The organism is Gilliamella sp. B3783 (assembly GCF_026536125.1).
In the GTDB taxonomy this organism is placed as follows: domain Bacteria; phylum Pseudomonadota; class Gammaproteobacteria; order Enterobacterales; family Orbaceae; genus Gilliamella.
In genome coordinates this window covers 57,672-115,342 of sequence record NZ_JAFNOU010000008.1, presented here as the reverse complement: position 1 = coordinate 115,342, position 57,671 = coordinate 57,672, and the positions used below count along the sequence as shown (strand labels likewise).

At 35.8% G+C, this 57,671-nt stretch carries 52 protein-coding genes, 3 tRNA genes and 1 other RNA gene (1 of these 56 only partly in view); 34 read left to right on the top strand and 22 right to left on the bottom strand.

Translation table 11 applies throughout. The features are described 5' to 3' along the window. Window positions 1–192: 192 nt before the first annotated feature. On the top strand, window positions 193–1,590 hold the full coding sequence (locus J3U59_RS09470) for an RtcB family protein (protein WP_267334050.1): 1,398 nt from the start codon (window positions 193–195) through the stop codon (window positions 1,588–1,590). Between the two features lie 302 nt (window positions 1,591–1,892). On the opposite strand, the gene ggt is transcribed toward J3U59_RS09470, so the two are convergent. The 6 genes from ggt to J3U59_RS09440 form a co-directional block, all read right to left on the bottom strand. After that, a complete protein-coding gene (gene ggt / locus J3U59_RS09465; RefSeq protein WP_267334049.1) occupies window positions 1,893–3,632 on the bottom strand; it encodes a gamma-glutamyltransferase in 1,740 nt (579 codons plus the stop codon). A 127-nt stretch (window positions 3,633–3,759) separates the two neighbouring features. Then, a complete protein-coding gene (gene pdxY / locus J3U59_RS09460) occupies window positions 3,760–4,626 on the bottom strand; it encodes a pyridoxal kinase PdxY (RefSeq protein ID WP_267334048.1) in 867 nt (288 codons plus the stop codon). A gap of 9 nt (window positions 4,627–4,635) precedes the next feature. Further along, entirely contained in the window at window positions 4,636–5,913 is a 1,278-nt protein-coding gene (locus J3U59_RS09455; protein WP_065733644.1) for an MFS transporter, read from the bottom strand. Window positions 5,914–6,029: 116 nt separating this feature from the next. Next, window positions 6,030–7,226, bottom strand: coding sequence for a hypothetical protein (locus J3U59_RS09450; RefSeq protein WP_267334047.1), 1,197 nt, complete (start codon window positions 7,224–7,226; stop codon window positions 6,030–6,032). A gap of 551 nt (window positions 7,227–7,777) precedes the next feature. Next, complete coding sequence (locus J3U59_RS09445) at window positions 7,778–9,478, bottom strand: hypothetical protein (RefSeq protein ID WP_267372829.1); 1,701 nt, start codon at window positions 9,476–9,478, stop codon at window positions 7,778–7,780. 474 nt (window positions 9,479–9,952) lie between these two features. Further along, a tRNA-Phe gene (locus J3U59_RS09440) sits at window positions 9,953–10,028 on the bottom strand. 158 nt (window positions 10,029–10,186) lie between these two features. Between J3U59_RS09440 and J3U59_RS09435 the strand changes: the two genes are divergently transcribed. From J3U59_RS09435 to J3U59_RS09415, 5 genes are all read left to right on the top strand, one after another. Further along, window positions 10,187–10,636 carry an FxsA family protein gene (locus J3U59_RS09435; protein ID WP_267334045.1) on the top strand — a complete coding sequence of 150 codons (450 nt, stop codon included), beginning with the start codon at window positions 10,187–10,189 and terminating at the stop codon, window positions 10,634–10,636. Window positions 10,637–10,769: 133 nt separating this feature from the next. Further along, entirely contained in the window at window positions 10,770–11,063 is a 294-nt protein-coding gene (locus J3U59_RS09430; protein ID WP_034915350.1) for a co-chaperone GroES, read from the top strand. 46 nt (window positions 11,064–11,109) lie between these two features. Further along, complete coding sequence (groL, locus tag J3U59_RS09425; RefSeq protein ID WP_065633806.1) at window positions 11,110–12,756, top strand: chaperonin GroEL; 1,647 nt, start codon at window positions 11,110–11,112, stop codon at window positions 12,754–12,756. Between the two features lie 401 nt (window positions 12,757–13,157). After that, window positions 13,158–14,789, top strand: coding sequence for a hypothetical protein (locus J3U59_RS09420; RefSeq protein ID WP_267334044.1), 1,632 nt, complete (start codon window positions 13,158–13,160; stop codon window positions 14,787–14,789). A gap of 18 nt (window positions 14,790–14,807) precedes the next feature. Then, window positions 14,808–16,937 (top strand): AAA family ATPase, encoded by a 2,130-nt coding sequence (locus J3U59_RS09415; RefSeq protein WP_267334043.1) that lies wholly within the window; start codon window positions 14,808–14,810, stop codon window positions 16,935–16,937. Window positions 16,938–17,247: 310 nt separating this feature from the next. On the opposite strand, the gene J3U59_RS09410 is transcribed toward J3U59_RS09415, so the two are convergent. Both J3U59_RS09410 and J3U59_RS09405 read right to left on the bottom strand, forming a co-directional pair. Continuing rightward, entirely contained in the window at window positions 17,248–17,862 is a 615-nt protein-coding gene (locus J3U59_RS09410; protein WP_267334042.1) for a hypothetical protein, read from the bottom strand. Window positions 17,863–17,890: 28 nt separating this feature from the next. Continuing rightward, on the bottom strand, window positions 17,891–19,051 hold the full coding sequence (locus J3U59_RS09405; protein WP_323849461.1) for a bifunctional tRNA (adenosine(37)-C2)-methyltransferase TrmG/ribosomal RNA large subunit methyltransferase RlmN: 1,161 nt from the start codon (window positions 19,049–19,051) through the stop codon (window positions 17,891–17,893). Between the two features lie 122 nt (window positions 19,052–19,173). On the opposite strand from J3U59_RS09405, the gene J3U59_RS09400 reads away from it, so the two are divergent. Continuing rightward, entirely contained in the window at window positions 19,174–19,926 is a 753-nt protein-coding gene (locus J3U59_RS09400) for a M15 family metallopeptidase (RefSeq protein ID WP_267334040.1), read from the top strand. Window positions 19,927–19,933: 7 nt separating this feature from the next. Here the strand turns inward: J3U59_RS09400 and J3U59_RS09395 are convergent, their stop codons facing one another. Beyond that, window positions 19,934–21,229 (bottom strand): ATP-binding protein, encoded by a 1,296-nt coding sequence (locus J3U59_RS09395; RefSeq protein ID WP_065633801.1) that lies wholly within the window; start codon window positions 21,227–21,229, stop codon window positions 19,934–19,936. 19 nt (window positions 21,230–21,248) lie between these two features. Further along, window positions 21,249–21,929 carry a response regulator transcription factor gene (locus tag J3U59_RS09390; protein ID WP_065633815.1) on the bottom strand — a complete coding sequence of 227 codons (681 nt, stop codon included), beginning with the start codon at window positions 21,927–21,929 and terminating at the stop codon, window positions 21,249–21,251. 393 nt (window positions 21,930–22,322) lie between these two features. On the opposite strand from J3U59_RS09390, the gene J3U59_RS09385 reads away from it, so the two are divergent. The 14 genes from J3U59_RS09385 to asd all read left to right on the top strand — a co-directional run bounded on the left by J3U59_RS09385 (window position 22,323) and on the right by asd (window position 33,943). Beyond that, window positions 22,323–23,618 (top strand): serine dehydratase subunit alpha family protein, encoded by a 1,296-nt coding sequence (locus tag J3U59_RS09385; protein WP_267334039.1) that lies wholly within the window; start codon window positions 22,323–22,325, stop codon window positions 23,616–23,618. 123 nt (window positions 23,619–23,741) lie between these two features. Continuing rightward, window positions 23,742–23,817: transfer RNA gene (locus J3U59_RS09380), tRNA-His, on the top strand. A gap of 22 nt (window positions 23,818–23,839) precedes the next feature. Continuing rightward, a tRNA-Pro gene (locus J3U59_RS09375) sits at window positions 23,840–23,916 on the top strand. Between the two features lie 41 nt (window positions 23,917–23,957). Then, window positions 23,958–24,082: non-coding RNA, RtT sRNA (locus J3U59_RS09370), on the top strand. Window positions 24,083–24,258: 176 nt separating this feature from the next. Next, window positions 24,259–24,981 carry a GntR family transcriptional regulator gene (locus J3U59_RS09365; RefSeq protein WP_267334038.1) on the top strand — a complete coding sequence of 241 codons (723 nt, stop codon included), beginning with the start codon at window positions 24,259–24,261 and terminating at the stop codon, window positions 24,979–24,981. Next, window positions 24,978–25,661: a GntR family transcriptional regulator gene (locus J3U59_RS09360; protein ID WP_267334037.1), complete on the top strand. Its 684-nt coding sequence runs from the start codon at window positions 24,978–24,980 to the stop codon at window positions 25,659–25,661. Before J3U59_RS09365 ends, J3U59_RS09360 begins: the two co-directional genes overlap by 4 nt. Before the next feature lie 11 nt (window positions 25,662–25,672). Further along, window positions 25,673–26,140 (top strand): PTS sugar transporter subunit IIB, encoded by a 468-nt coding sequence (locus J3U59_RS09355; RefSeq protein ID WP_065633797.1) that lies wholly within the window; start codon window positions 25,673–25,675, stop codon window positions 26,138–26,140. A gap of 17 nt (window positions 26,141–26,157) precedes the next feature. Beyond that, the gene (locus tag J3U59_RS09350) at window positions 26,158–26,994 is read left to right on the top strand and encodes a PTS mannose/fructose/sorbose/N-acetylgalactosamine transporter subunit IIC (protein WP_267334036.1); all 837 of its coding nucleotides are present in this window, start codon (window positions 26,158–26,160) and stop codon (window positions 26,992–26,994) included. Continuing rightward, entirely contained in the window at window positions 26,975–27,796 is an 822-nt protein-coding gene (locus tag J3U59_RS09345; protein ID WP_065633795.1) for a PTS system mannose/fructose/sorbose family transporter subunit IID, read from the top strand. Before J3U59_RS09350 ends, J3U59_RS09345 begins: the two co-directional genes overlap by 20 nt. 13 nt (window positions 27,797–27,809) lie before the next feature. Continuing rightward, window positions 27,810–28,895, top strand: coding sequence for an SIS domain-containing protein (locus J3U59_RS09340; protein ID WP_267334035.1), 1,086 nt, complete (start codon window positions 27,810–27,812; stop codon window positions 28,893–28,895). After that, window positions 28,892–29,890: an SIS domain-containing protein gene (locus J3U59_RS09335; protein ID WP_267334034.1), complete on the top strand. Its 999-nt coding sequence runs from the start codon at window positions 28,892–28,894 to the stop codon at window positions 29,888–29,890. The genes J3U59_RS09340 and J3U59_RS09335 overlap by 4 nt, the downstream gene beginning before the upstream one ends. Window positions 29,891–29,904: 14 nt before the next feature. Continuing rightward, on the top strand, window positions 29,905–30,336 hold the full coding sequence (locus J3U59_RS09330) for a PTS sugar transporter subunit IIA (protein WP_267334033.1): 432 nt from the start codon (window positions 29,905–29,907) through the stop codon (window positions 30,334–30,336). A 148-nt stretch (window positions 30,337–30,484) separates the two neighbouring features. Further along, the gene (locus tag J3U59_RS09325; protein WP_267334032.1) at window positions 30,485–32,566 is read left to right on the top strand and encodes a prolyl oligopeptidase family serine peptidase; all 2,082 of its coding nucleotides are present in this window, start codon (window positions 30,485–30,487) and stop codon (window positions 32,564–32,566) included. Window positions 32,567–32,839: 273 nt separating this feature from the next. Beyond that, entirely contained in the window at window positions 32,840–33,943 is a 1,104-nt protein-coding gene (gene asd / locus J3U59_RS09320) for an aspartate-semialdehyde dehydrogenase (RefSeq protein ID WP_267334031.1), read from the top strand. 42 nt (window positions 33,944–33,985) lie between these two features. Here the strand turns inward: asd and J3U59_RS09315 are convergent, their stop codons facing one another. The 3 genes from J3U59_RS09315 to nagB are packed head-to-tail and all read right to left on the bottom strand — an operon-like array spanning window position 33,986 to window position 37,213. After that, a complete protein-coding gene (locus J3U59_RS09315) occupies window positions 33,986–35,215 on the bottom strand; it encodes an ROK family protein (protein ID WP_267334030.1) in 1,230 nt (409 codons plus the stop codon). Between the two features lie 37 nt (window positions 35,216–35,252). Beyond that, a complete protein-coding gene (nagA, locus tag J3U59_RS09310; RefSeq protein WP_267334029.1) occupies window positions 35,253–36,395 on the bottom strand; it encodes an N-acetylglucosamine-6-phosphate deacetylase in 1,143 nt (380 codons plus the stop codon). A gap of 11 nt (window positions 36,396–36,406) precedes the next feature. Further along, window positions 36,407–37,213, bottom strand: coding sequence for a glucosamine-6-phosphate deaminase (gene nagB, locus J3U59_RS09305; RefSeq protein ID WP_267334028.1), 807 nt, complete (start codon window positions 37,211–37,213; stop codon window positions 36,407–36,409). 246 nt (window positions 37,214–37,459) lie between these two features. Here nagB and nagE point away from each other — a divergent pair, with 246 nt between their 5' ends. Continuing rightward, on the top strand, window positions 37,460–38,953 hold the full coding sequence (gene nagE, locus J3U59_RS09300; protein WP_267334027.1) for an N-acetylglucosamine-specific PTS transporter subunit IIBC: 1,494 nt from the start codon (window positions 37,460–37,462) through the stop codon (window positions 38,951–38,953). 210 nt (window positions 38,954–39,163) lie between these two features. On the opposite strand, the gene tusC is transcribed toward nagE, so the two are convergent. Genes tusC through fkpA form a run of 3 tightly spaced genes read right to left on the bottom strand, consistent with a single transcriptional unit; the run spans window position 39,164 to window position 40,717 of the window. After that, the gene (tusC, locus tag J3U59_RS09295; RefSeq protein ID WP_267334026.1) at window positions 39,164–39,517 is read right to left on the bottom strand and encodes a sulfurtransferase complex subunit TusC; all 354 of its coding nucleotides are present in this window, start codon (window positions 39,515–39,517) and stop codon (window positions 39,164–39,166) included. A 15-nt stretch (window positions 39,518–39,532) separates the two neighbouring features. Continuing rightward, window positions 39,533–39,901 (bottom strand): sulfurtransferase complex subunit TusD, encoded by a 369-nt coding sequence (gene tusD, locus J3U59_RS09290; protein WP_267334025.1) that lies wholly within the window; start codon window positions 39,899–39,901, stop codon window positions 39,533–39,535. Further along, a complete protein-coding gene (gene fkpA / locus J3U59_RS09285; RefSeq protein ID WP_267334024.1) occupies window positions 39,902–40,717 on the bottom strand; it encodes an FKBP-type peptidyl-prolyl cis-trans isomerase in 816 nt (271 codons plus the stop codon). Window positions 40,718–40,946: 229 nt separating this feature from the next. Between fkpA and fabZ the strand changes: the two genes are divergently transcribed. Genes fabZ through rnhB form a run of 4 tightly spaced genes read left to right on the top strand, consistent with a single transcriptional unit; the run spans window position 40,947 to window position 43,954 of the window. Continuing rightward, complete coding sequence (gene fabZ / locus J3U59_RS09280) at window positions 40,947–41,393, top strand: 3-hydroxyacyl-ACP dehydratase FabZ (RefSeq protein ID WP_065558097.1); 447 nt, start codon at window positions 40,947–40,949, stop codon at window positions 41,391–41,393. 43 nt (window positions 41,394–41,436) lie between these two features. Beyond that, entirely contained in the window at window positions 41,437–42,216 is a 780-nt protein-coding gene (gene lpxA, locus J3U59_RS09275; protein ID WP_065633782.1) for an acyl-ACP--UDP-N-acetylglucosamine O-acyltransferase, read from the top strand. Next, window positions 42,216–43,370, top strand: coding sequence for a lipid-A-disaccharide synthase (lpxB, locus tag J3U59_RS09270; RefSeq protein WP_267334023.1), 1,155 nt, complete (start codon window positions 42,216–42,218; stop codon window positions 43,368–43,370). Before lpxA ends, lpxB begins: the two co-directional genes overlap by 1 nt. Continuing rightward, window positions 43,364–43,954, top strand: a complete 591-nt coding sequence (gene rnhB, locus J3U59_RS09265) for a ribonuclease HII (protein WP_267344469.1) — start codon at window positions 43,364–43,366, stop codon at window positions 43,952–43,954. Before lpxB ends, rnhB begins: the two co-directional genes overlap by 7 nt. 2 nt (window positions 43,955–43,956) lie before the next feature. On the opposite strand, the gene J3U59_RS09260 is transcribed toward rnhB, so the two are convergent. Both J3U59_RS09260 and J3U59_RS09255 read right to left on the bottom strand, forming a co-directional pair. After that, window positions 43,957–44,556, bottom strand: a complete 600-nt coding sequence (locus tag J3U59_RS09260; protein ID WP_267334021.1) for a YiiX family permuted papain-like enzyme — start codon at window positions 44,554–44,556, stop codon at window positions 43,957–43,959. A gap of 103 nt (window positions 44,557–44,659) precedes the next feature. After that, window positions 44,660–45,949 (bottom strand): NAD(P)/FAD-dependent oxidoreductase, encoded by a 1,290-nt coding sequence (locus J3U59_RS09255; RefSeq protein ID WP_267334020.1) that lies wholly within the window; start codon window positions 45,947–45,949, stop codon window positions 44,660–44,662. A gap of 338 nt (window positions 45,950–46,287) precedes the next feature. On the opposite strand from J3U59_RS09255, the gene J3U59_RS09250 reads away from it, so the two are divergent. The 5 genes from J3U59_RS09250 to rraA all read left to right on the top strand — a co-directional run bounded on the left by J3U59_RS09250 (window position 46,288) and on the right by rraA (window position 51,121). Then, window positions 46,288–47,259, top strand: a complete 972-nt coding sequence (locus J3U59_RS09250) for an HlyD family secretion protein (protein WP_267334019.1) — start codon at window positions 46,288–46,290, stop codon at window positions 47,257–47,259. Next, window positions 47,241–48,380: an ABC transporter permease gene (locus tag J3U59_RS09245; protein ID WP_065633777.1), complete on the top strand. Its 1,140-nt coding sequence runs from the start codon at window positions 47,241–47,243 to the stop codon at window positions 48,378–48,380. The genes J3U59_RS09250 and J3U59_RS09245 overlap by 19 nt, the downstream gene beginning before the upstream one ends. 58 nt (window positions 48,381–48,438) lie before the next feature. Next, the gene (locus J3U59_RS09240; RefSeq protein ID WP_416379604.1) at window positions 48,439–49,554 is read left to right on the top strand and encodes an ABC transporter permease; all 1,116 of its coding nucleotides are present in this window, start codon (window positions 48,439–48,441) and stop codon (window positions 49,552–49,554) included. An 87-nt stretch (window positions 49,555–49,641) separates the two neighbouring features. Further along, window positions 49,642–50,544: a 1,4-dihydroxy-2-naphthoate polyprenyltransferase gene (locus tag J3U59_RS09235; protein WP_267346534.1), complete on the top strand. Its 903-nt coding sequence runs from the start codon at window positions 49,642–49,644 to the stop codon at window positions 50,542–50,544. 85 nt (window positions 50,545–50,629) lie between these two features. Continuing rightward, window positions 50,630–51,121, top strand: a complete 492-nt coding sequence (gene rraA, locus J3U59_RS09230) for a ribonuclease E activity regulator RraA (protein ID WP_267334102.1) — start codon at window positions 50,630–50,632, stop codon at window positions 51,119–51,121. A gap of 85 nt (window positions 51,122–51,206) precedes the next feature. Here rraA and dprA read toward each other — a convergent pair whose 3' ends face one another. Further along, the gene (gene dprA, locus J3U59_RS09225; RefSeq protein WP_267334016.1) at window positions 51,207–52,301 is read right to left on the bottom strand and encodes a DNA-processing protein DprA; all 1,095 of its coding nucleotides are present in this window, start codon (window positions 52,299–52,301) and stop codon (window positions 51,207–51,209) included. Window positions 52,302–52,460: 159 nt separating this feature from the next. Between dprA and def the strand changes: the two genes are divergently transcribed. Then, window positions 52,461–52,973, top strand: coding sequence for a peptide deformylase (gene def / locus J3U59_RS09220; protein WP_065633774.1), 513 nt, complete (start codon window positions 52,461–52,463; stop codon window positions 52,971–52,973). Window positions 52,974–53,009: 36 nt separating this feature from the next. On the opposite strand, the gene grpE is transcribed toward def, so the two are convergent. Next, entirely contained in the window at window positions 53,010–53,594 is a 585-nt protein-coding gene (grpE, locus tag J3U59_RS09215; protein ID WP_267334015.1) for a nucleotide exchange factor GrpE, read from the bottom strand. Window positions 53,595–53,747: 153 nt separating this feature from the next. Between grpE and nadK the strand changes: the two genes are divergently transcribed. Next, a complete protein-coding gene (gene nadK, locus J3U59_RS09210; protein ID WP_267334014.1) occupies window positions 53,748–54,626 on the top strand; it encodes an NAD(+) kinase in 879 nt (292 codons plus the stop codon). A gap of 107 nt (window positions 54,627–54,733) precedes the next feature. Here nadK and J3U59_RS09205 read toward each other — a convergent pair whose 3' ends face one another. Then, window positions 54,734–55,237, bottom strand: coding sequence for a phosphatidylglycerophosphatase A (locus J3U59_RS09205; RefSeq protein WP_267334013.1), 504 nt, complete (start codon window positions 55,235–55,237; stop codon window positions 54,734–54,736). A 94-nt stretch (window positions 55,238–55,331) separates the two neighbouring features. Beyond that, entirely contained in the window at window positions 55,332–56,342 is a 1,011-nt protein-coding gene (argF, locus tag J3U59_RS09200) for an ornithine carbamoyltransferase (RefSeq protein WP_267334012.1), read from the bottom strand. A gap of 267 nt (window positions 56,343–56,609) precedes the next feature. Here argF and carA point away from each other — a divergent pair, with 267 nt between their 5' ends. After that, window positions 56,610–57,671 carry the 5' portion of a glutamine-hydrolyzing carbamoyl-phosphate synthase small subunit gene (gene carA, locus J3U59_RS09195; protein WP_267334011.1) on the top strand. The gene runs 99 nt beyond the window's last position, so 1,062 of the gene's 1,161 nt are visible here — the first part of the coding sequence; its start codon is at window positions 56,610–56,612; its stop codon lies off the right edge, out of view.

Here is a 57,671-nt window from a genome sequence, read left to right as displayed (position 1 = left end):
TTGCTATTTTAAAGCAAATGAGCGAGTCATAAAAATAAATTTATCAGACTTACTATATCAATTTTGTCCTTTACAAATAAATAATCAGCGTATAGAATTCATCCGCTTTCCTGAATAGTGCTGCTGCAGGAAAACAGTAATTATCTTCTCAATTTGAGGAGACGCTTTTTTATTGTTTTCTAGGTGGCTATTATGTCTACATTTTCCCGTTTACAAAAACGTTTGTCCCGTCTTGGGATTGAAAGTCATTTTAATAATGATATTTATACTTTAAATAAAGAAAATACTTCTGCTCAGATTTTGTTACCGAGTCCATTGCCATTAGAGCAAAAAGCGGTAGAACAGCTACTGAACTTTGCATCTGTGAGCGTTCCTAATAGTGTAGGGAAAGTTTGCATGGCTCGTGCTACACCTGATTTTCATCCGGGTGCGGTTGCGCCTGTTGGTAGTATTGTTGCAACTACACAGGATTTAGTTATTCCGGCAGCAATTGGTACCGATATTAATTGCGGTATGCGGCTTTTTACCACGGGTTTAAGCTTTGATCAGGTGTGTGAACAAAAATCGACAATTATTGCACAATTAAAACGTGTGTTATTGCAAGATGAGCGTGATGTACCTGTTACGCCGCAATCTTTTCAGGCATTATTCGATCAAGGTCTTGCAGCATGGTTATCGGCGTTACCGCAGCAAGGTTTGTGGAATTCAGTTAATTATGAACGATTACACGCAGAGCTTAATAAAATATCGGGTAATCATTTAATTAAGGCAGATAGTCAGTATGCACCTGAAGCTTTTTTTGAAAAGCGCGATATTGTCCGCCCTGCGAGTTTAGGTACTGTCGGATCTGGTAATCATTTTGTCGAGTTACAAATTGTTGATGATATTATCGATCGACATTTAGCTTATCAATTAGGTCTTGAAAAAAGTAGTGTCGTCGTCATGATTCATACCGGATCGCGTGATGTTGGTTTTTACATTGGTCAGCGTTGGCAAGATAAAGCAAAAGCTTTATGGCCGACTAATGAAAAGCAACCAAAATCAGGATTGTTTGGTTTAACAGATAGTCACGCACAAGCCTATTTACAAGCTATGGGCGTTGCTGCGCGTTATGCTTGGATTAATCGAATTGTGATTACCGAATTGATACGTAAATCACTTGCAACTATTTTTCATCAAGATGATAGTCAACTCGTGGTCGACATTTCGCACAATATCATTTTGCCTGAACAAGAGATGAATATTCATCGTAAAGGAGCGACGCCGGCTTATGCTGGTCAGATAGCTTTAATCCCAGGTTCGATGGGGGATCACTCTTATGTGGCAGTAGGAAAAGGTAATGCTGATTGGTTATGGTCTTGCTCACACGGTGCAGGTCGAGCAGAAAGACGACAGGCTATGCGTAGCAAAAAAGTCGAATATGATAAGGTCAACTTGCCATGGCAATGTATAACCTTAAAAGAAGAACGGCTACGTGAAGAGGCGCCCACAGCCTACAAACCGATCACACCAGTGATTGAAGCACAACAAAACGCCGGTTTGATTCAAACAGTGGTTAAACTTAAGCCGTGGATTACGTTTAAGGTGTAATTTTTATACAACAACCGCATTGAATTGGCTTGATGCGGTTTTAAAAATTACTTTGTTTGCGCAAGCATTGGCTAAATCAGCAAAAAAACTCACAACAACTTGTTTATAGCAAACAATACCAAGCCAATAGTTATTGCTTATTAAAATTTGTAAAAAATATTGAGGAGTCTATACCGTTATCTGGTTTAAGGTTTCCAACATTTAACGGTGGAAACCTTAACAAGATTATATATAGTTTAAAAGGGATTTTTCTGCATTGAGCAACTTTATTTAACCGCTATCAATTCATTACCCAAATAGTATCAATACCCAGCCGCTAAACCATCCCCTCTCGGGTCGGTTGCGCCCATTAGTCGATGATGATTGGTATCGATAAGAATGGCTCCGGCATGACCCATGGTATCGGTATAATCATCAACAATTTGCACATCATGCCCACGTAATTTGAGGGAATGAATCACATCGTTAGGTATACGCCCTTCAACTTTAAGATTATTGGAAGATGCACCCCATGTGCGGCCATGTAACCATCTTGGTGCATTAATGGCATCTTGTGGTGTCATATCAAAATCAACAATTCGTGTCACAATTGCCGCTTGCGTTTGTGGTTGTCCTTCTCCGCCCATGGTGCCATAAACCAGATAAGGTTTATTATCTTTTAAAAGCATGGCTGGATTTAATGTATGAAAGGTGCGTTTATTTGGCTCTAAACGATTAATATGGTTAGGATCTAACGAGAAAAAACTACCACGATTTTGCAATAAAATTCCTGTATCTTTAGCAACAATGCCGGAACCAAAATCATGGTAAATACTTTGAATAATAGATACCGCATTTCCTTCTGCATCAACAACACCAAACCAAACGGTATCGCCTTTTGGATCTAATGGCTTTATTTCTACACGAGCCTTTTGCATATCAATCTGTTTTGCTTGTTGTTGACCATGTTGGGTAGATAATAAGAGATCAAGCGGAATCTCATTAAAATCGGGATCAGTAAGGTATTTATCTCGATCAGCAAATGCTTGTTTTGTTGCTTCAATAATTAAATGGTAATAATCTGCGCTACCTTCACCCAAGGATTTTATATCAAAATTATTGAGTATATTTAGAATCTCTAATGATGCCATTCCTTGTGTATTGGGTGGTAGATTATAGGCGGTATATTGTCGATAATTAACATGGATCGGGGCTACCCATGTAGTACGATGCTTAGCAAAATCATCTAAAGTCAACACACCACCATGGCTTTGCAGATCGTTGACAATATTTTTGGCAATATCACCCTGATAAAATTCCTTAGCGCCTTTATTTGCAATAATTTTTAATGTGTTAGCTAAATCGGGTTGTTTAAGGATTTCGCCAATTTGGTAAGCTTGCCCATCGTCTTTTAAGAATACTTTTTTAAACTCCGAAAAACGCTGTAACTCCCGAAACTCTTTGTCTTTTGGATCAATATTGATTGTTGTCCAATAATTTAAGCTAGGTGAAACCGAAAATCCATGTTCGGCATAATCAATTGCTGATGCGAATAACGTGCGCCACGGTAGTGCATTTTTCATATTTTTAGATGCATATTGGTACGCCTCATCCCAACCGGAAACCACCCCTGGAACGGTATTGGCTGCCAGATAACCTCGTGAGGGAATTTTATGGAAACCTTGATTTTTATAATAGTCTATCGTGGCTAAACTACCAGAACGACCACTAGCATTTAGTCCTTTTAGTTCTTTGGTTTTAGCGTTGTAGATTAACCAAAAGTTATCGCCACCTATGGTATTCATTTGAGGATAAACTACAGCAAGCGTTGAGGCTACGGCAATCGCTGCATCAACCGCATTGCCTCCTTTGTGTAATACATCAATTCCAGCTTGAGTCGCTAAATAATTGGGGGACGTTACCATAACATTCGTCGTTATCGGGTTAAGACAACGGGAAGGGGTATCACAGTACTTTCCTGTCTCTGATAGTGGTATATCAGCAGCACCAGATAAAGGATTAATAAGCAATAAACTTAATAATATTGGGTGTCTTTTCCACATTTTAGTCGTTCCTCAATTGTTAACAGTAACATTTTGAGGAATGCATTTTCTATGCCAAGAATAAACTAATTAAATTTTGCAGCTAAAATGATTATGACCAATGACAATAATACCGATCTTAATTGCCTTATAATGCTAGCGGTGTTCCGCGATACTTCAAATCCGGCTGTTTAATCCACTGCTGGGCATCAATAATCGCCAGCTCTCGGGCATTTTGTTGTTTGGTGATGTCGAGAACGTGATTGGCGGCATTGGCGGCCAGTTCAAAGGCGGTTAATTGTGATTGTCCATTGACTAAATGGGCTGTAAATAGGCTACAAATTAAATCACCCACGCCTAATGGACGGTACGGAAAATCATATAATGGTCGAGCCAGATGATAGCTTTGTGATGGTGTGGCTAAAATCATTTCAAATAATTCCGTCGTTTTACCGGCATGTAGCAGATTTTTAACCAATATGGCTTGAATCGGCTTATTTTGCAGTGTTTTTATCGCGTTAAGCACATCGTTAAAGGTTTTGATTTCCAGATTCGATAATATCTGTAATTCTAATAAATTAGGTGTAATAAAGTCAGCGTATTTGATTGCTTGCTTAGTGAAGAAATCAATAATATTTTGTGGCAGAGAACTGCCTTTATTGATGTCGCCCCCCATCACCGGATCGCAAACATAAATCGCATTAGGATTATAAAATTTTATCTTTTTTACGGCCTCAAGGATTTCTTCACCTTGTTCGGCAAGTCCAATATAGCCCGAAATAATGGCGTCAATAGATGACAATACGCCAATTTTTTCCAAACTATTGACGATTCGAGTGATTTGCTGAGCGCCCAGCACAATGCCGTCATAATGTGGATAAACCGTATTACTCGATAACTGAACGGTGTGAATTGGCATCACTTCGACACCTTGCAATTGCATCGCTAGAGTCGCCACTTTATTACCGGCATAACCATAAACAACATTGGACTGAATTGATAAAACGGTTTTCATATATAGGCCTTATTCATCATAATAACGATATTTGCTTAACAAGTAGATGCAGATAATGGATATCAGTGCTAAACCGCAATAAAACAAGGCTAAGGGTAACCAAAAACTTTTGAAGGTATAAATAACATAACCACCTATCATCGGAATTAAGCTACCAAAAATAGCCGCACATCCTTGATAACTCATTGATAACCCAGTATAGCGCATTCTGGCAGGGAAAATGCGACTTAAATACCCAGCTATTACACCATAAAAACCGCTGTAACAAATCACATTTAGCGAAATCCCAATAATAAAACTGGTTTTTGTGCCTGAATTTATAATCGGGAATAATAAGAATACCGATGCCATTGCCAACATTGCTGTACAAATCAAAAAGCGTGTTGCCGAGAATTTTTCTGACCAATAAGAGATAAACGGTTGAGCAACAAAATGGACAATAGCGATCCAAAACAGTGCATCAACTATTACTGATTTTTCGACACCAAGTACCAAAGTCGTATAACCAATCATTAAGGTATTGGAAAAGATACCGCTAAATGACAGCACATTAGCACCAATCGCTAATATTAATAATGGCAATGCTTTTTTAAATACTTCAATAATCGGTGCTGACTCTTGCTTTAAGTCTGCTTGTTTTTTAGATGCTTCAACAAAAACCGGCGATTCGGTTAACGTCACCCTAGCAATAATGCCAATAATTAACAAAATAGCACTGGCTAAAAAAGGAATACGCCAATAACCACTATCAATCAGTTCATTAACAGGTAAACGAATAATATAAGAAAAAACCAGTAATGCTAAAATATTGCCTGCTGGGCTTCCCCACTGAGCAAAGGATGAAAAGAAGTTTTTCAACCCTTTCGGCGCATGTTCATTAGTCATCAATACGGCACCACCCCACTCACCACCAACGGCAACACCTTGTAAAATTCGCAATGCAACCAATAACGTTGGTGCCAAAATACCTGCTTGTTGATAAGACGGTAATAACCCAACAAAAGTGGTCGCCGTCCCCATTAAAAGCAAAGTGATAATAAGTGATTTTTTACGCCCTAAACGGTCACCAATATGCCCAAATAACATAGCACCTAAAGGACGGGATAAAAAACCTACTGCAAAGGTAGCAAATGCCCCTAAAATTTGTACAAACTCGTTATCAGACGGAAAAAATAGCTGACCAAAAATTAATACCGATGCTAACGCATAGATATAAAAATCATACCATTCAATAGTAGTACCAATAAAAGCAGCAAAAGCCACTTTTTTTGCAGATGAATTTGACATAAGTAAACCTTGGATAAACCAATATTTTATGTAAGTGATGAGTATGAAACTAACACAAAACCATAAATATCACAATTTGTTATCGAGGGAGAGGGAGAGATTATTTAAACTAATTGTTAATTTTCGTTTTGTTGCTTTATCTGTATGATATTAATTTCGTCTTTCTTAAAAGAGATACAAGCGTTATTATCAATTGGCTTAATTTCCTGTTTTGCAAAATCATAACGCAAAGACTCCATAAATAATTCTTTTTCCTTTTCTTTACAAATTAAATAAATATCCCCCAAATGAAATCCTATATTTCCTGTTACGATAATATGATCATTAAATTCATAAGTAAATTTCCAGTTATTATTCGCTAATTTCATAACTGTCACATCATTCTTAACAAGAGAAAATTCATATACAGAATTTAAATCAACAACACCAAGAAGTCTTAACGCTGCATAGCTACTAAAAACAAAAGTCTTATTCAGTATAATAAACATAAGAACTAATGAACCAATACTTGTGCAAAAAATTTTTTTTATAATAGTGTAATAATTTAAATGAGGTTGATCGGATGATTTATTTTTATTTAATTCTGTAAAATAAAATAACAAAGGAGTTAAAGAAATTAGTGTAAAAATCAACGCAATAAATAAGATTAATATAATACATATAGTAGTTAACTTTCCTCCAACAAAATAAAACATGAATTTCATACCCGTTATACGAAATATAATAAATGGGAAATAAAATAGAAAGATAAAACAAAATAGTTTATTTACTTCTTTGAGATATTTATACGGTTTGATTTCAAAATAAAATTTAACAGGAAATAAAACTATTAAACAAAAACATCCCACTAAATTAATAAAATTATCAATATCGGAAAACCAAGCTTCAGGTAGAAACAGAAACAGCATCAAAGGTAAAATTGAAGCAACAATTGGTATTAAGATAAAGATCCATTTATAGCTATGCTTATTATTTGCATTCTTCTCATTATTATCAAAATCGAATAATTTCAGATAAATAACACTTATCCAACCGGATAAATTCAATATAAATAACAGAATAAAACAAATTGGAATAAAAGAGAAAATAATGAAAATTAAGTCAGTTTTGTTATTTCCTATTAGTTCAATAAATAGATCTAATCGATTGAAATGTTTAATATATGCCCATACAGTAAGCCAACAAATAATAATCGATATACTTAAAACTAATTTCCAGTTTTCTTTAAAGAATATATATACATAATATATTAAACCAAATTTTTTAATGAAATCACCAGCAGAATTTGTTGATGTCGATGTTGGCGATTGCATATTTTAGTCTCTATAAATTATAGTATTATTAATATAATATCGCATACATGAATTCAAGCAAGAAATTTAGCTTAAAAGTAAAATATAAAAATATATTGCTTGATATAATAGGTTTAAAACAAACTGCTTAAAAATTAGTGTAGTATAAAAAATCTTAAAAAATAAACTGTACTAACCAGTAGCTGAAAAATATCTTTTTTTTAATGTTCGGCTATTTCTAATAAATTAAAACCAAAACAATCGGCAAATCCGCCTCAGCCCAATCAAGAGCGGTTAATTCATTACACGCTCACTTTGGTTAATCTTTTGTAGATTACATTGCCGGTTTTCACTTAAAGTTATTTTCTTCAATTTTATTTCGACAATGCCTAATTACTCTTTTTTCGAGCCACCGACACCACCATTGGCGTTGTCGGTCGTAAGCGGTTGTCGCTGAAGAAACTACCGCTCTTTACTCGCCAACTCCGTCGGCTCGGGTTGCCCCTGCCCTGCAACCGTCCTGTTGTTGCTTAGCCTTAATTACGCCTGATTAAATACCCATGACGTAAGGACTAAGGATAGACACAAGTACCGATGCGACTGCTGAGGTAGGGAGGGGAGGATGTAACGCTGCCGACGTTCGTGAGTACAATGAACTGTTCCGAACCGTTGCTGTCGCTTGTCCAGTAGTAGTGAACGGCAAAGCCGGCAGCGGTATAACTGTCCATGTAACCCCATTCGGTGAACAAACCTGCACCAATATTACGATCATAATAATTGCCTGTTGATGGCGGTGTGCCGCCTGTCCAACTGTCTCCAGTTGCGTTAGTTAAGTCTTTGACCTGTGGCAGATGGTAACCACCGCCTAAATTACTACACCAAGATGAGTAGTTAGCAAGATTATCTAGCTTCCTTGCGCGATTGACAAACCACTGCTTTAACTCAAAACCATATTTTAATACCGCTGTATTATTACTATCATAACCGACTATTTCGAAGGTTTGTGGCAAACTGGGAGTAGCAATAGAACCTGGCGATGCTGAATTCTGTTGAGCTTTTGTTGCAACCGGTCCAGTAAGGGTAACGCGGATGTTAAAAGCATCATCGGGGGATGGTGTCATGGTAGCGGTAATACCACCTTGACTTATTGTTGGCCATGTCAATGCTGAACCTTTAATACCACCTATGTCTAAATCAAAATACAGATTATTTGCCCCAGTGGTCGGAAAGTTACGACTGTAACTTGATGGCTCAGTGGATTGTACTCGAAAGCCTTTACCCAGAGCCCAGATATCGTCGGGGCCGACCCCGGGGCCGCTACTGGAGTTGGAGTCGGCTTCATGTTCACCTTCAGCGTCAGGTGTATATAAGTAACAGATTTTAGGCGCGGCTTTAGGACTGATATAATAAGTGGCAGTACCACTGCTGAAATTACGACTATTTGGTAGCCCATACTGGGTGGTTAAACTACCAGCAGTAGTGGTTAATTCCAATTTATAAGGCGCTTGACAAATATCTAAAGTAGCACTACGACTCACTACTTGATTGGCTTTATCGATAATGCGCACGCTTAAATTACCGGTAGCGGTAATACCATTAGTACCCTGACCATCACCATCATCATCCCCCCAATAATTGTAAGGCTCCCCAATTAAGGTGTTCAAAGCGATAGCATCAGCAGTGGGTGGCACCAACATAGCAATATCAATAAAGCTTTGGTTTTCTTTAGGTAACACTATTGGATTATCTAAGGTTGAAGTATTATTGGAAGGTGTAATGCGGGTACCATCGGATAACGTAATACCTAACAGCCCCTCAGTAGTAGTAATTTTAGTTACCCCATTATCAGAGGTTAAATAGGGCTGACTACCATGAATGACTTGCGCCGTAGTCACCGACAACGCTTGAGTCGTAGTGGCATAAGGTAATAATAACAAAGGTATTAAAGCTAAATAGCGTTTTATATTGAAAACAATATATGGCGGACGATTAACCAATAATAACTGTCGTCGATAATGATGTTGGGAGCTGGGTTGGCGAACGTGCGATACTAAACCAGATAGCAACTTCTGCCTAAAATTTGATACGCAATCACACTTTAATTTGAGCAGAAAACGAGAGACTAAATCGAATACTAAACTAAGTTTTAAATTAAGCTTTAGGTGTAATAAATCAGCTAAAGTGTGTTGATATAGATTTTTGACGTAAGGCTGCCAATGTCTTGTGTCTTGTGTCTTGTGTCTTGTGTCTTGTGTCTTTATATTATAAAGCATAATGCGCAATCCTTCAAGCAAATTTATGTTTTATTTACACTTTTCCATTTTAGTGCGCAAAAAACTAAACGATTAATTTACCGGTCAAAGTATAGCACCTTAGTAAAATTTAACTACCGATTAACGGCTATTATTTGTAAAGAATGGTAAATGAATAGGGAATGTTATTACTATATGAAAGTTATTAATTTCTGCTTATACGTTCCTTAGCTAAAATTGTAAAAAAATAGAAAAATAGACTTAAATCAGTAACGTTCTAGTCATGCTTGTTAACCTTAATAAATAAAGGTTAGCAAAGCCATTTTACCGATGCATGCGATTATTGAAGCCAATCTACCTGGCTGTGTATTCGATATTGTACTTGACTTGATTTAACACTGGTGAAAGTTGATTGATAAGAAAATACGTTGCAAGGCTTATGGGAAAAGGCTAAGACACAAAAAAACCAGCTTTCGCTGGTGTTCTTTTTGGAATTGGTGCCCGGACGCGGAATCGAACCACGGACACGGGGATTTTCAATCCCCTGCTCTACCGACTGAGCTATCCGGGCAACAATGGATGCACATTAAACACGATCTGAGATTATCCGTCAATCCCTTTTGTAAGATATTTTAAAAAAAATAGATTGTTTGGTTGAAAAATAACTAATCATCTATATATCTGGATCTAATTTTAATAATATAACGTCACTTTTTAAGGAATTGTTATATGCGATATCTAGGCTTTATTGTTTTTTTTATTTATCTCTATTTTGAGATTAGTACATTTATGATGGTAGCTAACGCTATTGGCGTTTTTCTTGCCTTAATTTGTATTATTGCAACATCTATTATTGGTTTTTCATTAGTTAAAACACAAGGTTTAAAAAACCTGCGCGAAATGCAACAAAAAATAGCAGAAAATCAGAGCCCTAAAAATCAAATTATTAAAAGTGTTGCTTTATTGTTTGCTGGTTTTCTATTACTTATCCCTGGTTTTTTGACCGACATTTTAGGCGCTATTTTATTAATTCCTTATGTGCAAGAATCGATTGTTAATTTCATTGTGAGAAAAATGCCTAAAAAATCAATATTTTCATCATACCAACGCACTGATAAAAATGCTGATATTATTGAGGGAGAATTTACTCGTAAAGATGATGAAGAATTAATCAATTAAAAAATATTTTGATTTTATTCTCTTGAAGAATTTAAAACAAACCCCATGTAGTATTCACTATATTATATAGATCATAATTTGATGATTTATTGTTAATAATTATTTAATTTAAATTAGTGCTAGGAGATAACTAATGAAAATTCGTCCATTGCATGATCGTGTGATCATTAAACGCAAAGAAGTAGAATCAAAATCAGCTGGCGGTATTGTTTTAACAGGTTCAGCTGCGGGTAAATCAACACGTGGTGAAGTTTTAGCTGTTGGTAATGGTCGCATTTTAGAAAATGGTCAAGTTCAACCATTAGACGTTAAAGTTGGCGATATCGTTATTTTCAATGAAGGATATGGCGTTAAAACAGAAAAAATTGATAACGAAGAAGTGCTTATCTTATCTGAAAGCGATATTTTAGCCATTGTTCAAGCGTAATTGGCAAATAATTTAATTTATAGACAGAATTCAGGAGAAATACAAAATGGCAGCTAAAGATGTAAAATTTGGTAATGACGCTCGCGTTAAAATGCTTAAAGGCGTTAATGTACTAGCTGATGCAGTTAAAGTCACTTTAGGTCCAAAAGGACGTAACGTAGTATTAGATAAATCATTTGGTGCACCAACTATTACTAAAGATGGTGTGTCAGTTGCTCGTGAAATCGAATTAGAAGATAAATTCGAAAACATGGGTGCACAAATGGTTAAAGAAGTAGCTTCAAAAGCAAATGATGCTGCTGGTGACGGTACAACTACTGCAACAGTCCTTGCTCAAGCGATTGTTAATGAAGGTTTAAAAGCGGTTGCGGCTGGCATGAACCCAATGGATTTAAAACGTGGTATCGATAAAGCTGTTGTTGCAGCAGTTGAAGAGCTTAAAAAATTATCTTCACCATGCGCAGACTCTAAAGCGATTGCACAAGTTGGTACTATTTCAGCAAACTCTGATGAAACTGTAGGTACTTTAATTGCACAAGCAATGGAAAAAGTGGGTAAAGAAGGTGTTATCACTGTTGAAGACGGCACCGGTTTACAAGACGAACTTGATGTTGTTGAAGGTATGCAATTTGACCGTGGTTATTTATCACCATATTTCATCAATAAACCAGAAACAGCAACGGTTGAATTAGACAGCCCATATATTTTATTAGCTGATAAAAAAATCTCTAACATCCGTGAATTACTACCAGTATTAGAAGCAGTTGCTAAAGCAGGTAAATCACTATTAATCATTGCTGAAGATGTTGAAGGCGAAGCATTAGCAACATTAGTTGTTAATACTATGCGTGGTATTGTTAAAGTTGCCGCAGTTAAAGCACCTGGTTTTGGTGACCGTCGTAAAGCAATGTTACAAGACATCGCGATTTTAACAGCTGGTACTGTAATTTCAGAAGAAATCGGTTTAGAGCTTGAAAAAGCAACGTTAGAAGATCTTGGTCAAGCTAAACGTGTTGTTATCAATAAAGACAATACCACTATTATCGATGGCGTTGGTGAAGAGTCTTTAATTACTGCGCGCGTTGAACAAATCCGTAAACAAATCGAAGAATCAACTTCTGACTACGATAAAGAAAAACTTCAAGAACGTGTCGCTAAACTTGCTGGCGGTGTTGCAGTAATTAAAGTTGGTGCAGCAACTGAAGTTGAAATGAAAGAGAAAAAAGCACGTGTTGAAGATGCATTACACGCGACTCGTGCAGCGGTTGAAGAAGGTGTGGTTGCCGGCGGTGGTGTTGCGTTAGTTCGTGCTGCATCTGCAATTTTAGACCTTAAAGGTGCAAACGAAGATCAAAACGTTGGTATTAAAGTAGCTTTACGCGCGATGGAAGCGCCATTACGTCAAATCGTGACTAACTGTGGTGAAGAAGCATCTGTTGTTGTTAACGCAGTTAAAGGTGGCAAAGGTAACTATGGTTACAATGCTTCAACTGAAGAGTACGGCGATATGATCGCAATGGGTATCTTAGATCCAACTAAAGTAACGCGTAGCGCATTACAATATGCTGCATCTGTTGCAGGTCTTATGATCACAACTGAATGTATGGTTACTGATTTACCTAAAGATGATAAAGCTGATTTAGGTGCTGCTGGTGGTATGGGCGGCATGGGTGGAATGGGCGGAATGATGTAATTCATCCTATTTCGTTACAACCCAAAACCTGTTAAAAAACCACCCTTTTATCGGGTGGTTTTTTATTTATTTTCCTTCTATCAAATACTCATTAACTTCACAACTTAATCACATAATCAACACCGTGAATATCAAATAAAAGTCCATTTACACTAATTGTTGTTGAAAATAGCAATACATCTAATTTTTCTTTATGACTTTTAGTTACGCTTTTTTAGAAATGAACCAAGTATGTTGTTTTTTTCTTGTCAAAATGAAATGTAAAATAGATAATAACATGATGAAAAAATGAGGTTTATTTTTTCTATAAAAATAAATTAATTATACCAAACTTTATTACTTTATATGAAATAAGATATAAAGTTATTAAATAATAAGTGAATATAAAAAGGAATAGAACAATGAGTGTATCGTCCAGTAAAAAAGCTGCAACAGTTCAACAAAATGATTATTCAGTAAGACAACGACAAAAATCTACCCGAACAGAATCCCCTCAAGCTAACATTCAAAATAATACTTTTTTCAAAGTTATTTTTTCCGATAATCTTTCTCTTGAACAAAAAGTTCAAGAAGTTACACAAATTTTAGAATTTACCGATAATAAAGAAATAGATCGTGAAAAAGTAGAAGAGTTTGATAAGTTCAAAGAATATCTACAATCAATCTCTGAAGAGATGTCTAAGCAACGTATCGAAATGACTGATACCGAAGTGTTCGCTGAATTGCAACGAGTCTATGCTGATTTTAATAATGACCTTAATGATTTTATTGATAAAATCAAACCGCTTACCGAGATAACTGATGCGCTTTATAACTTACGCCAAAATGGTGAAACACGTAACGCTCTAGCGCAAATAAAAGCAGATCAAGAATGGGATGATGAGAAGCAAGCCGAAAAAAAACAAATACAAGATGAAATCACAAATAACAATACACTAATAACCAAACTAAAAGAAGAAATTCATACTTTAGAGCAAGATAGAATATTCTTCGGACTTGGAAAAATTAAAGCGGCTTCAAAAGCGAAAATAGCAATTAATCAAGAAAAAATAGCGCAATTAGAACAAGATATACAAAATAAAAATACACAATTAGCAAATCTTGAAGAAGAAATTAAACACCGCCATGCGCAACGTAGTGAATCACTTGATGTTGAGAAATTAAAAGAGCTACTGAATTTAACATCAGATGAACACACATTACGACAAGCTGATATGGTTGAATCTGCCTTAAAATTCGTTAACCAAGGTAAAGAGCGTTTTGGTGCTATTCGTGGTCATCTTGAAAAGATGGTTAAACAAATCGAAGGGCTTAGCGACAATAATGGTAATATGATCCAAATTTATGCCATTATGAACGAAGCGACCAAACAAGTTGAAAAAGTCCATCGTGAACGCCGACAAGAACTCGAAAATAAAGATGTTGGTGACAATTTGTTAGAGTCAATGAAACTGGAAGAAACTCGACGTAATTTAGATGAACATATCGATACCGTATCAACCGCAACTGTCGATACTATGCAAACCTATGGCGAATTAACTACCGAAGCAATTAAAATACGTAACATGCAAGCTGCAACTAAAAAACAAGTAGAAAGTGCAAGAGCAATGCATTCACGCGGTATTGCATCAGTCGCTTCACAACTTAGCGTTGTGGTAACAGCGGTTAACTCAGCAGCGATTAATGAAGCGCAATCCATGGCAGGAAATACTTTAGCTGAAATGGCGAGAGTAACTAACGATATTGCTAAGAACGAAGCAATACGAATTGCAACGGGTCGTGATGAAATCAATAACGACTTAGAAGCTATGCTACAAAACTTAGCTGAATTTGGCGATACTCAACGTGAAGCAACAGAAATCACCCGTTCTGCCCTTGAAACAATGCGCGCTAATTTAGAAGAAATCGAAAAAATGTCCAAAGATGTTCAAGGTGATACTCGTGAATTTATTGCAGTAACTGGTGATGTTTTATCTGAAAAGAGTGAAGCCAAAAAAGAAACTAAAAATACTACGTCCCCTTTTAAACTATAACTGACGAAGGAATGCACAATGTACCTAGTTAGAGGGCGTGAATATTTAGCGCAACATCCCAATTTTTCATTAGTGGGAAGAGAGCATGATTTAGAAAGAATATCATCAATTCTGATCCGACAATCATCAAACTCACTTTTACTAACAGGACCAGCTGGTGTAGGCGTTTCGGCGCTTACCCTTGGTTTACAAGCAGCTAAAAATAGTCCTGACACACCATTTGACTTAATTGTTAAAAAACTATTTTGGTTAAATAGTGATGCACTGTTTTCCAGTGGAGATAGCACTAAAATTAATAACGAATTTCAAAATATTTTAAAAAAATTACTGCAAACACCTGAATCGGTTTTAATTATTACTGATACAGCTAATTTTTTAGAAGCGGCACACAATACCGGTAATGCTCATTTTATTAATGCATTAAATAACGCTGATAAATCGGGTAATTTTCAAGTAATTCTAGAAGTTCGTGATGATAAACTTAGTAGTGTGCTAAAAGCTAGTACTAAAATGCCTGAGCTCTACACGCTTTATGATGTAAAAGAGCCAACAGGAAGTGATTTAAAAGCAATTGTTACAGTTGTTGCAAAAGAGCTATCTGAACATCATCAAATCGAAGTTGACGATAATGCTATTGACGAAGCAATACACTTAACAAGCAAATATCGTGATAGTTTGGGTTTAGGTGGAGCACAGCCTCAACGCGCAATATCCTTGCTTGATCGCGCACTAGCAAGCTACCGCCAACTGACGCATAAACAGCACCCTAAAATTGCTCAATTAATGGCTAAAATTGCGAAAAGTACTGATGAAACAGAACGTCAAACTTTGCAACAGCAATTAAATCAATGGCAACAAGATTGGCAAGATTTGAAATCAGAAATTAGCAAAACATATCAATATCAACGTGATGCTGAAACATTACGCTTCCAGCTACAAGACGAAATCACCCAAATTCAGGAGCAAGAAGAGGAAAACAAAATTTCTGATTCTGCGGCCATAAAAACCTTTGCTCAATTGACAGCAGGTGGATTTGACTCGCCAGCTGTCACCAAATTGAAAGAAAAAATTCGACAAATTGATGCCGAAATTGCACAAAATAATGAGCAACATAAAAAACTAGTAATGCTTGCCAATAAAGATTTACGACTAAATCGACAAGAAGTAATTACTGAATTTAGTAAAATTTCGGGAATATCAACCAATAAACTCGATGAAAACGAAGTTGAAAATTTAATTAATTTAGAAGCGCATTTATTGTCACGTATTTTTGGTCAGGATGAAATCGTCAAACATGTAGCTAATTCGGTTAAAGTTGCTAAAGTCGATGCACTAAAAGAGTCTGGTCCAGCAATGTCTTACCTCTTTTTAGGACCATCCGGTGTAGGCAAAACAGAAATGGCAAAAGCTTTAGCGCAATACGTATATGGTGACGAAAAATCATTAGTGCGATTTGATATGTCAGAATATATGGAAAAACATGCAGTTGCTAAATTAATTGGTGCACCGCCAGGATATGAAGGGTTTGAAGCTGGTGGTATTTTGACTAATTCAGTTAGGGCTAAACCGGTTGGTATCTACCTATTTGATGAAATCGAAAAAGCACATCCAGATGTATTTAATATTTTCTTGCAGATCTTATCAGACGGACGTTTAACCGATAATATCGGTCGTACGGTCGATTTTTCTGACATAATGATTATTATGACATCAAATATTGGTCAGCCTTATTATCTTGATCCTAATCTATCTGATGAGGCAGCACGCGAACTAGCAACAAATGAGCTAAATAATACCTATCGTTCAGAATTACTGAATCGTTTTAATGGTAGAGAAAATATTGTTCATTTTAAACGACTACCAATGGAAGTTATCGAGAAGATTATCCGCCGTGAAATTGATAAACTCAATCAAGCTTATCAACCTCGAAACCTAACTATAGAAGTACAAGACGCTTGTCTTAGTGCATTTTGTCATGATCATTATGATATTATTCGTGGTGCAAGAGGTTTACCAGGTTATATTAAAGCCAATATTCGACCGTTTATCGTCAATCACATATTACAAAACCCACTTGATCAAGGCACGTTTAAAATAGTGTATAACCAACAAACGCATAGTTTTGATATGGAATTTTGTAAAAATTAAAAACGCTTCACTTCGTTTTTAGCGAAGTGAATTTACTACAATAAATTGAAGCTAACAGGAAATGTTCCTTTAGCTTCAATTATACAACCTTTCCTAAATTCAAAACTTTTTGGCGTAGCCACGTAAATTATCAGAAAATTACCCAATAGCAGTAGTAAATAAATTAACCGTTGTGATTTTTTCTCATAGTTATATTACGTAAAGTAAACCATCACCCAAAATGGTTTACTAACATAATTTAATTAAACTTACGCAACAAGCCTAGGGTGTAAACTTCCGCTTTGTACAAGCACGATATCGTTATCAATATTTATTTTTTCGCAACAGAAAATAGATAATTAGCCACCTTAGTATCACCATTTTTTTGGTATAATTGAGCCGTTTTAATGACACTTTCTTGTCGAGATGCATCATAATTAAAAAGCTGCTTAAACATTAAATCAGCAGTTTTCTGATCACCGTTTTGAATCGCACAATAACCATACTGTTCATACGCATCGGCTTTCCAACGGTGGCGATCTAAATCAATACTTTGTTGAAATTGTTTTTTGGCTTCTTGATAACGATTTCTACCACATAAAAAAGAGCCATAATGGACATGATACAGTCCATTACCGGGTTGCATTAAGGTGATACGTTTGTAAATCATTTCAGCTTCATTATATTCACCAACATGCTGATCAAACATTGCCATTGCTAGCATAACTTGAGGGTTATTAGGTGAATATTGGGCAGCCAATTTCAAGTTATAATGTGCAGCTTTGATATTTTCTGGTGACTCATCAGCTTTAGCCAAATAAGCTAAACCTAATCGCGTTCTAGATAATGCGGCAGCTTCGGGATCAAATTCTTCATGCCCTTTAACTTGGCAACCTGTTAAAGCAATCATGGATAAACAGCTGAAGATGACTAACCATATTTTCATTAACTTTTCCCTTTTCCGTTGTCTATTTTTATGCGGTTTGCTGAACCAAGTTTTGCTTTTTATACAGTGTTCTTTTAGTCCTGTCGACAACTTCACCGGCTAACTGACCACATGCTGCATCTATATCATCGCCGCGGGTTTTACGTACAATAACCGTAAATCCATAACCCATTAATGTTTTCATAAAACGGTCTATACGTGTATTTGAGCAACGAGAGTAAGGAGCACCAGGGAACGGATTCCATGGAATTAAATTAATTTTACTTGGTACATTTTTTAAGAATTGAGCTAATTCATGGGCATGTTCTACGCCGTCATTAATCTGATTTAGTAATACATACTCAATTGTTACCTTGCCATGATTGGCATTTGAAGTAGATAAATAACGTAAAATTGAATCGCGTAACATCGCCATATTATACTTTTGGTTAATTGGCATAATTTCACTACGTATCGCATCATTTGGAGCATGAAGTGAAATCGCTAACGCAACATCAATCATTCCTGCCAACTTATCTAAAGCAGGAACAACACCAGAAGTTGAAAGCGTAACACGTCTTTTTGATAAACCGTAACCAAAATCATCTAACATGATTTCCATTGCCGGTGCAACGTTAGATAAGTTGAGTAAAGGTTCCCCCATTCCCATCATAACAACATTCGTAATAGGCCTATCAGCTAATTTTCCTGTCACACCAATGGCATTTGATGCACGCCAAACTTGGCCGATTATTTCAGAAACGGTTAAATTACGATTAAAACCTTGCTGAGCGGTTGAACAGAATTTACATTCCAAAGCACATCCTACTTGTGAGGACACACACAAAGTTGCGCGATCGCGCTCAGGAATATACACCGACTCAATCATCTGATTATTGCCAACATCCAATGCCCATTTAATAGTACCATCAGATGAGCGCTGTTCCATCGCTATTATTGGGGCTTTAATTTCGGCTAACGTTTTTAATTGTTCACGTAATTTTTTATTAATGTCAGTCATTTGATCAAAGTCATCTATTCCAAAATGATAGATCCACTTCATCACTTGATCTGCTCTAAAAGGTTTTTCACCTAATGATATAAAAAACTCTCTCAATTGCTGGCGGGTAAAATTAAGTAGATTAATTTTTTCATTGGTTGCTGGAGTAGTTTGTGTTATTTTTGCTGCATCTGCACAATTTACAGACATGTTCGGTGTTGATGATGTTAACATAAGGCCTCGTTTTTACACATTATGGCTATTTAAATTTTTAGGGAAAGGATTATACTGGTTTTCACCTTATCTGGCTAATAAATATTAGTGATATATAAATGAAAATGAATTCAACAATTTTAAAAAAAACGTTAACGATTACTCATACAATAACTTTACTTTTATGTTCAACATTCGCTATGGCACAACCAATTCCATTAGATAAATTAACAGGTCAATTTGACGAAAAGAAAGATAACAATTTTATTGCGTTAGATTCAACAATTTTGCCTGTTAATAAAAAAGGCATGTATCTGCAAAAAGAACCTGCCGAGCAGTTAATTAAAGCTTATAACGACTTTAAAAAGTCTTATCCAGATATACCGTTTATAGTTGTGAGCGCAACTCGTAATTACACGTATCAAAATGGCATCTGGCAACGTAAATGGGATGACTTGTTACCGAAACTTCATGAGCCACAAAAAATTGCTGAGCAAATTTTAAAACTATCATCTATGCCAGGTACCTCAAGACATCATTGGGGAACAGATATTGACATTACCAGTGTTTCATCAAGTTATTTTAGAAATGATAAAAAAGGCATCATACTTTACCAATGGCTACAAAAAAATTTACCTAAGTATGGTTTTTGCCAGCCATTCAATGAAGGTCGTAAAGGAGGGTATTTGCCAGAAGAGTGGCACTGGTCATACAAACCTATTTCCAGCCAATATATCGCGCAATATAAAGCTATATTAGACAGTGAGCCTGATAAAATTATACAAAGGCTCAATTTTACTGGTCACGACAAAATTACACTTGAAAGTTTAGTTAGACAATATGTATTAACGGTTAATTCTGAGTGTTATTAATAATACATTAGTGGTTTCGCCAATAAGGAAGTTTGATAGTGACCACTAATCCCCCACCATCACGATTATTTGCTTGAATCGTACCGTTATGCATAATGACGGTCTTTCTTGCAATTGCCAGACCTAAACCATAACCTTTGCCTAATTGCGCTGACTGGATACGAACAAACGGTTCAAAAATACTCGATAATTTATTTGAATCAACACCTGGACCACGGTCTTTGACTTCAATTTGCAAATATTTACCCACTTCTTTTAACGACACTTCGACAGCTTGCCCAGCTTTAGAAAAACGAATTGCATTACGAATAATATTTTCAACTGCTCGGCGAATTTGTTCCGAATTACCTTTAATAATAGAATGCGTTATGGATGCTAAATTAAAATGTACATCAATTAATTGATGATTGGCTTCATAATTAGCATCACTAATCACCACACTAATTAAATCTTTTAAATCAAAATATTCATCAGTACGATTATTCATTTCGGCGCGTGAATAATTTAAAATTTCACCAATTAACTGATCTAATCGTTCCGACTCTAATTCAATTCTCGCTAAAGCAGTATCAATATTTTGTTTATTTTGTTGGGCAAGCCCAATGGCTAACTGTAAACGCGCAAGCGGTGTACGCAACTCATGTGACACATCATGTAAAAGTGCTTGACGATCTGAAATTAAAATATTTAATTGTTCAACCATCATATCAAAATCTTTACCCAACTCACTGAGTTCATCACGTCTAGGCTTTAATTTTTTAAATAACCTGACAGAAAGATCACCTTGTGATACACGAAAAAAGCCTTGTCGTAATAACCGCATTGGCCTAGTTAAGTTCCATGCTAAAAATAGACTAAAAGCTAAACCAACAAATCCCCCCATTAACATAATTGGCAACGGCATACTAAAAAATACCTTTTTGCTACGATCATCTTTATCTTCTTTGAACGAAACAGCATATAAAGTACCATCAGGCGCAATAGCTGTTCGTTGATAAATATAAGTTGGTGACTCTAATTCATCAGTCAATATATTAACTTGATCATTTTGAGGGGAAATTAATTTTATTGATAACAACGCCCGTTCACGTTCAGGTAAATGCGCAATAAAATTAAGTGTTTCATCTTCACCCGCAACATGTAACAATTGCGCAATCATATCGACTTTGGTCGGCATATGATTAAGAAAACGTTGATTTCTATTTTCTACATAAAAGGAGAAAGCTATCCAGGTTAACTGAAAGGTAAGATAAAAAATCACACAAAATATAATCAGTATTTTCCAAAATAATCGACGATTCATACCAAAGCCTATTCTATCGTTAACGGATACGGTAACCTACTGCTCGAATGGTTTCAATTGTCACATCGTTTTGTGCTACTTGAGACAGTTTTTGACGAATATTACTAATATGGACATCCACGCTACGATCATAAAGCTCTCTAGCTCGACCTAATCCTATTTCAGATAGCTCTTCTTTAGTCACAACCCGTTCGCTATGTTTGACTAATAAAACTAATAAATTGAATTCAGTTGATGTCAAATCAATAACTTGCCCATTCCAAGTACAAAGTCGCTGCGGTAAATCAAGCGTTAAACCATTAAAATGGTATTTTTTGTCATCGACCATTTCAACTGAACGTTCATCAAACCGACGTAAAACCGCTCGCAACCTAGCTAATAATTCTCGTGGATAACAAGGTTTAGGAATATAATCATCAGCACCAAGCTCTAAGCCTAACACCCGATCAATATTATCGCCTTTAGCTGTTAACATAATAACGGGCATATTACATTGTTGACGTATGCTTTTTAATACATCAATACCATTAATATCAGGTAGCATGACATCTAAAATTGCGGCACGATACTTACCCGATAATGCTTCATCAATACCATCTTTACCCAAATAAACACTTTTAATATTAAAACCTTCATTGGTCAAATATTCACTTAGCATTTGTGATAATTCAATATCATCATCAATTAATAAAATATTTATCATAATCGCCATTATTATCTAAATTTTAGGTCTTTACATTATTGCAATAATTAAAAAAAAGTCAGGTAGTTTTACTAAAATATTACATATTTTGAACTATTCCTGATTATTTAATTTACTAACCAACCATATAAAAAATTTAAGATAAATATTATCTCTTATTATATTTTTTGAAAGAATTTGAATAGTATTTATCAGTTAAATTACTTACCATATTATTTAAGTCAAAATTGTCAGATTGGTTATTAATATCAAACAGCAAATAACTAAGTCTTATACTGTTTACGCTGCAATCACATCGTTCAATTTTCAATAAATATTAAATAAAATAGTATGCTATCAAGAAGGTAACATTTCACCATCAACATTACCATTAAAATATGGAGATAAATAATGAAACAACAAGTAATGTGGCAAGAGTTAATTAAATTGGTGAAACATGAAGTATTACCCGCACTCGGTTGTACTGAACCGATATCATTAGCATTTGCCGCTGCAGTTGCGGCTCAATATCTAAACAAAAATAATATTGAAAAAATTGATGCTTATGTTTCACCTAACTTAATGAAGAACGGTATGGGCGTGACTGTGCCTGGCACTGGTATGGTTGGATTACCTATTGCTGCAGCAATTGGCGCAATAGGTGGCGATGCAAATGCAGAACTTGAAGTATTAAAAAATATTACAACAGAGCAAATCACCTTAGCTAAAAAAATGTTAGTGGATAACAAAGTGAATGTGAAAATAGCCAACAATAATCAAGCTATCTACTGTGAAGTCAATATTTATACTCAACACGATCATGTTAAAGTATGCATCGAAAATTCACATACCAATGTTATTTTGATTGAAAAAAACAGTAGCGTTATTTTTAAACAAAATAACATTACTGCAAATCAATTAAACAATAACGATATCATCAAACAGGTATCAGTCAGATTAATTTATGACTTTGCAACCTATGCAAATTTTGAAGATATTCAATTCATTTTACACTCTGCCGAATTAAATTGCGCCCTATCTCAAGAAGGATTAAAGCATGCTTATGGATTAAGTATTGCCTCAACATTACATGAACAAACCCAAACAGGATTATTAGCTGATGATTTGCTTTCAAAGGTCATTATTCGCACAACCGCTGCATCTGATGCTCGTATGGGGGGCGCAACGTTACCAGCCATGAGCAATTCAGGTTCAGGTAATCAAGGGATCACTGCCACCATGCCGGTTGTGGTGGTAGCAGACTATCTAGATGCAACACCTGAACAATTAGCTCGAGCATTAATATTATCCCATACTATTGCCATTTATATTCATAGCAAGTTTCCGCCTTTATCGGCTCTTTGTGCAGCATCAACAGCCGCTATGGGCGCAGCAGCGGGTATGGCATGGTTACTTGGTCAAGGTAGATATGAACCTGTCGATATGGCAATTTGTAATATGATTGGCGACTTATCAGGCATCATTTGTGATGGCGCTTCAAATAGCTGTGCAATGAAAGTTTCAACATCTGTTTCATCAGCGTTTAAAGCTGTACTGATGGCTTTAAACCATATTCGGGTCACAGGAAACGAAGGTATAGTCTGTGATAGTGTTGAAAATTCAATCAACAACTTAGGGGCTATCGCTAGTAATAGCATGAAAGCAACTGATACTCAGATTATTGATATCATGTCACATAAGGCTTAAACTACGTTTTAGTGCTAAAAGATTAAACTTTTAGCGCTTTTAATATAACCAATTGGTATATTTTTTAAAAAATATGCTGGACAATGTTGTTTTTTATGCGTAATATTTCGTCCTGCTTCAATGGTGGCTATAGCTCAGTTGGTAGAGCCCTGGATTGTGATTCCAGTTGTCGTGGGTTCGAATCCCATTAGCCACCCCATTTTATGAAGCAAAAAATCTAACGGCGAGTAGCGCAGCTTGGTAGCGCAACTGGTTTGGGACCAGTGGGTCGGAGGTTCGAATCCTCTCTCGCCGACCAATTTTAAATAAAAAAGCCTGCTCATTGAGTGGGCTTTTTTATTATTCGCTTTAGCTTAAAGGATAAGAACCGACAGAGGTTCGAGCCGAGCGTAGCGAGACAACGTTGCTTTAGCAACGGCCCGAAGGGCGAGCATAAAATGCGAGTCATCCTCTCTTCCCCCGCTCTATTTTTTATTATCTTACTGATTTAATGTTACTAACAATAAATATTGTGATCACAACAACAATTTTGGTACTTAAGATTGACAAGATATATTTTTTTAATTAATTTTTAACCAATAAAAATGGATTTAAGATATATCTTTTAGATATTACGATCCAAAAAGGAAGGGGATGACTATTGGAATATCGTGATATTGCGGTCAAAACAGCTGTTGAAGAGCAAATTAAAGCCAATCCAGCCATAATTAAGGATAAATTCACAGAACGTGGGCTTGCCGAATATTTTGGCGTCAGTCGAACAACGGTTAGAAAAGCGTTAAATGATTTGGCCATGGAAGGCTATGTTTTTTTTGATAAAAAAAATACGCAATATCCAACAATCTTTGAAATCAATATGTTAAAAATGTCTTCATTTAGTGAAGAAATAGATAAAGAAAATCCTAAACAAATTAAAATCAAAGTTCTTTCCAACCAAATTATCAAGACTCCCTCAGAATTGACAAAATTCTTTAATTTTAATCACCAATTACTCAAAATAATTAGGCAACGCGTATTAGGTGAAATGCCTTTATCTTACGAGATCTGTTATTTACCCTTCGAAAAATTCAGAGGTTTAGAAACACAAAATTTGAGCAATGTGTCGCTTTATCAATATTTAAAAGATCATTACCAGCTCATCCCGAGTCATGGTCGGGAAGAAATTACCTACGAAACCGCAACTAAAGAATGTGCCAAGTATTTAGGTATCAAAGAACAAACACCAATCTATAAAGTTTCAAGTTATAACTACGATAATAACTTTGAGCCTTTTGAACACACTGAGCAATATTTAATAGGTAACCGATTTAAATATCACTTATCGGCTAAAAATATCTTCAATTATAGCGAGACAGATAAATGAAGTTATTTGAAAAAATTGCAGTTCAATTAGGCGAGCTAATAGATACAGGTAGGTATGGTGTTGGTGCCGCATTACCGCCAGAAGGCCAGCTACAACAAAACTACGGCGTAAGTAGAACAACTATTCGTAAAGCAATAGATCGATTAGTTGAAAAAAATCAAGTTGTAAGAAAGAAAGGGGTGGGTTTATTTGTCGCACCTAAACTTTCAACGCAAAATATTCTAGAAATGACGGGCATCATCAAACCCTATGATTATCAAAATGATAAAAAAGTGATTAAAGAGTCTTATTTAAGACAAGCAGGAAGCTACTACAGTCAATTATTAAAAATAAAATCGTCCGAGCTTATTTATTATATCAGCTTTCTTGAAGTGGCAAAAAACAGTGTCGTAAAAGCTATATTTTTGTTACCTCTTAACTATTTTCCTGATTTTCAACTTTCCATCATAAAAGTGTTATCGGCGCTGGAAATTGTCAATTCGAGTAAAAAGAAAGTTGATAAATTAGAACAAGATTTACAATTAATTGTTGCCAATGCTGAACTTGCCAAACAGCTAGGTATCAAAATTAATAACCCATTATTTAAAATTTCTAACCACTATTTTGATATTAACAGTGAACCAATAGCCATTGAATATAAATTTGCTACTAATACTAAATATGTTGTCGATTTCACCTAGGAGGAAAATTAATGATTAAATTATTACGTGTTGATCATCGTTTATTACATGGTCAAGTTGTTGTTTCATGGTTCGATAGCGTTGGGGCCAATACTATTTTGGTCGCTAATGATACGGTGGCAAATGACGAACTACGCAAATCAGCTATTCGACTAGCTAAACCTGAACATGGCAAATTAGTCATGAAATCCATTGATGACAGCATTGAGGCAATTAATTCGGGTGTCACTGATAAATATCAAATGCTGATTGTTGTTGAATCGGTTGCCGATGCTGAAAAGCTAATTAGAGGCACTCAAGGAAAAATAACCAGCCTCAATTTAGGTGGCACAAAACCACGCGAAGGCACGAAGAGCTACTCTAAAACGATCAATCTAACTGAACAAGAAGCAGATTTATTAACTGCATTAAAACAAGATGGCATTGATATTTACATTCAACAAGTTCCGAGTGAAGCAAAGCAAAAATTTGAAAAATAATTTAGAGGATACAACACATGAGTATCGAATTAACAGCACTTCTATTAGCTTTAATTGCGATGTTAGCAAATGCTGAATACTTTTTAGGATCATCAATGTTATCTCGCCCACTTGTCACCTGTACTTTAGCAGGTTTAGTTATGGGGGATATCACTCAAGGCATTATCATTGGTGCAACCTTAGAGTTAGCTTTTGTTGGATCGTTTTCTATTGGGGGGTCGATTCCACCCGAAATAATTTCAGGCAGTGTTTTAGGTACCGCATTTGCTATTGGTGCAGGCAAAAGTACCGAAATTGCTTTAACATTAGGTATTCCAATTGCGTCACTGGTGTTATTAGTCAAAAACCTCTGCTTTCTTTTTATTCTTCCTTATTTTGTTCACAAAGCAGACAAATATGCCAGTGAAGGCAATGGTAAAGGGATGGATAGAATGAATATCTTAGGTGGATTTTTCTCAATCAATCTTCCAATTGGGTTAGTTGTCGGATTTTCCTATTTATTTGGTAGTGCCGCTGTTAACAACTTATTAGAGATGATACCTAAATTTATCATTGATGGTTTAGGTATTGCCACAGGGCTACTACCAGCTTTTGGTTTTGCAATGTTAATGAAAATTATGATCAAAAAAACCAATACTACCTTCTTTGTTCTTGGCTTTGCATTAGCGGTATACATGAAAGTACCTGTTACCGGCGTGGCTATTTTTGGCGCTTGTCTTGCCTTAATTTTGACCGGTTATTCTGCATTTAATGGCAAAAAAGGCGCAATAGACGAAGGTAATCAACAGCTCAATACCAATACGGGTAATGCATTAGCATCACAGGAGATCGATTATGAAAATGAAGAATTCTAAATTAGTAACCAATAAAGAATTAAACAGAACCTTTTGGCGCTCGTTTACCGCTGAATGGTCATGGAACTATGAACGACAAATGAATTTAGGCTATGCCTATGCTATGCGTCCGGCTTTGGATAAAATCTACAGCAATAACAAAGTAGAATTAACCGATGCCTATCAACGACACCTTGAATTTTATAATATCACACCATGGTTAATCACTTTTCCATTGGGTATTTGCATTGCCATGGAAGAGCAACACGCTACAGACAGTGAGTTTGATAAAAACTCAATCAATGACGTTAAAATTGCCCTAATGGGACCATTAAGTGGTTTAGGTGACTCATTTTTTTGGGGAACACTACGAGTCATCGCAACAGGCATTGGTACCTCGTTAGCGTTGCAAGGCAATATTTTAGGCCCACTTTTATTTTTACTAATCTTTAATGTCCCGGCAATTTTGGCGCGGTATTTTGGCTTACTCATAGGCTATAACATCGGCACTTCATTTATCGACAAAGTTCAAAAAACAGGTTTGATGGATAAATTATCCTATGGCGCTTCGGTATTAGGGCTTTGTGTGGTCGGGGCGATGGTTGCCACCATGGTTACCTTAAATATGCCATTAAAAATTGGTTCAGGTTCAGACGCAGCATCACTGCAAGATATATTTGATGGAATTGTGCCACAAATATTACCGTTACTTTTTACGCTGTTTATTTTTGTACTTGTTAAAAAAGAAGTGAAAGCACATTGGATTCTATTATTAATTGCGGCAATAGGTATTTTTGGTGCCTGGAGCGGTTTGTTAGGTTAATGAGAGGAAAACAATGAAAAGTATCGCAGATTATGTGGCTTTAGAACCTGAGTATTATCAACATATACTCGATAATTACCAAACGTTATTTGCCAATATTATCGATTTAAGCCAGATCAAACAACTTAACGCAATTGTTATTTTTGCAACAGGTTCAAGCGCTAATGCGGCCTATAGCGCTCGCCCTTTTATGAGTAAAATATTAAACGTGCCAGTTTATATAGAAGATCCTTCTATTGCGGCTAATTATTCATATTACAATGATCCCAACAATTTATATTTTGCTATTTCGCAAGGCGGTGAAAGCTACTCAACGATTCATTTAGTTAAACAATTTGTTGAGAATAATCAAACTATATACAGTTTAACCAGCAATCCAAGCAGTCCATTGTATAAAGTGAGTAATCATATTTTATCAATGGGAATGCCAATTGAAGAGATGCCTTATGTCAGTGCAGGTTATAGTGTAACCATACTCGACTTGATGTTAATCGCTTTAGCTATTAGTCAAAAACTAGCGCGTATTAACGCTCAACAATTTGAAAGTTATTTCACACAAATACAAAAAATAACCCAACTATTGCCACAAGCCATTTTGCAGTCACAAGCTTGGGTTGCGAAACATCAAGATCAATTCAATCAAACTAACCGTGTGATTTTTATCGGTTATGGCGCAACATACGGCATTGCACGCGAAGGTGAAACCAAATTCACTGAAACCGTCCGCAATACAGCATTTGGCAAAGAATTAGAAGAGTATATGCATGGCCCTTATCTTGGCTTGCATCGCGATGATTATATCGTTTTTATTGAGCCACAAGGTCGACTCATGGACAGAGCTGAGTTGTTAAAACAGTTTTTAAAACAATATGTGCAAAACATTGCAACTATTTATGCACATGATACCAAAACACCGAAAACAGCCGATTTGTGCTTAAATATTGAGTGTGATGAACTTTTATCATCACTGTTTATGACTATCCCAATTCACTTACTCAGTTATCAAGTGTCGCAATTAAAAGGTCACAATCTAGAAAAATCAACATATCCAGAATTTGATGAAATCACTAAATCTAAAATAAAGAGGGTTACAGTATGAGAAAATATGACGAACAAAAAGAACTCGACAGCATGAATGGTGCATTAGCGTTACGTCCACAAATTAATGAGTTTATTGATAAAATTCATAAACGTGGTTACAGCAATGTTTGTTGGTTAGGTATTGGTGGCACTTATGCATCATCAATGCAAGCAGTTGTCCATATGAAAGAAAAAACAGCCATTGAAACTTTTGTTCAACATGCGGCTGAATATCTAGTAACAGGAAACAAACGTATCACTAAAGACACATTAATCATTATTTCATCTGTCACAGGTACCACACAAGAAGTCGTTGCAGCTATTGAGAAAATTCAAAAAGAAGTGGGTTCAACCGTATTCGCTTTCATGGATAAAGCTGATACGCCATTAGGGAAAATGGCACACCATGTTATTACTTACCCAATGAATGAACAATTAAAATTCTTTATGACAGCAGATCGTTTAATGTATTTAGCCGGTGAGTTCCCTGATTATGATGAGTTTTATCAACAAATGGATCAACACTTTGCTAAAAATATTGTTGCTGTTGCTAAAAAAGCCGATAAATTTGGTCAAGAAGTTGCTGAAAAACACCATAACGATACAATGCACTATTTTGTTGGTGCGGGCAATCAATGGGGAGCAACGTATTCTCATGCTATGTGTTATTGGGAAGAGCAACATTGGTTACGTTCAAAATCCATTGAGTCAGCTGAATTTTTTCATGGTACATTAGAAGTGATCGATCGTGATACGGCAGTTACTGTTTATGTTGGTGAAGATACACAGCGTCCATTAAGTGAACGTGTCGCTAAATTCTTACCACAAATTTGTGGAAATTACACCATTATTGATACCAAAGATTATGAATTACCGGGTATCGCTGAAAAATATCGTGGACACTTATCACCGTTTGTTTTTCGTACTATCAATAATCGAATTGATGCTTATGTCGAACACTTAAATCGTCATCCAATGTCAATTCGTCGTTATTATCGTTGCTTAGATTACTAAGGAGAACATTGCCAATGATTGCAGTATTAGTCAGCACCCATGGACCAATGGCAAACAGCATTATTGAAAGTGCTGAAATGATTTGTGGTAAACAAACACAATGTGAAGCAGTCCCTTTTTTAACAGAGCAATCGTTAGATGATTTTCAACAGCAAATTGAACAAACATTGACAATGCTAACACAGGAAGGACAAACTCTACTTTGTTTTGTTGATTTAAAAGGTGGCACCCCCTTTAATACATTAACCAGACTAATGGCAAATTACCCAAATCTCGAAATTGTTACTGGGGTGAATATACCCATGTTATTGGCAACATTTATGCTAAGAACGCAAATGGCGTTAGATGATTTATTACCAGAACTAATGCAAACCGCTAAACAAAGTATTGAACACTATAATATGGTGTCAATGACGTCATCAATAATAGAAGATGAAGAGTTTTAAACTGGTCAAATAAAAAACAATTAATTTAACTTTAATAAGGCAAATATATTTTTAACGCAAATAAAATTATATTTGCTTTTATCCATTACGAGTAATACCTTTCTATTTAAAGCCTTACATTGATCATCGAATAAATAGGTAGGCAAATTTGACTATATTCAAAGATAAAACAGCTATCATCATATTGATTCTATTATTAAGTAGTATTTGTAGCTGTTGTAAAACTAATAATGAATTAACATTAAAACAAATCGACACGAACGATAAATATCGTTGGATGGAAAATCAACCACAGTTAATCAATAATTGGTTATTGTCTGAATCTGAACGTACTGTCAAAACACTAAATGCGTTACCTTGGCAAAAAACAGTGAGTCAGCGGTTTGATGAGTTAACAGATTTTGGCGCTGAACCTAGAATATCTGATATTCAATACGTAGGCGATAATTGTTTTTATTTTAAACAAACAGCAGATCATCCGTATAATCGTCTTTTTGTTAAAGATCGCTTCAATAATGAAAAAGTATTAATCGATCCCCCTATTGGCTATGGTATATATGACTTTTATCCTTCACATGATGGTCAATATATTGCTTATAGCATTTATGAAAATGGTGCTGAGATATCATCAATAAAAATTATTAATGTAAAGACCAAATCACATCTTAACGATGATATAACCGGCATATCAGATCCAAATATCATTTGGTCTAAGGATAATTTATCTTTTTTTTATAAAAGAAATGATAGATATCAACATAATAGTCAAAAATCCGGCACAGAAGAGGTCTACCATCACTATTTAAACGCAAATAGACAAAATGATGTTTTAATATTTGGTACTGGCCAGATATCCGATTATAACCCCTTTACTGATCAAAATACTTCATTATCCTTTTCGTCAAATTGGGCTATTGCTTCGGTCTCACCTTCTATATCGGGTTATAGTATCGATTTGTATATAACACCCTATGATGATCTTCAAAAAAACAATGCTCATTGGCAAAAAATCATCGATAGAAAACAAAATGTGACCAATTTTATTCTGAAAGATGATTGGTTATATTTAGCTAAATATAATGATTTGTCTGGTTATACTATTTCGCGCGTGAATCTGAATAAGAATGGCCAACCAGAAGAAAAAATTATGGCATGGCAAAATGGAGATTTGACCCAATTTGCCGCAAGCAAAGATGCTATTTACTTAGCTTATCATGAGTCAACAATCCCCCACTTTGTAACTATCCCTTTTGCTGACACTCATCATGTTAAATTGATTCCACTTGCCAATAATGAAGAAGTAACGGCCATTTTTAGTAATGCAGATCACAAAGAAATATTATTTACTGCTCAAAATTGGACTGTCCCACCCAAAATATTTAGTTATGATCCTGATAATGGGTTAATTCAAGATACAAAAATGATTAATCCCAGTGCTTTTTCGTTTGCCAACTATGAGGCTGAACAACAATGGATAAAATCAAGCGATGGCACACTCATTCCCATGACGATTATTCATCCTAAAGGGATCAAATATGATGGTACTGCTCCTACATGGTTAACGACCTATGGCGCATATGGTGTAAGTCAGCTCGCTTTTTTTGATGCAACACGTTTAATTTGGCTTGAAAGAGGTGGAATAATTGCAATTGCTCACGTTCGAGGCGGTGGAGAATTAGGCAAAAATTGGCATATTGGCGGTAGCTTAGCGAATAAACAAAACTCAGTTGATGACTTTATAAAATGCGCACAATATTTGATTAATCATCATATTACCCAACCATCTAAGCTAGTTATCAGCGGTGAAAGTGCGGGTGGTATTATAATTGGCATGGCATTAGCTAAACATCCTGAACTTTTTGCTGCGGCATCAATTAATGTGGGTATGTTAAATATGAGCCGATTAGATAACATCGCCATTGGCAACGCAAATTTTGCCGAGTTTGGTTCGCCATTAAACGCAAAACAGTTAAATGATTTATCTAAAATAGATGCCTATTTAAACTTAAAAGATAATGTTACGTATCCACCGGTTATGATTTCACTAGGTTTGAAAGATGAACGTGTCGCACCATGGCAAAGTGCTAAATTTATTGCTCGTCTTAATGCGATAAACCATAGCAAAAAACAGCAGGTATTCGTTATTGCAGATCAATATGAAGGGCATTTTTTGGATAATTTTCTCAATACTGTCGAGTTTTTTATTTGGCAAACCATGCCAACACCATAATTAAAAATGGCTAACGTTAAAGTAAATATTATTTATGACAATCTTTATCATCAAATAGGTTACTTAAGCGCACTTATCATTGTAAAAAAAGAATAGGTAACGGACATCAATAAAAACTAGCTAGTAATTTAAATAACAATAGTTTTATATAATTCGCTGTTATCTTTTCATAATCTAAAAAAATAATTCTTATCTTACTTTGATTTATGATGATATTTTGCTTTAATAGTAAAAGTGACTATTTATATAACATCTACTTTTTGGAAATAAATTATGAAAAATGTTGGTTTTGTCGGATGGCGTGGAATGGTGGGTTCTGTTCTGATGCAACGTATGGTTGAAGAACACGATTTTGATTATATTAACCCTGTTTTTTTCTCAACTTCTCAAGCAGGTGCTGCTGCGCCAACTTTTGGTGGAAAAACAGGCACGTTACAACGTGCAGATAATATTGATGCACTAAAAGAATTAGACATTATTGTCACCTGCCAAGGGGGTGATTACACTTCCCAAATCTATTCAAAACTACGCGCGACAGGCTGGCAAGGCTACTGGATTGATGCTGCATCAACTTTACGTATGGAAGATGATGCTGTTATTGTGCTTGATCCCGTTAACAAAGCGAATATCCACGCAGCTCTAGATAAAGGCATTAAAACCTTTGTTGGTGGTAACTGTACCGTCAGTTTAATGCTAATGTCTTTAGGTGGTTTATTTGCTGAAAACTTGATAGATTGGGTATCAGTCTCAACTTATCAAGCAGCATCTGGCGGTGGTGCACGTCATATGCGTGAACTGTTAACCCAAATGGGAATGCTAAATGCCGAAGTTGCTAAAGAATTGCAAGATCCGCATTCTTCAATTTTAGATATCGAACGTAAAGTCACACAAAAAATGCGCGATGGAAGCTTACCTACCGATAATTTTGGTGTGCCTTTAGCCGGTAGCTTGATTCCTTGGATCGATAAAGCACTGGATAATGGCCAAAGTAAAGAAGAGTGGAAAGGCCAAGCTGAAACCAATAAGATTTTAGGAACCAGCCAAATTATCCCTGTTGATGGACTTTGTGTTCGAATTGGCGCTCTACGTTGCCACAGTCAATCATTCACGATTAAATTAAACAAAGATATCAGCGTGCCAGAAGTTGAAAAATTATTAGCTGCACATAATGATTGGGTAAAAGTGGTACCTAATGATCGTGAAATTTCAATGCGAGAATTAACACCAGCTGCCGTTACTGGTACGTTAACAACACCAGTTGGACGTTTACGTAAACTTAATATGGGTAAAGACTATTTATCAGCATTTACCGTTGGCGACCAACTATTATGGGGCGCGGCAGAACCATTAAGAAGAATGTTACGGATTTTAGCCTAATAAAAAAGCCCGAACCCTCGGGCTTTTTTTATCATCAAAAAACTATTGTTCACTATCTTCAACTAATGTCATTAACAACGAACCATTAAATAATGCTTGTTGAATAAGAGCAAAAGCGCCTATAGCTGAACAATCATTTAACACTGAACAATTAATGGTGAGGTTTTTTCTTAATCCCTCTAAACTTTGAGCATTCAATGCACTATTTACAGCATGTAACAATATTTCGGGTGATTTAATTAATTCCCCTGCGAGTACAATACGTTGTGGGTTAAATATATTTACCATAATTGCGACAGCTCGCCCCAAATTTTCACCCGCGTCTTTAACTAATTTAATAGCTAGCTCATCGCCTTGATTGGCACAACTGCAAATATTTGCAATATTACACTCAGTAAGCGTTAATTTAGTCGGATAACCTTGTTCGATCATCTGTTTAGCTCGGCGCTCTATAGCGTTATTTACGACGCGATTTTCTAAACAACCAAAATTACCACAATGACAACGTTCCCCTAGTGTATCGACCTGAATATGACCCACTTCACAAGCACTTTGGTTGTGATTGGTTAATAATTGTTGATTAACAATTACGCCTGATCCTACTCCTCGATGAACCCGTATCAATATTGAATCATCGACATCTTGTGTGGTGCCAAAGTAACTTTCAGCAAGCGCTAAACTTTGAATATCATTGCCTAAAAAGATAGTGACATTAAACTCACGATGTAATACATCACCTAAATGCCACTCTTTAACTTGAATATGCGGAGCGTATCGAACAATACCGCGTACAGAGTCGATCAAACCAGGAAGTACGACCGCTATGGCTATCAGGCGTTTCACTTTTTTACTATTTTTATGAATAAATTCTTTGAGTAAAGCAACAAGATAGTCTTGCACTTCTTGCTCAGTAAAATCGGTTAACGGATAAACCTCTAACGCTATACTATGCGCACCTAAATCATAAAGTTCAATGGTAACATGTGAACGACTTAATTGTACGCCAATAGTTTGATAATAACTAAACTTAGCTTGTATAGAAACAGCTGGACGCCCACCTGTTGATTGTTGTGCATCAACTTCTTTAATCAATTTATTTTTAAGTAGTTGGCGGGTAATTTTTGTGATACTTGCTGGAGCTAAGTGGCTAATTTCAGCAAGTTGTATTCGAGAAATTGGCGCTTGCTGAACAATCAAACGATAAATCATTGCATAATTAAGTTGCTTGATTAGCTCAGCATTGCCAACTAAGTTCAGATAATTAAATGTCATAAATTAACTCAGATAATTTCATTCGTTATCTGACATTCTAGCGGGTCATCACCCCATTAACAACCGTTTTAATTATTCTAAAGTCACGATTAAAAACAACAAGATTGGCTATTTTACCTGCATTAATTGTACCCAGTTGTTTATCGACACCTATGGCTTTTGCGGGATAAAGCGTTGCCATTCTTAATGCCTCATCCAATGCAATGCCTACATATTCAACTGCGTTTTTTACCGCCTCAATCATGGTTAGGGCTGATCCACCTAATGTGCCATTTTCATCAACGCAACGCCCATCTTTATAATAGATAGTTTTTCCAGCAAACACGCCCGAAGTTAAATTTGAACCAGCAAGTAACATTGCATCAGTTATTAAAATTAAATGATCTTGCTTTATTTTATGGCTATTACGAATATTAGCCCAGCTCACATGATGACCATCAGCAATAATGCCGACGTAAACCTCTGGTTCATCATAAATCGCACCAACTACACCCGGTTCTCGCCCAGAAATATAAGGCATAGCATTAAATAGATGCGTGCCTAAACGAATACCGTCATTAAATCCTCGACGACAATCATCATAATGCGCATTAGAATGACCTACTGATACATGAATACCTGCATTAACCAACTGTTGAATAAAATGACTTTCAACTTTTTCTGGTGCCAGGGTAATAATTTTAATCACATCAGCATTTTCGCAAAGAAAATCAATCATTTTTTGCGACGGTTGACGAATAATATTAGGATCATGAATACCTTTCTTTTCTGGATTGATATAAGGTCCTTCAAGATGTAATCCCAAAGCTTGGTTAGGATGCGTGGCTAAATATTCACGCATAACATTCACTGCTTTTATCATAAATTCATCTGTTGAAGTAATCAAAGTCGGTAAATAACTGGTACAACCATGAACAAGGTTTGTTGCTTGCATTGCTTCTAGTGTTTTCACACTCAAAGCATCAAGTGTTTCATTAAACTGTACCCCGCCACAGCCATTGACTTGAATATCAATAAGACCCGGTGCAACAATAGCACCTTGTAAATCGTCAATAGTGATGCCAGCTGGCAATTGTTCTTGTTTACAAACTTTGCTAATCTTATCGCCGTCAATAATAACGGCGTGATTTTCAAGAATTTCATAACCAGTATAAATACGACAATTTGTTAATGCGTACATTGAGTTATCCTTTATAAAACAGTTATTTTAAGATTATCTGCTTCCATCTGTTTAAAATATTTTAAGGTTTTGACTTTAAGATCATCAGTACTTGGCTCATCACAAACAATAATTGATGCTGGGTGCATTTGTAATGCAGTCACAGTCCATAAATGATTAATTGAACCTTCAACACCGGCTTGCAGTGCTAAACTCTTATTATGACCACAAACAAGTAAAATTACCTCTTGTGCATCCATTAATGTTGCAACACCAATAGTCAGTGCGTGTTTTGGTACTTGATTTTTATCATTATTAAAAAAGCGAGAATTAGCAATAATGGTATCTTCAGTTAAAGTTTTAATCCGTGTTCTTGAACAAAGTGAAGAGCCTGGTTCGTTAAATGCAATATGTCCATCTTGACCCACACCACCAACAAAGATATTAATTTTACCATAAGCTTTAATTTTTTCTTCATATTGACGACATTCTGCATCGATATCAGGAGCATTACCATTTAAAATATTGATATTATTTTTATCGATATCAATATGATCAAAAAAGTTTTCATGCATAAAAGTATGGTAACTTTGAGGGTGATCTTCCGGTAACCCAACATATTCATCCATATTAAAGGTCACAACGTGTTTAAAACTGACATGACCTGCTTGATAATGTTTGATTAATTGTTGATACATAACTAAAGGTGAACTTCCCGTTGGTAAACCTAATAAAAACGGACGATCCGCTGTCGGTTTAAATTGATTAATTTTATTAACAATACGCTGTGCCACCCAAGCGCCAACTTGTTGCGCATTTTCTAAAGGAATAAGTCTCATGTGCTACTACCTCTTCTGATATAATAAAATAACTTCTTTTTTTTTAAAGTAAAATATGTTGACTATATTTTACTATATTAAAGTATTTAATCAAAAAAATTAGTGACAAAAATCACAAAAAGCAAATAATTAATTTGCGAAGTAAAATAATATAATATCAAATATAAAAAAATAACAACTAATATCTAACAACTGTTTTTAACTTAACTTTTTTAGATATTGTTTAACAATATATGAGGTTAACTTATGGGAATTTTAGCGTATTTACAACGCATTGGGCGTTCATTAATGGTGCCGGTGGCAGTATTACCTGCGGCGGCAATACTGCTTGGTATAGGCTACTGGATTGATCCAAATGGTTGGGGACAAAATAGCATTATTGCTGCCTTTTTAATAAAATCTGGTGGTGCAATTATTGAAAACATGCCAATCCTCTTTGCTATAGGTGTTGCTTATGGTATGTCTAAAGATAAAGATGGTGCAGCTGCATTATCTGGATTAGTCGGTTTTTTAGTTGTCACAACATTACTTTCACCAAGTTCTATTGCATTATTTAATGGTATTGATACCAGTGTTGATGGTTGGCAATCACAAATTTCCCCTGCGTTTAAAAAAATTAATAATCAGTTTGTTGGTATTTTAGTTGGCATTATTGCAGCTGAATTATATAACCGATTCAGTTCTGTTGAATTACATAAAGCGTTAGCTTTTTTTAGTGGTAAACGATTAGTTCCTATTATTGTTTCTATCGTGATGCTATTAGTTTCTGCTGTTTTATATTTTATATGGCCATCTATTTATGATGCATTAGTTGCTTTTGGTAAATACATTAAAGATTTAGGCTCTATTGGGGCGGGTATTTATGGCTTCTTTAACCGTTTGTTAATTCCGGTCGGCTTACACCACGCACTTAACTCAGTATTTTGGTTTGATGTGGCTGGCATCAATGATATACCAACCTTCCTTGGTGGACAAAAATCAATTGATGATGGATTAGCAACCATTGGTATTACCGGTCGCTATCAAGCAGGATTTTTCCCAATTATGATGTTTGGTTTACCGGGCGCAGCATTAGCCATGTATCATACAGCGAAAAAAGGCAATAAAGATAAAACCGCATCGATCATGTTAGCCGCTTCATTTGCCGCATTTTTCACTGGGGTTACTGAACCTTTAGAATTTGCTTTTATGTTTGTAGCACCTTTACTTTATGTGATCCATGCTATTTTGACTGGAATTTCACTATTTATCGCTGCAACCATGCAATGGATAGCTGGCTTTGGCTTTAGTGCAGGTTTAATCGATATGCTGTTATCCAGCCGCAATCCTTTAGCTGTACATTGGTATATGTTGATATTACAAGGTTTAGTGTTCTTTGTTGTCTACTATGTTGTATTCCGTTTTGTGATTGTTAAATTCAATCTTAAAACACCGGGTCGTGAAGATGATGAAACAGTAACAACAAATAGCCAAAATTCACAATCAGGACTTGCTATTAGCGATGCATCTCAACTTGCACAGCAATATTTACTTGTTGTTGGTGGTAAAGAGAACTTAACCAATATCGACTCATGTATTACTCGTTTACGCCTAAGTGTTAATGATTCTGACTTAATTGATGAACAAGCAGCAAAAGCACTTGGTGCAATGGCAGTAATCAAATTAGGTAAAACAGGTGTGCAAATTGTGGTTGGACAGCAAGCTGAAAAAATTGCCGACCAAATGAAAAAATTGGTTTAATCGAGTTATGACTCAATTTCTATAAGTTATTTTAATAACAATAATCCAACCTATGACTGAGGGTAGCAAAGTAATAGGTTGGATTAATAACTTATATCATTAGTATTTTGTTATAAAAACATCCATACACATTCAATATATCAAATAGAAGTAAAAAAGATCTAAACAGTGGGTAGAGTTAAAACTGATTTGTGTTTTTAGTTTTAATAATTAAAACCGTAAAACCACATCTTGACTAGCTAATAATTGTTTTAAAGATGGTGCATCAAGCACCTTATGCGGAATATTTAAGTTGATATTAGTCAGATTTCGTGAGTTTAACGCAGACTGACAAACATAAACATCATCAATATCATAAAGTTCTAACAGGTTAAAAGTAGCAATATAATCGCGCATTAAAATTTTATCAGGATACTGATTTGGCAATAGATGAAATACCCCATCATCAATAAATAGTACCGAAATAGCGTTTATAGCCGATGCAGCAAGTGCAATATCAAGTGCTTCCCGACCTTTAGCATCACCATGAGGTAAAGCGCTAATAATAATGGCAATTTTCTTCATTGCAATAACCTTAAGTTAAAATTGAATAGTCCGATCTGAAGTCGCCATGGATTCGCTTAGCTCTCCAAGCCCAGTTAATTCAAAATATTGTGCAAGATTATTTTTAGTCACACCTCGCCTTTGTGCAGCAGCGACACAAACACCTAACTTTAAGGCATATTTTTCTGCTAATTGTTGCCAAGCTGAAATTAAATTAAATTCATCATTTGCCGGATCGGTATAATCGTTAGCATTATACACGCCATCGCCATAGAAAAAGATATTTTCAATACGATAAGAAGTTTGGCTTAACAGTGATTGAGCAAATTGATAGGCACAATAAGCAGATTGGGTCCCATAAGCAGGACCCAAAACAACAAGAGTGTAACTTAATGAATTACTCAATTAGTTTGTTGCCTTTGGTTGGGCTGATTGAGTATTTTGGTTTTCGCTATTAGCATCACCATTATCGATACCAAGTAATTCAACTTCAAAAATTAATGTTGAACCAGGTTGAATTGAAGCTTTATCACCCTGTCCAGGGAAGCTTTGATCACCATAAGCTAAATCAGGCGGCACAACCAACTTAATTTTACCACCAACACCAATTAATTGAATTCCTTCTGTCCAACCTTTAATAACACCGCTTAATGGGAATGTTGCTGTTTCGCCACGGTCATAAGAACTATCGAATTTACGTCCATCGGTTAATGTTCCAGTATAGTGAACAATAACGGTGTCATCGGCAGCTGGATGACGATCTGAACCTTCTTTAAGAATTTGATAAAGTAATCCAGACTTAGTTTGTTTAACGCCATCTTGTTTAGCAAAATCTGCACGGAATTTATCACCAGCGGCAGTATTATCGGCTTTTTCTTTTTCAAAACGCGCTTTACTTTCTTCTTGAATACGTTTACCGAATGCTTCTAAAACATTTTTTACTTCATCTTTTGAAAGTTGAGATGCATCACGGAAAGTTTCATTAAAGCCACTAATGATATAATCTTGGTCGGCTTTAATTTGATTTTGTTCTAAATTTGCTTTCATGTAAGTTGCAAATGATGAACCCAAAGCATAAGCTTCTTTTTGTGCATCATTTGAAATGGTAATTTTATCTGTTCCTGACTGTGTTTTTTCTTGAGATGTTTTTTTATCATCACAGCCAACCAAAGCCAATACAATTGCACTACTTACTAACGTCATTTTAATCAATGATTTCATACTACTCTCCAAGTTAGGAACTTTTTAGCTAAATTTCAGATTATTATATATGATTTGATATAGGATAATATAGTATTTACAGATCATTTATTTAATAAAACTATTATTAATATAGCAATAATAGCTATAGTTAAACAAAACGGGGGATTTAAATCATCCTTGAGTGATAGTGGCATCCTCAGTTATAATATACAAAATTTATAGAAAATAATGTAAAAGGATAGCTATTTTGACTACCGAACTTAATACCCTTGATATTGAAGAAATCATCAGTTTATTACCTCATCGTTATCCATTTTTAATGGTTGATCGGGTAATTAGTTATGAAAAAGGTAAAACATTAAAAGCGATTAAAAATGTCACAGTTAATGAACCTTTCTTCCAAGGTCACTTTCCAAATAAACCGATTTTTCCTGGCGTATTAATTTTAGAAGCTATGGCGCAAGCTACGGGAATTTTAGCGTTTAAAAGTATTGAAGAGTTATCACCAGGACAACTTTATTATTTTGCATCAATTGATAAAGCGCGCTTTAAAAGACCGGTTGTACCAGGCGATCAAATCGTGCTTGATGTTGAATATATTAAAGAACGTCGTGGTATTGCACTATTCCATGGAGTTGCAACTGTTGATGGCAAGTTGGTTTGCGAAGCAGAAATGATGTGTGCTCGTAAATAACTTGGTTTTTAAAATATCCCTAAAACAGTATTAAGGAACTGCTATGGCAACGGAAATACACCCAAGTTCAGTAATTGAAAAAGGCGCAAAAATTGGCGATAACGTCAAAATTGGACCTTTTTGCTTTATTGGTGAAAATGTTGAAATTGGCAATGGGACTTTTTTAAAATCACATGTTGTCATCAATGGTCATACTAAAATTGGTAACGATAACCAAATTTATCAATTTGCTTCAATCGGTGAAGTTAATCAAGATTTAAAATATCGAGGTGAGCCAACTCGCACCGAAATTGGCGATCGTAATATGATTCGTGAAAGTGTGACTATCCATCGAGGAACGGTTCAAGGTGGTGAGTTAACGCGTATTGGCAGTGATAATTTATTTATGATAAATGCCCATATTGCACACGATTGCCATATTGGAAATCATTGCATTTTAGCCAACAATGCAACACTTGGTGGGCATGTTCAATTAGACGATTATGTCATTATTGGTGGTATGACAGCTGTACACCAATTTTGTGTAATAGGATCACACGTAATGGTAGGTGGCTGTTCAGGTGTTGCGCAAGATGTCCCCCCTTATGTGATTGCCCAAGGTAATCATGCCACTCCGCATGGTGTTAATTATGAAGGTTTAAAACGCCGTGGATTTAGTAAAGAAGCGCTACAAGCCATTCGTAATAGCTACAAAATTCTTTATCGAAACGGATTAAGTTTAGATGAAGCTAAAATAGAAATTGAAACACTCGCAAAACAGCATCCAGAAGTACAATTATTTGTCGACTTTTTTGCGCGCTCAACACGTGGCATGATTCGTTAATGGCAGATAAGCCCTTTACTGTCGCTTTAGTTGCCGGCGAAACTTCTGGCGATATTCTTGGCGCAGGTCTAATCTGCGCTTTAAGAAAACTTCATCCCAATATTCAATTTATCGGTATCGCTGGCCCCAAAATGCAAGCCGAAGGCTGTCAAGCTTGGTATGAAATGGATGAGTTATCGGTAATGGGAATTGTCGAAGTATTAGGAAGATTGCGCCGCATTTTATCCATCCGCCAAGATATCACTAAACGCTTAATCGCCCTTAAACCAGATGTTTTTATTGGTATTGATGCCCCTGACTTTAATCTCTCTTTAGAAGGTAGGCTAAAACAAGCCGGTATTAAAACCATACATTATGTGAGCCCATCAGTTTGGGCATGGAAGCAAAAACGCGTGTTTAAGATTAAACGTAATACAAATCTGATTTTGGTCTTTTTACCGTTCGAAAAAGCGTTTTATGATAAGTTTGATGTGCCGTGTCGTTTTATTGGTCATAAAATGGCGGATGATATCCCTTTAATACCCGATCAATTCGCAATGCGCCAACAATTAGGTATCCCACTTAATAGTCGTTGTTTAGCGCTATTGCCGGGAAGCCGCCATGCTGAAGTCACGCTATTATCGGCGCCTTTTTTACAAGCTGCTCAGTTGCTAGAGCAACGTTTTCCGGATTTACATATTGTTGTGCCTTTAGCAAATGCAAAAAGGCGACAAGAGTTTGAACAAATTAAAGCACAAATCGCCCCTAATCTTAAGGTTCAATTATTCGATGGTCAGGCGCGTGAAGCAATGATTGCAAGTAATGCAGCTATTTTGGCATCAGGAACGGTTGCTTTAGAATGTATGTTGGCTAAATGCCCAATGGTGGTTGGGTATAAAATGAAAGCCTTTACGTTTTGGCTAGCTAAAAAATTAATCAAAACTCCTTATGTTTCATTACCTAACATTTTAGCCGGTAAAGCGATTGTACCTGAATTACTTCAGCATGACTGTACACCCGAAAATATCGCTAATCACGTTATTCCTCTCTTAGAGAGTGATAATACGGAATTGAAAGCAACCTTTTTATCGTTACATAAGCAAATTCGTTGTAATGCCGATGAACAAGCCGCTCAAGCAGTACTTGATGTTTTAGAGGACTCACCTTGTTGTTAGAATTTACCTACCCTGATGCCACATTAATTGCCGGTGTTGATGAAGTTGGACGAGGACCATTATGCGGGGATGTCGTTACCGCGGCGGTTATTTTAGATCCCAATAAACCGATTAAGGGATTAACAGACTCCAAAAAACTGTCAGAAAAAAAACGCGAACAACTATTTGATGTTATTAAAGAAAATGCATTAGCTTGGTGTGTTGCAAGGGCATCTGTTGAAGAAATAGACAAGTTAAACATTTTACACGCTACCATGTTAGCTATGCAACGAGCTGTAGATGGATTATCGATTAAACCCAATTTTGTTTTGGTAGATGGTAACCGTTGTCCTAAATTCGGCATTCAAACACAAGCCGTGGTTAAAGGTGATTTACTTGTTGCTGAAATTAGTGCTGCGTCGATTCTTGCAAAAGTGACGCGTGATCGTGAAATGGTTGAATTAGACAAATTGTATCCACAATATGGACTGGCTCAGCATAAAGGCTATCCAACTAAAGCCCATTTAATTGCCATTGAAGCGCACGGTATTAATCACTTATACCGAAAAAGCTTTGCTCCGATAAAAAAATTACTGTTAGTTTAACACTACCAATGCTTATCAACAGTAATCAATAATGGCGAGTTAAACATAGCGACAGGCGAAATCACTTTTTCTTGATAAGGAATATTATTCCCATAGCGCTCTTTCAATTTTTGTTTAACTGCTGGTGCTGACAGATTAAAATCTTTAATTTTTTGTAATTGTCCAATTTTCAACGCTAATGCTCGGTCATAAATTTTCCAAACTAATTCTGAGCAATAAATATATGTATCGTCCCAACCAAACCAAATATCGTAAGGCTTATTTTCAAATGAATGAGCAACTTGTTTTAAATGAGAAATTTCTTGCTGTGATAAAGGGTGATCTTTTAGACGTTTAATTATATATTTTCTGTTTTTTCCTCGATTTATCCATTTCTCAAACGGTGTATAGACCACTTTATTTGCCGCTTCAAAGACATAAGGTTTTCCATTTTTAATAAAAATTATTCCCATATGACTATAAGGTGAGTTAGTAGCTTGTTGAACAGCAAGACTTTGACGGGATTGAGAGAATTGAAAGATAATATCCCCATCTTGAGGTTTGTAGTCAGCAACACAAATAAAACTGGTTAATAATAACACCAGTACAGAAACAAAACGCATCAATAAAAACCCAAACAGCTAAACTCATTAGCTGAAATTATATAAAAAAATAGCTACTTATAATTTTTATTCTTATAAGTAGCTATATGTTTTTATGTAAAAACTAATCTCTGTTAGTAAAAATCGACGATGCTTTAGCTTTATACATCACTTTACTTGCGCTAGCAAACCGAATGGTTTTAAATACGCCAAGTAAACTCGCCTGATGTGTACGATAAAGTAACCGATGAATCATTAACGCTAAAAAGCCTTTAACACTCATTTCACTTTTACTGCCTAATTTAACCACTCCTTGTGCAGTATCGTGCAACGAAATTATGGTACCTTTGTCAGAATATTTAAATGACTTCATTGGTTGATTATTAAACAAGTTAACAATGTTTTCATAACATATTTTTGCCATTTGATGTGCGGCTTGCGCGGTAGGAGGAGATGCATGGCCGTTATCTTGCATAGCATAGGCACAATCACCAATAACAAAAATACTATCATCTCGCGTAGTTTGTAATGTCGGTTTGACGACCAATTGATTAGAGCGGCTCGATTCTAAACCGGCAATCTCTTTTAAAAAGTCAGGGGCTTTAACACCAGCAGTCCAGATCATAATATCGGCTTTAATCTCGTCCCCTTCTTTAGGGTAAAAACCGTCACTTTCAGCTTTGGTAATCATGGTTTTAGTCAACACATGTATACCACGTTTTTGTAAAGTTTGAGTAATACTTTCCGCTGTTTTTTCTGGTAAGGCTGGTAGAATTCGATCTGTTGCTTCAATTACCGAAACATCTAACAAATCAGAACACATTTTATTGCGCCCACAAGCACCGAAGGTTTCAACCATATGAGGTAGCTCCGAGGCTAATTCAACACCTGTTGCGCCACCACCTACAATAGCAATACGGATTTTATCTTCATCTTTTGTTTCGCTCTCATCAATAATAGAGCAAAAACTGGTAAATTTAGAAATTAAGGTTTCACGTAACTTAATTGCCGCATTTTGATCATCTAAAAAGATACAGTGCTCTTTCACACCTGGCGTACCAAAATCATTAGAAGTGCTACCAATCGCTATCACTAAAAAATCATACGCAAGGGACGTTGTTTCATTATTATTGTCGATAATTTTAACTAATTTGTTATCACGATCTATATCGGTAAACGTACCTTGAGTAAATCCAAAACCATGATCTTGCCCTTGAGAAGAGTAATAAATATTATCAACTTGTTCATCAAGAACACCAGTTGCAACTTCATGTAATAGTGGTTTCCAAAGATGATAACTATTTTTATCGATCAACGTTATCTGTGCTTTATTACTTTTTCCCAGCTTATCGCCTAGGTCTGTCGCTAGCTCTAAACCACCAGCGCCACCACCAATAATAATTATTTTTTTCATAAATTTTAGGCCTTAGTATTTCAATTTTAAATATCATACTAAATAAGTCGGTTTTTATCTATTTCTTTTAACTAATCTCATTCATAAATAAAATCTATTAAAATAGTAGTTTAGAATGATTGAAATTTATATATCGTCCAAATAAAATAATAGTAAAATCAATAAAAGTGCCAATATTTACGTATTCTTTAAACAAAGAACGTGCTTTCGTTGTTTAAATAAAACACATTTCGTATAATATAAAGAATAGTTACAATTTACGTATGTAAAATCCATATTGCATACAATTATCCTAACTCTTTAGGCCTTATCTAATTACTGTCACTCTTAAAAAATTTATGAATAAAAGAACTTTTATTATTATTGCATTAATTGTTATTTTAATTTCAATGACAATTTTAATTCGATCACACAATAATCAACTCATATTACAAGGTGAAGTTGATGCGCCTAATGTCAGTATCTCGTCAAAAGCGAAAGGTCGGGTACAAGTCATCAATGTCAATCGAGGCGATGATGTTAAGCCAAATCAGATTGTTATTACCCTTGATAGTCCTGAGCTTTTAGCGCAAGTCAAAGCGGCCGAAGCGGCTCGCGATCAAGCTCAGGCACAAGTCGAACTTTCAGAACATGGAACACGGGAAGAAAGTATTCGTTACTACGAAGCACTACTTAAACAAGCCACAGTAGATTACAACAATGCATCAAAAGAGTATGAACGTAATAAAGCCATTTCAAGCAAAGGATTTGTCTCTCAATCAATATTAGATAATGCTTTAAAAACTCGCGACGCTGCTTTTCAACAAGTTCAATCTGCGCAAGCTAATTTAGATCAAGCCAAAAATGGTGACCGAGTTGAACAACGTCAAATTTATGATGCGCAATTAAAGCAAGCAGAAGAACAACTTAAACAGTTACAAATTCAATACGATGACTTGAAAGTTAAAGCCCCAGTTGAAGGTGAAATTGGCTCTATCCCGGCTGAAGTTGGTGAGTTATTTAATGCAAATAGTCCATTATTAACCATAATTCGATTACCCCAAGCCTATTTTGTATTTAATCTTCGTGAAAATATTATGCCTAATATCCACAAAGGTGATCATGTTAAATTAGAAGTACCTGCACTTGGCAATAAAGAGGTTGAAGCGGAAATTCGTTATATCGCGCCTATGGGTGATTACGCAACTAAGCGCGCAACTCGTGCCACCGGCGACTTTGACTTAAAAACATTTGAAGTTAGACTTTATCCAACTACACCTATTGCAGGTTTACGCGCTGGCATGAGCACCTTATGGAAATTAGACAACTAATTTTAGACTTTTGGCAGCGTTTTAAACAAGCATTTAACGCTGAAATACCAGTCATATTTAGACGGTTTACCTTCCACTGGTTAATGTGGATTTTACCGCTGATTATTTTCATATTAATCAGTAGTATCTTCCATCGTGGGGTATTATTTGATTTGCCAGTTGGCTATATTGATAATGACAAAAGTAGTTTATCACGTGAAATAGTGCGCGATCTCAATGCTGGCGCACATGCTAATCTTATCAATTATGATAGCCAACTTTCTATTGCTGAACGTGATTTACAAAAAGCTAAAATTTATGCCATTTTGTATATTCCACCCAATTTTGAAGCGGACGTATTAGCCGGCCGTCAACCTACGCCTATGCTTTATTATAATGCGTTATATTATAGTGCAGGGCTGTATTCAATTATGGATTATTCAGGTTTGATTGCCACATTAAATACTCAATATCGAACCACAATGGCAACCAGTGTTGGCTTACCTGTTCCAACGTTGGCAAAAGTTAACTTCAATTATGATGGGCTATTTAATGCGAGCGGTAACTCGATGTACTTCCAACAGTTCTCTGCTGTCGTGCATTTGTTACAACTATTTGTAGTCACAACCACAATTCATATTTTAGCGCAGCTACCTAAACGTACTCGCCCAAATTATCCGTTTGTGCTCGGTAAGTTAGCACCTTATACCATTTGGTATACCATGTTACTCATTTTCGAAATCGCCATGTTGGTGCTATTTTCGCATGCTCGCGTATCAGGCTCACCCTTTGCGATGATTGTGGTGGTGTTCTTTTATGTTATTGCTGCACAAAGTATTGGTATTTTGCTCTACACATTTACCAAAACCTCTTTAGATGCCTACACCTATATTGGTGTCTTGGTTGGTTTGGCACTCACTTATTCTGGTGTAGTTGTACCCGAATTATCGATGCCTTGGATTGCAAGATTTATCTCATCTCTTGAGCCGTTAACCTATGCTCTAAATAAATTGTTTGATCTATTTTTGCGGCATTCTAGTTATCTTTCAGTACTAAAAACCTGTAGTATTTTAATGATTTACCCAATAATTATTACAGTGTTAGTTCGAAAACGCTTAGTTAGACGGCTACATTCACAGTAAGAGGAAACATTTGGTGGTTAAAATATTTTGGTCTTCATTTGCAAAAATATTTTTATTTATGCTAATACGCCCGATGTGGTTGTTGCTGTTAGTATCTGTCTCGTTGATGAGCTTAGTGTATAGTAATGGTACGATTACAAGTTTACCTGTAGCAATTGTTGATCAAGATCATACCGCAACCAGCCGTAGCCTTATTCGTTCTTTAAATACCAGTTCCAAGATTGAAACAATTATATACGAAGGTTCATTAGAAGCTTATGACGATATCAATAATCGTAAACTGTTTGCTGTTTTCACCATTCCCCGAGATTTTGAAAAACGGATCTTAAGTGGTCAAGAAGTGACAATCCCAGCTTATGGTGATGCTTCAAGCCGTTTAGCTAATGGCTTAATACAGGTGGACATAAAGGGCATTTATCAGCAAATATTAACGGAATTTAACAGCCGAATTATGCGAAATAATGGTTTTTCAGACAAACAAATCAATGTCATTCTTTCACCAATAAATGGTCAAACTGAGCCTCTTTATAATGCTGGAATTAGCTTTGCTGCAATAACGTTCCCGGGTTTATTGGTGATGTTATTACAACACTCATTTTTAATTGCTTCAACGCGCACGAATATAACTTTAAACTCACTGCCTCAAGGAAAACCACCCAAAATCGCGGTAATAGGTAGTTTATGCGGTTTAATTCCAATTTGGTTATTCTTATCAATTGTGCTATTTGGTTTATGGCCTTGGGTTTTAGGATACAGGCAATTGGCAAACATACCAGAAATTTTAATTATGACATTTCCATTATTGCTTGCAGTTTTAGGTCTCAGCAAATTACTGACCGAGTGTTTACGTAGAGCAGAAATGATCTATTTAACACTGGCATTTTTAACAACGCCTGTATTTTACTTATCTGGTACAATTTGGCCGCTCGATGCCATGCCTCTTTGGGTGCAAACAGTTTCAAGAATGTTACCCTCAACTTGGGCAACCAATATGATCGCCGGCGTTAACCAAATGGGTTTAGGTCTAACAGATAATTGGTTTAATGTATTTATGATTTTAATGCTTGGCGTGATGTACGGCTCACTTGGTTTTTTTATTGCCGCATTAAGACAAGGGCAAGTAAGACGATTCTTTAAAAAAATGAAAAGAACTTATATTGCTAAAATTAGATAAATAAAATTCACTTAGTTCATCATTAGCAGTTAATATCAATTACTGTTATGATGACTACAAATTTTTTAAATTTAAATAACATGTTAAATGTCAATGAAATGTTATCCGTGGATGATTAGTTTACGTCCAAAAACATTAGTACTTTCGCTTTCTGCAATTCTTATGGGTAATGCGCTAGCTTATTGGCAGCACGCATTCAATCTATTTATTATGCTGTTTTCAATCACCACAGCCGCTCTATTACAGATATTATCTAATTTAGCCAATGACTATGGTGATGCCATTAAAGGGAGTGATAAGCAAAATCTCAGCGCACATGCTCGAGGCATTCAATTAGGTTTAATTACCTTAAAGCAATTAAAGATAGCATTATGGATTAACATTTTGTTATGTATCTTATCGGGATTAATTTTAATTATTGTTGCCTGTAATAGTGTTTATCAATTATTAAGCTTTATCCTGTTAGGACTTTTGGCGATTATCGCAGCCATCACTTACACCATTGGCAAAAAACCTTACGGTTATATTGCACTAGGTGATTTATCCGTATTGCTCTTTTTTGGCTTAGTTGGGGTAATGGGCAGTTATTATTTACAAACTAAATTATTATCTGTATCGATTATCTTACCATCTATTGGAAGCGGCTTATTGGCCGTAGCGGTTCTTAATATTAATAACTTACGCGATATTGACAGTGATCGGCTCAATCATAAAACAACGCTTGTAGTTTTGATGGGAAACACGCTTGGACGATACTACCATATATTGTTATTGCTCTGTTCTCTAAGCTTTTTTAGCTTGTTTGCTTATTATCAACTACACACTATTTACAGTGGATTATTCTTAATAATCTTACCACTATATGGCAAACATATTTATGCGGTTTTACAATATCGCAATTCAAATGAAGCATTACCTTTGTTAATACAGATGGTCAAACTTGCTTTATTAACTAATTTACTTTATTGTTTGGGTATTATTTTGAGCTAGCTCACGTTTATTTAAATTTTATATCGTGTTAATCAATGTTAGCGTTATACTAAACACAATTTAAAATGCAAAAGGAGACTCGATGATGGAGTTTGATACTTCAATTCTTTGCGATTATTACCCAGAAGATGTTAACGTCGTTGAACCAATTTTCAGCAATTTTGGTGGTGTATCGTCATTTTCAGGTCAAGCTGTAACAGTAAAATGTTTTGAAGATAACGGCTTATTATACGAAGTCTTACAATCTAATGGTACTGGCAAAATATTGGTGATTGATGGTGGAGGATCGGTTCGACGAGCACTGATTGATGCAGAATTAATTGATATTGCTATTCAAAATCAATGGGAAGGCATAATTGTTTATGGTGCGGTTCGTCAAGTTGATTATCTTGCTGATGCTGAAATCGGTATTCAAGCTCTTGCATCAATTCCTGTCGGCTCAGAAGATCAAGGTGTGGGTGAAGTCGATATCCGCGTTAACTTTGGCGGTGTAACTTTCTTTTCAGGTGATTTTGTCTATGCCGATAACACCGGTATTATCCTATCTGAAATTGCATTAGAAATTGAAGAAAAATAAAAAGTATATTCCCCCACCGATTCATATCGGTGGCAGTTATTCTTAGCCTATAATCCAGCTAAAAATTCGCGACAATAAAAATGTATTAGCGAATTCTTGTACGAATAAAACCGCCAGTTACTGTCATAATTAATCCAGCAATTTCCATCTCTAATAGTTTACTGGTTAGCTCTGGAATTGGTAAATCAACTAATGAGGCAATCACATCAACAGCTATAGGTTGGTGATGGATCACAGCAAAAATTTCGGGATACAAAATACTGTCATCATGTTGTTTTTTTTCTTGCCGCACCATTGTTGATAAATAACCGTTATAGTGTTCTAAAATATCGATAGGTTGAGTCACTAAATAGGCACCTTGTTTAATTAAATAATGGGTTCCACTACAGTTTTGATTATCAATATCCCCAGGTAAAGCAAACACATCACGATTTTGTTCAATAGCATAACGCGCAGTAATTAACGATCCACTTTTTTCAGAGGCTTCAACAACAAACGTGCCTAAACTTAATCCACTTATAATCCGATTACGTCTTGGAAAGTACGTAGCTCTCGCGTTTTCAAAGGGCAAAAATTCAGATACTAACGCACCATTTTGTGCCAAAATATCTTGCGCGAGTTTAAGATTAGATGTTGGTGCGATCTTAGCTAAGCCACTGCCAAGAACAGCTATAGTATCACCCGATACTTCAAGTGCACCCCGATGGCAAATTGCATCTAAACCAAGCGCTAAACCACTGGTTATCGTTAAACCATTAATCGCAAGTTCACCGGCAAAATATCGCCCCCATTGCGCACCATATTCACTAAATTCACGGCTACCGACCATCGCAATTTGGGGGGAAGATAACAGCTGAGCGTTTCCCATCACAAATAAAAATATAGGGGGCGAACTGATTTGCTTTAGTAAAGCGGGATAGTGTAAATCACAATAAGCGATCAACGATCTAGGTGGGCAAGAATTATTTAACCAATTGAGCACCGGTTCAAAATGTAAATAAGAGATAGATAAGCAATGTGTTTGTTGAGTTTGGCTTAAGCCTAATTTTTCTAATAAAAAAGGAACATCCTTAATTTGATTAGGTAGACCAGATACAAAAAACTGACTCAATTTTTTAAAAATAGCCAGTTTTCCATGACCAAGCATTGAAATTCGGAGCAAGAATTCATATTTACTCATTACATTCCTCTTGATTCACATCTAAAACAGATGCCTTACCTTGAATTGATAAGATATATTTTATCAATAGCCAACTAAGGCTATTCATTACCAAGATAAATGTTTACAATGTGAGCAAGTTGATAAAACCTAACAAATGAGGAGTAGATCGAACAATTTATGGCTATTTTACCGGTATTACGTTTTCCTGATGAACGACTTCGCAAAGTTGCAAAACCTGTAACTAATTTTACACCTGAGCTACAAACCATCATTGATAATATGATTGAGACAATGTACGCCGAAAATGGAATCGGACTTGCGGCAACTCAAGTCGATGTACATGAGCAAATTATTGTTATTGATGTTTCGGAAGACAAAAGTCAAGTTTATGTCATTATTAATCCAGAGGTTATTAGTCAAGAAGGTGAAACAGGTATTGAAGAAGGTTGTTTATCAGTTCCTGATTGCCGTGGATTTGTACCAAGAGCAGAAAAAATTAAAATTAAAGCACTTGATCGTCATGGTAACCCTTACCAAATTGATGCCGATGAATTATTTGCTATTTGTATTCAACATGAAATGGATCACTTAAAAGGTAAATTATTTGTTGATTACCTTTCACCATTAAAACGTCAACGAATTGAACAAAAAATGAAAAAATTGACTCGAGAAGAGCAACGCAATAAATAAGTTTAGCCGCCCTTTTAAGGCGGCTCATTTTTTACTTTATTTAGCAACAATTACCATAGCTGGACGAATTAATCGACCATTTAACGTATAACCTTTTTGAATGGTATTTACGATTTGACCTGATTGATGTTCAGGTGACTCAACCATACTAATCGCTTGATGTAAATCTGGATTTAATTGTGAATCTTGGGTGTTAATCACTTCAATACCAAATTTTTTCACGGTATCTAAAAATGATTTTAAGGTCAGCTCTAAACCTTCAACCATTGCTTGATGCTGTGGATTATCCTTATCAGTTGATTCTAAAGCACGTTCTAGATTATCAATGACAGGTAATAATTCATTCGAAAACTTTTCAAGCGCAAATTTACGGGCTTTATCAACATCTTGCTCTACACGTTTGCGCACGTTGTCGATCTCGGCACGAGCACGAATCATGGCTTCGCTTTCATTCTTTTTAGCAATTTGTAATTCTTGTTCAAGCTCGGCAATTCGTGCATCTTTCGCTTTTAATTGCTCATCAACATTAGGTTGAGCTTGTGTAGCTTGCTCGGTTGATGATTCGGTTGCGGTATCAATGTTAGATTCATTTTCTGACATATTCTTATCTTGCTCTGTCATACGGTACTCCAAATGTAGTCGAAAACTTAGTTAATAACGGTTATTATGGGGACAAATTTTATTATTACAAGCTTAACAATAAGTTGATAGATATTTTTTTGGCTGTTATAAAAAAATACAGCGATTTATATCTAACAATAACAAGGATATTCTATGCGTGCACCATTTAAATGCATTGGCTTAATTGGCATTCCAAGAAAACTTGAGGCAATCGAAACACATAGCGTACTCTATGATTGGCTGGTTAAATTGGGAATTGAGGTTTTAGTTGAAGACCGATTAGCGGAATATATTAAATTCCCGAAAAACATTTATGCTTCACTAGATAAAATCGGTGAACAAGCAGATTTGGCTATCGTGGTAGGTGGCGATGGTAATATGTTGCGCTCAGCACGTTGCTTATCACACTATAAAATTAAGGTAATTGGCGTCAATCGTGGTAATCTGGGTTTTTTAACCGATATTTCACATGAAAAAGTGATCGAGCAGTTAAGCCCAGTGATTGCAGGTGAATATGATGATGATCCTCGCTTTTTAGTCGAAGTCTCTATTTATGATAATGGCAAATTAATCAACTCGGGTTTTGCCGTTAATGAAATTGTCGTTACCCCTAATACGGTTGCGCATATGATTGATTATGATGTCTACATCAATGAACGTAATGCCTTTTCACAGCGGGCTGATGGCTTAATTATTGCCACACCAACTGGCTCAACAGCCTATTCTTTATCTGCGGGCGGACCTATTTTAGCCCCACATTTAGATGCTTTAATTATTACACCTATGTTTCCGCATTCATTAGCAGTTAGGCCATTAGTTATTAAAAGTGACAAACCTATTCATCTTAAATTTCCAACCACCGCACTCGATCTAAATATCGCCTGTGACAGTCAAATAATTTTACCGGTGAAACCAAGTCAGGATGTGATTATTCGCCGTTCAGAGTATGAATTTAACCTCATTCACTCTAAAGACTATGATTACTTTAATAATCTTTCAACTAAACTTGGCTGGTCACAAAAAATGTATTAGCCAATTTAAATGGCTCTTTTTTAGCTATCATCGTTATGAAAGACAACTCGCTTGTTAAGATAAAAACAAGCGAGAATAAGAGAAAGCAAAACAATATTATTTTTAAATCAGCAGTTAATCAGATAAGTGAATAGATAAACAGTAATAGAAGAAAAAATAGCGGCGATAACATCATCGACCATAATCCCAAATCCACCTGGTACACGCTTATCAAACCAACGAATAGGCCACGGTTTTGCCATATCGAATATTCTAAATGCAACAAAAGCAATCATGACCCAGAGAATAGAAACTTGTGGAATAAAAAATAAAGTTATCCACATGCCGACAAATTCATCCCAAACGATATGTCCCGAATCATGAGTATGCGTATCATCAGATGTTTTTTGACATAAAAAACAACCAAATATAAAGGCAACGACCATCAATACCCAGTATAAAATAGGTTGCAAGCCATTAAATAATAACCAACACGGAATTGCCATTAATGAGCCCATGGTTCCTGGCATAATAGGCGATAAACCACTGCCTAGCCCAACCGCTAAAAAATGGATTGGATTGGTAAGTTTTAGGTATTTTTTAAAATCTTTATTGCGATCTTGTTTAGTCATTATGTCGTGATTCTTATTGATAAAATTTTGCCGACTAAAGTCGGCAAATTATAAAAAGCTAATGCCTTATAAGCATTAAGTCCAGATAGGTATATTATTCGTCTTTAGTTAAGGTTGCAACCATGACAGCTTTAATGGTGTGTAGCCGGTTTTCAGCTTCATCAAAAACAATACTATGCTCGGATTCAAAGACTTCATCAGTCACTTCTAATCCATTTTTCAAACCATATTGGGCAGCCATCTGTTTTCCTACAGTCGTATTCATATCATGAAAAGCTGGTAGGCAATGCATAAATTTAACTTTAGGGTTGCCGGTTAATTTGATCACATTTTGGTTGACTTGGTATGGAGTTAATAATTTTACTCGCTCATCCCATACTTCTTTCGGTTCACCCATAGATACCCAAACATCGGTATAGAGGAAATCAACATCTTTTACACCTTCGGCAACATCTTCTGTTAAGATAATTTTAGCACCAGTGGTTTTGGCTATCGCTTGGCATTTTTGCACCAGTTCAGCTTCAGGTTGACAAGCTTTCGGCGCAACTAAGCGAATTTCCATTCCCATTAATGCCGCGCCTTCCATTAATGAGTTGCCCATATTATTACGCGCATCTCCCAAGTAAGCAAATTTAACACTATTTAAAGCTCGATTTCCAATATGCTCTTGCATGGTCATAAAGTCAGCAAGGATTTGGGTCGGATGCGCTTCGGTAGTTAAACCATTCCAAACTGGCACACCAGCATATTTTGCTAAGGTTTCAACAATATCTTGCCCATAACCTCGATATTCAATACCGTCATACATTCGACCAAGCACTCGTGCAGTATCAGCAATCGACTCTTTATGACCAATTTGGCTACCGCTTGGCCCCAAATAAGTCACTTGTGCACCTTGATCGTAAGCACCAACTTCAAATGCACAGCGGGTACGAGTAGAGTCTTTTTCAAAAATTAAAGCGATATTTTTACCTGATAAATGTTTTTTTTCCACTCCTTGGTGCTTCGCCTGTTTTAATTCAATAGCAAGATTAATTAATTGATTAATTTCTGCTGGTGTGAAATCGAGTAATCTTAAGAAATGGCGCTGATAAAACCCGTGCATGCAATACCCCTTTAGTTATCATGATTCAAATAATTTTATTTGAATAATTATTCACTTTCAAGCCAATTTTTCAAAAATCAATAACAAATACCAAAACCCAACTAAAATCTCAAAAATTAGACATTATTATTTAGTTATTTTTAATAATAATGCTTTTTTTATTTAAAATATTGTAATAAACTAGCCAAGTGCTGTATATGGAAAGATAAGCAAGATTGAATTTTTATTCAATTTAAATATATTTTTATTCAAAAGGTCTTTTTAATTATGCAAACTTATGCCCTCCTTATGTTACAAGATGGTTCAACATTTATTGGTAAATCAATCGGCGCTGACGGACAAACAGTTGGCGAAGTCGTTTTTAATACATCAATGACTGGCTATCAAGAAATCCTAACTGATCCCTCTTATTGCGAGCAAATCGTTACCTTAACTTATCCACACATTGGTAATGTCGGTACGAATGATGCCGATGCCGAATCTAATCAAGTTTATGCTAAAGGTTTAATCATTCGTGATTTGCCCCTAATAACTAGCAATTACCGTAGTAAGCTTGATCTTTCAAGCTATTTAAAAAAGCATAATGTCATTGCTATTGCAGATATCGACACCCGTCGTTTAACTCGAATCTTGCGTGAAAAAGGTGCACAACATGGCGTAATCATAACAGCAACAAATAAACAAACCTTATTGGATAATGCTCAATCAGCCAAGCAACAAGCAATAAATTTTAAAGGATTATCAGGGTTAGATTTAGCGAAAGAGGTGACCTGCGCTAAAAGCTATACATGGACACAAAGTGTATGGACAAGCGAGAATGAAAATCCTATGCCGAAAGCAGAGAACACACTACCTTTGCATGTTATTGCTTATGATTTTGGCGTAAAACGAAATATTTTACGTATGTTAGTTGAGCGTGGATGTAAATTAACAGTGGTACCCGCTAAAACACCCGCGGCTGAAGTATTAGCACTAAACCCAGATGGCATATTCCTATCAAATGGTCCTGGTGATCCCGCCCCCTGTACTTATGCTATAGATGCAATTAAGGCATTTTTAACCACCGATATTCCTATCTTTGGTATCTGCTTAGGCCATCAACTGTTAGCACTGGCGTGTGGTGCTAAAACCGTCAAAATGAAATTTGGGCATCATGGCGGTAATCATCCTGTCAAAGATTTAGAAAATAATCGCGTCATGATCACTGCGCAAAATCATGGTTTTGCTGTCGATGAAGCCAGTTTGCCAAGCAATTTACGCGCCACACATAAATCTTTATTTGATGATTCATTACAAGGTATTCATCACAATCAAAAACCGGCTTTTAGC

Excerpts from the sequence above, each read along its gene's own strand:
- nadK (WP_267334014.1), top strand. The coding sequence starts at position 53,748 with ATGCGTGCACCATTTAAATGCATTGGCTTAATTGGCATTCCAAGAAAA.
- J3U59_RS09360 (WP_267334037.1), top strand. The coding sequence starts at position 24,978 with ATGAAGTTATTTGAAAAAATTGCAGTTCAATTAGGCGAGCTAATAGAT.
- J3U59_RS09315 (WP_267334030.1), bottom strand. The coding sequence starts at position 35,215 with ATGACATTTAATTATCTGAACTTAGTTGGCAATGCTGAGCTAATCAAG.
- tusC (WP_267334026.1), bottom strand. The coding sequence starts at position 39,517 with ATGAAGAAAATTGCCATTATTATTAGCGCTTTACCTCATGGTGATGCT.
- nagA (WP_267334029.1), bottom strand. The coding sequence starts at position 36,395 with ATGTACGCATTAACAAATTGTCGTATTTATACTGGTTATGAAATTCTT.
- J3U59_RS09250 (WP_267334019.1), top strand. The coding sequence starts at position 46,288 with ATGAATAAAAGAACTTTTATTATTATTGCATTAATTGTTATTTTAATT.
- J3U59_RS09340 (WP_267334035.1), top strand. The coding sequence starts at position 27,810 with ATGAAAAGTATCGCAGATTATGTGGCTTTAGAACCTGAGTATTATCAA.
- J3U59_RS09420 (WP_267334044.1), top strand. The coding sequence starts at position 13,158 with ATGAGTGTATCGTCCAGTAAAAAAGCTGCAACAGTTCAACAAAATGAT.
- J3U59_RS09405 (WP_323849461.1), bottom strand. The coding sequence starts at position 19,051 with ATGTCTGTAAATTGTGCAGATGCAGCAAAAATAACACAAACTACTCCA.
- J3U59_RS09330 (WP_267334033.1), top strand. The coding sequence starts at position 29,905 with ATGATTGCAGTATTAGTCAGCACCCATGGACCAATGGCAAACAGCATT.
- def (WP_065633774.1), top strand. The coding sequence starts at position 52,461 with ATGGCTATTTTACCGGTATTACGTTTTCCTGATGAACGACTTCGCAAA.
- J3U59_RS09205 (WP_267334013.1), bottom strand. The coding sequence starts at position 55,237 with ATGACTAAACAAGATCGCAATAAAGATTTTAAAAAATACCTAAAACTT.
- J3U59_RS09240 (WP_416379604.1), top strand. The coding sequence starts at position 48,439 with ATGCTAATACGCCCGATGTGGTTGTTGCTGTTAGTATCTGTCTCGTTG.
- J3U59_RS09335 (WP_267334034.1), top strand. The coding sequence starts at position 28,892 with ATGAGAAAATATGACGAACAAAAAGAACTCGACAGCATGAATGGTGCA.
- J3U59_RS09435 (WP_267334045.1), top strand. The coding sequence starts at position 10,187 with ATGCGATATCTAGGCTTTATTGTTTTTTTTATTTATCTCTATTTTGAG.
- J3U59_RS09260 (WP_267334021.1), bottom strand. The coding sequence starts at position 44,556 with ATGCGTTTTGTTTCTGTACTGGTGTTATTATTAACCAGTTTTATTTGT.
- J3U59_RS09385 (WP_267334039.1), top strand. The coding sequence starts at position 22,323 with ATGAAACAACAAGTAATGTGGCAAGAGTTAATTAAATTGGTGAAACAT.
- grpE (WP_267334015.1), bottom strand. The coding sequence starts at position 53,594 with ATGACAGAGCAAGATAAGAATATGTCAGAAAATGAATCTAACATTGAT.
- J3U59_RS09415 (WP_267334043.1), top strand. The coding sequence starts at position 14,808 with ATGTACCTAGTTAGAGGGCGTGAATATTTAGCGCAACATCCCAATTTT.
- J3U59_RS09350 (WP_267334036.1), top strand. The coding sequence starts at position 26,158 with ATGAGTATCGAATTAACAGCACTTCTATTAGCTTTAATTGCGATGTTA.
- lpxB (WP_267334023.1), top strand. The coding sequence starts at position 42,216 with ATGGCAGATAAGCCCTTTACTGTCGCTTTAGTTGCCGGCGAAACTTCT.
- J3U59_RS09410 (WP_267334042.1), bottom strand. The coding sequence starts at position 17,862 with ATGAAAATATGGTTAGTCATCTTCAGCTGTTTATCCATGATTGCTTTA.
- dprA (WP_267334016.1), bottom strand. The coding sequence starts at position 52,301 with ATGAGTAAATATGAATTCTTGCTCCGAATTTCAATGCTTGGTCATGGA.
- J3U59_RS09400 (WP_267334040.1), top strand. The coding sequence starts at position 19,174 with ATGAAAATGAATTCAACAATTTTAAAAAAAACGTTAACGATTACTCAT.
- J3U59_RS09395 (WP_065633801.1), bottom strand. The coding sequence starts at position 21,229 with ATGAATCGTCGATTATTTTGGAAAATACTGATTATATTTTGTGTGATT.
- nagB (WP_267334028.1), bottom strand. The coding sequence starts at position 37,213 with ATGAGACTTATTCCTTTAGAAAATGCGCAACAAGTTGGCGCTTGGGTG.
- pdxY (WP_267334048.1), bottom strand. The coding sequence starts at position 4,626 with ATGAAAACCGTTTTATCAATTCAGTCCAATGTTGTTTATGGTTATGCC.
- J3U59_RS09345 (WP_065633795.1), top strand. The coding sequence starts at position 26,975 with ATGAAAATGAAGAATTCTAAATTAGTAACCAATAAAGAATTAAACAGA.
- J3U59_RS09455 (WP_065733644.1), bottom strand. The coding sequence starts at position 5,913 with ATGTCAAATTCATCTGCAAAAAAAGTGGCTTTTGCTGCTTTTATTGGT.
- rraA (WP_267334102.1), top strand. The coding sequence starts at position 50,630 with ATGGAGTTTGATACTTCAATTCTTTGCGATTATTACCCAGAAGATGTT.
- groL (WP_065633806.1), top strand. The coding sequence starts at position 11,110 with ATGGCAGCTAAAGATGTAAAATTTGGTAATGACGCTCGCGTTAAAATG.
- J3U59_RS09430 (WP_034915350.1), top strand. The coding sequence starts at position 10,770 with ATGAAAATTCGTCCATTGCATGATCGTGTGATCATTAAACGCAAAGAA.
- J3U59_RS09235 (WP_267346534.1), top strand. The coding sequence starts at position 49,642 with ATGTCAATGAAATGTTATCCGTGGATGATTAGTTTACGTCCAAAAACA.
- lpxA (WP_065633782.1), top strand. The coding sequence starts at position 41,437 with ATGGCAACGGAAATACACCCAAGTTCAGTAATTGAAAAAGGCGCAAAA.
- argF (WP_267334012.1), bottom strand. The coding sequence starts at position 56,342 with ATGCACGGGTTTTATCAGCGCCATTTCTTAAGATTACTCGATTTCACA.
- nagE (WP_267334027.1), top strand. The coding sequence starts at position 37,460 with ATGGGAATTTTAGCGTATTTACAACGCATTGGGCGTTCATTAATGGTG.
- J3U59_RS09445 (WP_267372829.1), bottom strand. The coding sequence starts at position 9,478 with ATGCTTTATAATATAAAGACACAAGACACAAGACACAAGACACAAGAC.
- J3U59_RS09255 (WP_267334020.1), bottom strand. The coding sequence starts at position 45,949 with ATGAAAAAAATAATTATTATTGGTGGTGGCGCTGGTGGTTTAGAGCTA.
- J3U59_RS09470 (WP_267334050.1), top strand. The coding sequence starts at position 193 with ATGTCTACATTTTCCCGTTTACAAAAACGTTTGTCCCGTCTTGGGATT.
- J3U59_RS09450 (WP_267334047.1), bottom strand. The coding sequence starts at position 7,226 with ATGCAATCGCCAACATCGACATCAACAAATTCTGCTGGTGATTTCATT.
- fkpA (WP_267334024.1), bottom strand. The coding sequence starts at position 40,717 with ATGAAATCATTGATTAAAATGACGTTAGTAAGTAGTGCAATTGTATTG.
- ggt (WP_267334049.1), bottom strand. The coding sequence starts at position 3,632 with ATGTGGAAAAGACACCCAATATTATTAAGTTTATTGCTTATTAATCCT.
- J3U59_RS09355 (WP_065633797.1), top strand. The coding sequence starts at position 25,673 with ATGATTAAATTATTACGTGTTGATCATCGTTTATTACATGGTCAAGTT.
- J3U59_RS09245 (WP_065633777.1), top strand. The coding sequence starts at position 47,241 with ATGGAAATTAGACAACTAATTTTAGACTTTTGGCAGCGTTTTAAACAA.
- asd (WP_267334031.1), top strand. The coding sequence starts at position 32,840 with ATGAAAAATGTTGGTTTTGTCGGATGGCGTGGAATGGTGGGTTCTGTT.